The sequence below is a fragment of the uncultured Formosa sp. genome (assembly GCF_947500765.1).
Taxonomy (GTDB): Bacteria; Bacteroidota; Bacteroidia; order Flavobacteriales; family Flavobacteriaceae; genus Formosa.
In genome coordinates this window covers 173,015-230,685 of the sequence record NZ_CANMTH010000005.1, presented here as the reverse complement: position 1 = coordinate 230,685, position 57,671 = coordinate 173,015, and the positions used below count along the sequence as shown (strand labels likewise).

Sequence of the window (57,671 nt, the reverse complement as noted above, 5' to 3'; positions counted from 1 at the left end):
TTAAACGGTCACTATAAGCACTAATTGCTTGATAGGCATGATCGTCGGACATCATAAAAATAATGTTTGGCCGCTTAGTTGGTAATTCTTTTTTTACGGCTTTAACCTCTGCTTCTTTAGTTTCTGTTTTACAAGACACCATACCTACTAAGCATAAGAATGTAAGGCATTTTATAAGACTTAATTTTTTATGTATCATGAATCTCTATGTTTATATTTAATTTTAAATATTTATCACAATTACGGCTAACGATTTAGCTGGTAAGGTTACAATTTGCTTCTCTCCGTTTTCTATCTGACATTCGTAAGAATTTGGTAAAGCGTTATTATTTTGAAGTAACACGTAAATTTTATTATCACGTTTTACAGAAATTAATTCGTCTTTAGAATAATTAGCTATACGTTTTGATCCAGGCACTAAATACTGACTCATAAAGGCGAACACACCATAATCTGGATTGTACGTTACTTCTTTAGTATTACGATCAATATTAATTAATGAGTTTTGTGCCCAATCCCAACCGCTTTTTGTAGTTTCATTTAAGATCATGTTCCAATAGCAATAATTAGGAATACCATAATTAAAATATTGTGCCACTTCTTTTAAACGTGACGACGCTTGATCCCAAGTGTTTTTTCCATTAAAACAATTTCCTTCGGTATGCATCGTGTGTCCGTTAGGATATAATACATTCATATCTTGAATATATTTTGAAGATGTGTATTGAATTCCAATACCATCAAATAAAGCTGAGTTTTCTACATTTCCGGCTAACTCTAAAGCATCAATACGGCCATGAACCCTAAAAGTTCCTGCCCAAATTTCTGTATCAATCTTATCTGCTTTAAATTGAGGACGTAAATACGATTTTACAAAATGACTCATCTGTGTTACAGACATATCATTAGACGGATACCGTGTATTGGCATCTGTTTCGTTTTGAACAATTAAACGATCAATGTTAATTCCTTTATCTTCATACGCTTTAATATATTTTGAAAAGTATAAAGCATAGGCTTTATAAATTTCAGGATCGTCTTTTAATTTGTTTTTTTCAGGAAAATCTTCTCCTCGATCCATAAGTCCGGAATATTTCATCCATGCTGGTGGACTCCAAGGTGAAGCAAAAAGTTTAAGATTTGGATTCTGTGAGAAAGCATGCTGAATAAAAGGAATTACAGACGTTTCTTCTCTTTTAATAGAGAAAGCTGTCATATTATAATCGTTTGCTTTTTCTGCATAACTGTAGGCATCAATTCCAAAATCGCTTGCACCTACTGCTGTTCTACAAAACGTTAATTGTGCTCCAGAATTTAAACCAAATAAATTTTTAGCCACCTCTGTTTGCTTATCTTTAGGTAAAACCATTAAAGCTTCACCTCCAATTTCATTAAACGCACCTCCAAAACCTTCGAATGTTTGAAATTCTACATTCGGGTATAATTTAATGGGGTTTATTCTTTTATTCGTTGCTTTCTTTTGTGATTCATTATATTTTTTAACATCAATTTTACCCTCTTTAATATCTCCCGATAATTTTAAATAGTATACTTCTGTTGGTTGCTGCGCGCTTAATAACAAGGCATTAAATACTAAAAGCATAACCATAAAACACGTCTTTCTATCTCTTAAACTAAAGTTTAAATTATTAATACGTTTACTCATTACTTTATCCTTTTAAATATTATTGCATTTTTATTTTTTACTCTTTCATACTATTAGAGAAAACTGTATTTAGTTTTTTTTCTTTTAAAATTAATCTCGGATGCTCACGTTCAATTCTGGTAGGGATTAGAAACTGCGCATGAGCGACCTTGATTAAAAAAACAAAAACAAATGAATACTTTATATATATACTATTTTACATCTTGAGTTTCACGTATCCAAACATGACTACCGGCTAACAATGCTTTATATTCTGATTCAAATTCTACTTTCATAGCATTAAAAATCTCTGGATTTTCTAAGGCTAGATTATTAGATTCTGCGATATCGGTTTTGAGATTAAATAATACAAAATCTGTAAGTTTTGCACGTTTTACATCATCTATATTTTCATCGTATAAATTATGAATATGTGGTAACTCTTTATTATCTAGCTCAAGACGAGCCATGATTTTCCAATCGCCTTTTCGCATGGCAACACGACGTGCGTTAATCGCGTCGTAAAATGCCCATGTTAATGGTTTTTTGCGTTGAAAATTTCCTGTTTGCAATAGTGAAGTAAACGATTCTCCATCTAAGATTCTATCAGGTAATTCTGCACCAGCTAATTCTGCAAACGTTGGTAATAAATCTAATGCAGATACTACAGCTTGCGTTTCTCCTGTAAAGGTTTGTTTACCAATCCAATTTACAATCCCAGGCACTCTAAATCCTGCTTCATTAGTCCATAATTTCATCCCTTTTAAGGGGCCTGGACTTCCATAAGAATGTTTAGCTTTTGGATATCTATTCAGTGTTTCTGGTCCGTTGTCTGAACTAAAAACAATAAGTGTATTCGTGATGTTATGAGCCTTGAAATACTCTAATAATCTACCCACAGCAAGATCTACATTTTCTACGTTTGCAAAAAACTCGGCTTCTTCTCTATTCTTTGCTAGAGGTAAATATTTTTGAACTAAATCTTCTGGTGAAGCAATAGGTTCATGCGGTTCATGAAATGCAACTTCAAGAAAAAACGGTGCATCATTAGATTTTGTATCTAACCATGATATGGCTTCATCAACAATTATTTGACTACTATAACCTTTAATTTCCCCCGCTTTTTTTCCATTTCTGACAAAATTATTTGGGTTTTTATGACTTGGAGATGCATTGTTATGTGTTGCAAACCAATAGTCGAAACCAAAATCGTTAGGTTGTGGCTGTGCTTTAGAATTAAATTGAGACGAACAATGCCATTTACCAACCAAACACGTTTCGTATCCTACAGATTTTAAAACTGCTGGAATAGTTACCTCGTCTGCCTGAAGATGAACTAAATCTCTATTATCTTCACTTTTTTTATAGCCAGGAATAAAATCATATACACCTGCTCGATTAGGACTTCTACCAGTAAGTAAACCCGCTCGAGAAGATGAACATACTGGTGCTGTAGAATAAAAATCAGTCATTTTAATACCTGTATCGGCTAACTTATCTAAATTCTTAGTTTCAATTATAGGATGACCAAAAGTAGACAAATCACCATAACCTAAATCGTCGCATAACAACACTACTATATTAGGTTGCGTTGGTTTTGCTTCAATTACTGTAACCACCTCTTTTTGTTTTGGTTCTTCTTTACAAGAAAAGGTTAATATAGAAATAAGTACATATGTTATTAATCTACAATTCATGTTAATTAGTTTTTTGATTTATTAAAAAAATCATTAAAAAACAGTAAGTGATATTTTATTGAATTACTCCAATATGTATTTGTATGTCCGCCTGGACGAGAAATAAAATCATGTGGAATGTTACGTTCTACTAATTTTTCATGTAATCTGATATTTGCATCGTAAAAGAAATCATCTACACCACAATCAAAAAGAATTTCTAAGTGTTTTCCATCTAATAAATACACCAAGTTAATTACAGAATTCTGTTCCCAATTTCCTGCATATTCAGCATATTCCCCTAAACGTTTAGAGATTTCCCATCGTAATGGAAACGGACGAAGATCTACACCTCCACTCATACTTGCAACGGCTCCCCAAATATCTTGATGTTTAAATGCTAAATACAAAGCACCATGCCCACCCATACTATAACCTGAAATTGCTCTTCCATCTTTGGTTGCAGAAGTATTATACGTTTTATCTATTTTGGCAACCAATTCTTTAGAAATATAGGTTTCGTATTTCATTGTAGAATCTACTGGACTATCAAAATACCAACTGGTTTTATAACCATCTGGACACACTATAATAACATTATAATCATCAGCATATTTCTTAATAGCTGGAGCTTTTCCTAACCATGCTTTATAATCTCCTCCTGCACCATGTAATAAATAAACTACATTATACGCCGTGTTACGCTTAGAGTAATTATCTGGTGTAATCACAACATTCTTAACATCTTTATTCATGGCATTACTATGCACCAAGAGCGTATCTACTCGAGATGCAAAGACATTACACGATACAAATAATATTACGATATAGACTAGACTTCTAATCATTTTGAATTATTTTTTAATAAATTATTTTTTAATCATAACATCTTCTAGCTCTTCTAATGTTTTTCCTTTTGTTTCAGGCATTAAAAAGATTACAAATAATAATTGGAATACCATCATTACAGTAAAAAACAAGAACACAACTCCTGGTCCAATCATTTCATGACTGAATAAAAACGGAATTAAAGACGGGATTAATGCGGCTAAAATCCAGTGAACAGAACTTCCAAAAGATTGACCTGACGCTCTTAAATGATTTGGGAATATTTCAGAAATAAATACCCAAATTACAGAACCTTGACCTACAGCATGAGCCGCAATAAATAAGAATAAGAAGATAGGCACGGCCATTCCTGACCAACCAAAAAAGAAGGCTGCAGAGACTAAACTTAAGGAAATTATATATCCAAAAGATCCAATATACATTAATGTTTTTCTTCCTAATCTATCTATTAAAAACACACCTAATAATGTGAATATAATATTGGTAACTCCAATACCAACACTACTTAATAAAGCAGTGCTTTCTCCTAAACCTGCTTCTTCAAAAATTCGTGGAGCATAATATAAGAAAGCATTAATTCCTGATAATTGATTAAAAAAGGCAATTAAAAATGCTAATAATAATGGAAATCTATATTTTTTCATGAAAATATTTTCCGACTTATCAGACTCATGAGAATGAGATTGAAACTCTTTTATTTGTGCATCAACATCGGCTTTAGGATCTATAATTTTTAAAACATTTCTAGCTTCTTCTATTCTTGATTGAGAGATTAACCATCTTGGACTTTTAGGCAACTTCAATGCAAATAAAATATACAACACGGCTGGTATAGCCTCTACCCCTAGCATCCATCTCCATGCATTTTCACCTATACCACTTAACATGTAGTTCGATAAAAAGGCAACCATTATACCAAACACAATATTAAATTGATACATGGCTACCAAACGCCCTCTATCTTTAGCTGGAGCAATTTCTGAAATGTATGCTGGTGCCGCAATAGTAGATGCACCTACACCTATACCTCCTATAAAACGAGCAAATGCAAACATGTAAGGATCGTTAGACAGTCCTGAACCAATAGCAGATAACGCAAATAAAACTCCAATTACAATTAAAGTGTTTTTACGACCATATTTATTTGTAGGATATCCTCCAAATATAGCACCAATTACAGTTCCCCAAAGCGCCATTCCCATTACAACCCAACCATGAAAAGAATCTGAGGATTCCCATAACATTTGAAGTTTTTTATCGGCTCCAGAAATAACGACCACATCAAATCCAAATAAAAATCCGGCAAGTGCTGCGGTTATAGACCATAATATTATTTTTTTGTTCATTGTATCTTAATATTAATTGTAATTAAATTAGTTTTTAAAAGGAATAACCATATTCCAAGTTTTTGTTCCATTTCCAAATCCACCAGGACCATCCATAGTTGCAAAAAATATATGTGTAGGCTTACCATCTTCTACTAACACAAACGGACGTTCTAATTGTCCTTGTGTTATGGTTTTGCCATTATCCCAATGTACAGTTTTGGTATAGGCTTTTGGATTTTTATCTACTTCCCACTGCAATCCATCTTTAGAATGTGCTAAAAGTCCATCGCCTGCAGTTCCTGTTATAGTACCTCGTTGGTCTTTTGCTACCATATAAAAGCCCGTAGCATCACCCCAAATATGAGGATCTTCAATTTCGCCAAAATGATCTACAGAAAATAACGGTTTATCTCCCATAACGGTATATTTACCATCATAAGACGGTGCCGTTGCTACACCAATATTCATGTCTCCATTTGTAATACCATCTGCCTTATAATCACGCCCTTTAAAAAGTAAGACTACAGATCCGTCTTCTTTAATTAAAGGTGATGGATTAGAGGTTAAATAGCTATAAAATGAATTTGGTTTTACATCTAAGATAGGTGTATCTAAACGTACCCATGGTCCGTTTGGACTTTTAGATGTTGCCATACCAATACGTTTTCCCCAACGCCCAGCAATACACCATTTACTTTTTAAATCGAATTGATTTACATTTTCTAAAGTAACATCTTCAAAAGGATGCGTAGATCCCATATAATACAAAATGTAAGTATCTTTATACTTTACAATTTTAGGATTATGGCAAGAACGTCCGTCCCAAAACTGAGCGCCTCGTGCTCCAAGAGCAACCTCTTGAAATGTATAAGGTCCTTCAGGTGTTTTTGAAGTAGCATGTACTATTTCTGAGGCAATCATCCAACCTGGATGGAATGGTAAATATTTTGGCCAGCGCGAGGCATACATATTATAAATACCATCATTGCCTTTTATTACAGAACTCCCCCAAACCCAATAACCATCCATTTCAAGACCGCCATGTACTGGTGCATCTCCAAGATTTTTGCTCATATTATTTTGCGCATGTAAACCACTTGTGCAAACAAATACTAGCGTGAGTAGGATATAAATTCTAATTGTTTTCATCTTATGTATTCAATAGTATGTTTATCCTTTTTATACTAAAAATGGTTGTATTTTATTTTTAAAAAATTCATCCAATTTGAAGTTTCTATCGCCTTGGATGAATTTTAAACCAATTCTAACACGTCTTAAAAACTTAACTACTTTCTTTAAGACTTAATAAACAATAACTACTGCAATCTAAATATTGTTCCATAAATATTGAATAAATTATAGTTCAATTACTATAACACATTAACCATTTTTACTGTTTTCCCTAGTGTTAATAGGCTTTTTAAAAAATTATATGGTTTTAAAACTAATTTAATACACCGTTTAAAACAACTTTATTTTTGCTCGTATTTTTTCTTATCTCCTCCACTTTATTCTCATAATTATTTTTCTTAAAGCTTGTTTTCAACTGTTTTTATTTTTGAAATATTTTCATTAACATCTACCATTTTAAAGTTGTATTTTAAGTCATAATTATGTTAAAATGATTGAATAAAAAAGACATAACAAGCCTTTAATTTATGTTTTTGAAACTTAAGGAACTTTTTTAGAGAAATAAGATAAGTACTAAACTGCGTCATCTTTTAAATTAAAAGCACATCTTACATTAAAACAAAGTAAAAAAAAAGCAGCTGCGATAAAATCGCAACTGCTTTTAAGTTAAATATAAATAGATTTGAGAATTATAATATAAATCTTACCATCCTGGGTTTTGTAATAATTCAGGGTTTAATCTGATTTGATCTGACCCGATAGGATCTAAATAATTATTTATAGAGAAGTTTCTATTCCCTGCAATATCTAATATTAATGCACCAGGCTTAGTTGTTGCTATACCTGAATAACTAGATACAGATTGTTCTGTAGATGTTGTTCCGTAAGAGAATGCACTAGGTATATAAATATTAGATCCTGGATTTTTAGGATTTTCAGCCGTTTCAAACTCTGTACCTTCTACATATGTTGTTGCTACAACATGACCTAACTCCTCTTCTGCAATACCCCAACGTTTTAAATCGTTGAAACGTTGATTTTCACCAAATAATTCGATAGCACGCTCTCTACGTATTTCTCCTAACATAGTTAAGTCTGAAAATGGTGCAATTAATGCATTTGTTAAAGGTGCAACATTAGAACGTTCTCTAATTTTATTGATAGAGATATCTAAATCACCATCAGAAATAGCTCCTCCTCCTGATTCTACTGTAGCTTCTGCATACGTTAAAAGAACCTCTGCATAACGTAAATAAGGATAATTAAAAGATTCATATTTAGTTTCTCTTAAAATATACTCTGTAGTGAATTTAACACCCATATAACCAATATTACGTCCAGCTCCTGGGCTTGTTAATTCCGGCACATATCTATAGTCAAAATTAGTACCTGCGTCTGCGAAGTCTACACCATATTGTGCTCCTCCACCGTCTACACTACTTCCCCAACCCCAGTATTCTACTAAAGGTTCACGAACAAAACTTGTTAAACGATAATCACGATTACGGAATTCTGAAGTCATAGTATTATACCCTTCAAAGACAGAAGAGTGTTGTACTGGTAAACCATCTGTACATAGGTACATATCCATTAATTTACGAGATGGTGTATGTGCTTTAGAGTGTGTTAAGTTTTTATTTATTCTTCTTAATGTATAATCGTAAACTGTTTGAATAATATACTCTTTATTATTTGCTTTAGATAAGCCTGCAGGGTTAGAACCTCCATCTTCTAAATTAAATAGATAATATAAATTTCTATCTCCGAATTGTTCGCGATAATCCCACAATTCATAAGCACCACTATTAATAACCGCTAGAGATTGCTCTTTAGCTTCAGAAAATAACTCGTCTACACTTGGGTATCCTGCTGGTTTATTAGATCCTGCTCCTGTGCTAACACCGTCTCCATCTGTAGTAGTACCTACATATTTTTCCCAAGTTGCTTCATATAACGCCACACGTGCTTTAAATGCTCTAGCCGCTTCTGTTGAAAGTTTCCCTTTTTCTGAATCTGGAATGCTATTTTCTGTAGGTAAATCTGCAATAGCAACGTCTAAATCACTAAGAATTTGATATACCACTTCGTAACGACTGTTTCTTGGCCCGTATAATTCTTCAGAATCTACATCTAGAGAACGTGTAACTATTGGTACACCTCCAAAACGTTGTAACAAATTAAAGTGACACCAAGCTCTAAAGAAATAAGCTGTTGCAACAGATCCTGCAATTTCTGACTGATCTCCATCGTATTCTGCTGCTTTTTCGATGAGTTGATTTGGTTCTCTTAATTGGCCATAATTACCTGACCAAACAGCATCTGATGTAGGTATAATGGATTGACCTTGTCCGTAAGACGGAGAAATATCTAGGTTTCCTGATAAATCTGAAGATTCATCTCCTGCATCATATCCTAAAGATGCACGGTAAAAATAATTTGCAGCTGTTTCAAACTGTTCTGCAGTTTTAAAATACACTGCTTCTGTAACAGAATCTAGTGGTTCTTGATCTAAATAATCTGAGCATCCAGTAAACATGAATACTGAGACTACGGTTGCTAACCCTATTCTTTTTATATTATAATGTATATTTTTCATATTCTTTAAATTAAAAGTTTTAATTAAAATGCAAGTTCAACTCCAAAGATCAATGCAGATGTAAAAGGAATCATACTACCTTGTCTTGTTCCTTCACCGAATTCAGGATCTAATCCATCTCTAATATTTGAAATTGTAAACAAATCGTTTCCTGTTAAAGATAATCTTACTTTATCCATTCCCATTTTATCTAAAACATCCTGTGGTAATCCGTACCCAACAGATATTGCTTTAGCTCTTAAATATGCTCCTTTAATAACGTTTATATCATTTAGATCATCATAATTCCATACTTTTCTAGAAGTATTTACAAATGCTGCTGGAGTATTTGAATTTGAATTCTCTGGTGTCCAAGTCTTGTTTGTAAAGGTAGGGTTTTGGTTTGTCCACCATTGTTGAAATGGATAAGATAGTGAACCTGTTCTAACAATATTTACTTCTCCAACTCCTTGAAAAAATGCACTGAAATCGAAATTTTTATAAGTAAATCCTAAGTTAATACCAAAACTTTTATGTGGATTAGCATCTCCTACATATACTAAATCATCTTGATCAATAATACCATCTCCACTCACATCTACACGATTAACTGTTCCAGGAACTAAACGATCTGCACTTCTATAATTTGGTAACTTCGTACCATCCTTCATTTCTTGAGTTGAAGGGTCTTCAAATCCAACTTGATTATAATAATTTAATACTTGGTCTTCTGTTTTTAATAAACCATCTGTTTTATAAGCATAAATAGCATTTAAAGGTTTTCCTTCAATAATACTATTTGAGCCTATACTAATAGAATTTTTACCTTCCATACGTTTAACTTCACTTTCGTTATCCCAGAATGCAAGACCTACGCGATAAGTAAAATCGTCTCCAATGCGATCTCTCCAGTTTAATGACAATTCGTAACCTTTAGTTTCGAAATCACCACTATTTGTTTTTGGAGCCGTAACACCTAATACATTTGGATAGGTAACGTTAACTAACATACCGTCGTTTTTACGAATATAATATTCAGCAGTACCGGTTAATCTATTATTTAATAATCCAAAATCCACTGCAATGTTACTTGTAGACACACGCTCCCAAGTACGATCTAAAGAAGATAATCCATTAATATAAGATGTTGCTGCCAATTGCGGCGTACTACCAAATAATACGGTACCATTACCAATACTAGAGTAATAATCGTATGCGGTTATACCTGTTACAGAACCTGTTTCTCCATAAGAAGCACGTAATTTTAACAGATTAATAACGCTATCATCCATAAAAGACATCTCAGAAAGCACTATACCTGTAGATGCGCCAAAGAAATTTTTCCATCTATAATCTGGGTGTAAACGAGAAGACCCATCACGACGCCCTAATACTTCTAATAAATAAATACCATTGTAATCGTAATTAATTTTTCCTAAATAAGATACTAAAGCAACATTATTACTTCCTCCACTATTTGTTTGTGTAGTTACATCAAAAGCATTTAAATCGTTTAAAGATGCATCTACTAAATTAGAACGAGACATAAAGTATTTCTCTGTTTCGGTTAATTCTGCAGTATACCCAGCCATAACTCCTAGATTATGGTTTCCGAATGAACGGTTGTAATTTAATTGAAAAATATGATTTTGGAATACATAATCTGCTTCTGTTACTTCTAATTTAGAGTTAACTAAAGTTGTTGGTGTACCTGTTACATTACCTTCCCAATCATACATTGTTACTGGTTTCCATGTTTTATTTTTTCTATTTTCTGTTATTGATATGTTTCCAAAGTAAGAGAAGTTTAATCCTTCAATATACTTGTCTAAGTCTAATGTAATTTTACCACCTAAACGAAATATATTAGTACGATCTTTAACACGACCACCTTCTTTTAAAAATGCAAGAGGGTTGTTTGACCCAAAATTATCGTAAAACTGTCCAGCTGGATTATACAATGGGAAAATATTCATGTCTTGAATACCATACCCTACACCTTGAGTTGGAGTATCAATAATATCACTATTGTATGAAATATTAAAATCTGTTTTTACTAAATCATTAACCTTGTACGACACATTTGTACGGAAGTTGTAACGTTTTTGTCCGTCGTAAACGAATGAAATAGGAGAGCGCTCGTTTGCATACCCAAAAGATGATCTATACGTTGCATTCTCATTACCTCCAGAAAGTGAAAAATCATGTCTTTCTGTAATAGTTGTTCCATATACTGCATCAAACTGGCTTGTATCAGAAAAATAGTGATCTTTACCTAACCAAAAATAAGAGTTTGGAGCCATTGGCATAGTTCCATTAGATATCATCATAAACTCGTCCTCTGTAAAGAATCTAAAGCTTGTTGCTGCTGTTTGTTGATTTCCGTCTCCATCTACAAAGTTTACAGCATCATTTCTACCTGCTACTAACCAAGCATCTGCCCACTCTTTCATATTAGCAACAGGGAAGTCTTTTGCAAAGTTTAATTGCGTTTCTCCTTTATAGCTAATTTGCATTTTCCCTTCTTTACCTTTTTTAGTAGTTACCAAAATAACACCTCCAGCAGCTTTAGTACCAAAAATTGCAGCAGAAGCATCTTTTAACACAGAATAGGTTTCAATATCGTTAGCGTTAATTGCTGATAAATCACTTTGAGAAATTTCAACACCATCTAATAAGATAAGCGGACTGATACTATTTACAGAAATATCTCCACGAATATTAATAGACGTTCCCTCTACACCTGGACGCGAAGATGTACGTGTAACAACTAAACCAGGAACCTCACCTTGTAAAGCTAATACCGCACTAGACGTACCTTTACCTTTTACAACATCGTCTCCTTTTACTTGTGCTACAGATCCTGTAAGTGTTGCTTTTTTCTGAGTACCAAACCCTACAACAATAACTTCGTCTAATTCACTAATGTTAGTTTCTAATTGAATGTTTAATTTTGTATTACCAGCTACAGAAACTTCTTGAGATACATACCCAATAGAACTAAACATAAGAACAGAAGTAGAAGATGGTACATCTAAAGAATAATTACCATCAAAATCTGTTACGGTTCCTACACCTTGTACACCTTTTAAAATTACATTCACTCCTGCTAATGGCATGCCATCGTCTACAGAAGTTACATTTCCAGTAATAGTTAGGTTTTGTTCGCTTACACTTGCTTCATCAACTAATTTATCCGTATCGTTTGCAGCAAATACACTACCATAAGATAAGCTTAGCAATAAGGCCATAAACAAGGCTGGCTTTATTGAAGACTTTTTAAAATTATAATTCTTATACATAAATTACTTTTTAGTTATACTATACTATTTTACTTGTTTGTTAAGTTTTTATCAAAGTTTAACACACTCCACATGAATTAAATTTTGCCTTTTTTCAGATAAACATCATTTGGTTTAGGATGATGCTTAAGTAATTTTTTTTTTGTCATAATAGATTGTTTTATGTTAATAATGTTTGTTGAATACCAGAATTAAAACGTTAACATTTCATTTGGTGTTTCTGTTAACAATTTTATAAATAATGCCTTATTTATCATCTAAATCATGATTCTATCTATCTAACTTATCACCCATTTTTAGCTAACTTTCCTTATAAACAGTGGTTTGGGCATTAATTACTATACCTCACCTGTTTTTATGCAACATGTTTTTATGCAATTCTCAAATTTAACATACAATTAATATTTTAATCCTTTTTAAGGATAGGGAAATTTGATAATTAGGCAATACAAATTTATCGTTGTTTTATCCTTTTGTAAAATGTTACATGTCGTCTTAAATGTTAAAAAAACTTATCTGCTTTTTTATTAAAAACTCCAACAAATAAAATAAAACACTGAAAATCAATACACAAATACAACTCCGTTTTATTTGACTAAAAATAGAAAAAACAAGATACAAACGTGTGTATATTTAATCTATTCTCACAAATAGACATTTAATATTTTCATTTACTCAATAAACATCTTTTATACTAAGAATTTTATACTTAAAAGCACTTCTTTAAACTTTAATTGTATTTCAACCATAATTTTAACATCTCTAAGCCCCACTTCATGTTTATGACTAGGCTTTACAGCTCACTTTATTGTATTTATTTTTAAATACGTTAAACAGCTAGAACATAAGCTTATTCCTTAATGTTTTGTTAACATAAGAGTCTTTTATTTTAGCAATTCACTAATTAGAATAAAGTATTACCTCCCTATTTAAGACATGGAATAACACATTATTAAAAGCTTCTTGATATATGAACTCAGATAAAATAAAAAACCCTTTTAGAACGACTTCTAAAAGGGTTAAAATCAAATAAGGGATATAATCTCTAAATCATCTCCTGATTTGCAAAAAAAAAAAAACAAACTAAATTAATATTGTGTAATATTCTATTTAAGCTTCTCTAATCTTAATAGAGCTTCCATAAAATAATAATCTGCGTAAATTATAGGTACATCTATTTCTGAATTATTAGGAAGATGACCAGTAGAATGCAATAACAATGCTTCGTTAGTATCTCCGCTAAAATACGTGTCAGATTCTAATTTTTCCATCAATGCTTTAGCTGCATTTGTATATTTTTCTTTTAGCGCCTCATCTTTTACTTGTCCGGCTAATTCTAGCATTCCACAAGCTATTAAAGATGCTGCTGAAGCGTCTTTAGGTGCATCTGGTATTTTTGGATCGTCGAAATCCCAGTATGGTATTCCATCTTCTGGTAAACGTTCTAAGAAGTGATCGGCTAATTTCATAGACGTTTCTAAATATTCTTCTTTTCCTGTTTCTCTGTAAGACATGGCGAAACCGTAAATTCCCCAACCTTGTCCTCTTGCCCACATAGACTCGTCTGCATAACCTTGGTGTGTAATCCCTTTTCTAAATTTTCCTGTAGCTTCATCGAAAAGCGCAACGTGATAAATTGAATAATCTGGACGTACCAAATACTTCATAGATTTTTCGGCATGACTATCTGCGATATCATATAAACTTTTATCTCCTCCGTTTTTAGCAGCCCAAAATAAAAGTTCTAAATTCATCATATTATCAATAATCGTATTGTAACCAAGCTTAGGCACCATTACAGGCCAAGATAGAATAGTTCCAACTTTAGGATTATATAATGTAGCTAATGTATCTGCAGCGGCAAGCATTACTGTTTTATATTCTTCATTACCAGTTAATCTGTATCCATTTCCATAACTACAATATACCATAAAACCAATATCATGATTATCTGCAGGTGTATAAGCAATTTCTTTTAAGGGTGCTGTAAATTTTTCTGCTCCAGCTTTAATCACTGGATCTTTTGAATACTCATAAGCATACCAAAGCACACCTGGCCAAAAACCAGAACACCAATCTGTTACACCTACAAGATTCCAATCTTTCTTACCTTTACTTATATTTCTTGGAAAACTATCGGCCACTGTTAAAGAAGCTAATGTTGTTTTAACTTTACCGACACTTAAATCAAGTATTCGATCTGTATTGACTATTTCTACAGTTTTATCAACCGAAGAAACGGTTACATCTTTCTTTTTTGAATCGCATCCAATTAACGTGGCAGCACAAAGACAAGCTACGAAAGTTCCTTTTAGTAAATTCATATATTTAAATCGTATTAATTTTATAATTAAATCTTAAAATGGGTTTAAAATCATTTCTGTTTAAATGACATTACAATAATAGAGCGCTCTTCTTTTTTTTGGTATAAAATATGAGTCAATCTTAATAAATTTAAACCCATTTTCTCAAAAAAAAGCCTGTTTTAGTGGGCTCATTAACAATTCGACTAAAATTTTAATTGTTTTTTTTAAATCATACTAAGTCACCAGTTTTAATCTGCACGATTTAGAAGCACTATCCATTTATATTTATTTTAAATGCCTTTATTTTAAATTTAGAGTATGTTATAATATATATAAACACCCCCTCTTTTTAGGTCTTAAAATAAATAAACACCGTAATACATAAACCATATTCTTTTTTAAGACTTGTATATTAGAGCTCCTTTTAAAAATTTGTTTTTATATCAACTCAAATTTCTAAATTTATTGAGACAAGGATCTTTCTACACCACAACTATTGAAATATTGATACATTATGAAGGTGACAAACAGAAAATGTATTAAAAGGAAGAGACTATGGTATAAATTGACCCAGTTATTAATTATTTTATAACTAGATTAAATTTTTAGAGAATTAGAAGCTATTATGCTTTTTATGTAGACTAAATTTACTTCCCCTTATTTTTTGAATTCAAGAATATTTCGGCAGGAATAATGGCATCAAATTCTTTAATTTTTATATTTCTATAATAGATTTCTGCAGTTTCAGATTGAAATCCGAATATACCTTCACTGGGTTTTAAATTGAAGGCCATATTTACCACCTCTCCATTTAATTTATGAATGGCATATTCACTTCCCATGACTATAATCTCGCAATGGTTCCATTCGTTATTTATGCCATTAAAATTGGTTGTATGACTTGCCAAATGCATCCAATTTTTTTTATCTTCTAGCTTCCCACCATTATTTGGATGTAAATAAGTATTACCAGTTTGGTTACTATACCAATCATATTCGGCCCCTTTAGGTCGAATTAAATCTCCGGTATGATTTGTATTTGTAATATGGTCGTATCTAATCTGATATTCTATTCCCACAGGCCAAACAGCGTCGTTAACAACATGGTAATAGACACCTGCATCATACTGCCATTTATTAAAATTATTAGCAATACGATTTCCCCACTTATATTCAAACTTTAAAATATATTTACTGTAGGCCTTTTTAGAATATATTAAACCGTGTGTATCGTTCTCGCCTGTATTTAGTTTATACTGGTTCGGAAAATCAGCATTAAAAACATGAATCATATCATCTTCTATAGCAAATATTTTTTTAGCCATTTCTGCATCTCCACTTCTTATCTTTAAATACCAACCATCAAAATTTTTTCCATTAAAAAGATCTACGAATCCATCTTCAGATTGTGCTATACCATCTAGACTAAATGCCAGACATAAAAAAGAACATAACCATACACATACTTTCATCTTTATATTTTATTTACGAATGTGTTCTATATTACTTTAAACTCATCCAAGTTACTTGTTCCCAATTATCTTTTATAAAGGGTTGCGGTTTACCTTTAGTAGATCTTCCTGTATTAATAATTTCACTAATTGTTTTAGTCATTGTTTTTACAATCTCTGGATGTTGGAAATATAGATTTTTAGTTTCACCAGGATCATTTACCATATCGTATAATTCGTAAATAGCTTCACCAGCTTTCGGTTCTATAAGTACTGGTTCTAAAGATCCACCAGAACCACGAAGCATATTTAATTTCCACTGACCTTGTCTAATAGCAAAATGCCCTGTAAATGAATGCTGAATGACTGGACGATCTGTATCCAATTTAGACGTTGGATTTTTCATATAATTATACAAACTGAAACTATCTTCTCCAGCCGAATCAGGAAATGATGCACCTACGATATCAGCTATAGTTGCTAAATAATCGGTCTGACTAACAGGCGTCTTTACTACACCTCCCGCTTTAATTATATTTGGCCATCTCATTAAAAACGGTACTCGATGTCCTCCTTCATAAATATCGCGCTTACCGCCTTTAAAAATCAAATTACTATAATGATTATAGGTATCTCGTTGATAGATATAATTAGATTCGGCCCCATTATCTGATGAAAAAATAACCAAGGTATTTTCTTCTACTCCATTTGCTTTTAGTGCATCTAACACTTGTCCAACTCGATAATCGGTTTCTTGCATAAAATCGCCATAATTACCACAATTACTTTTACCTTGAAAATCTGGGTGTGTTGCATGTGGTAAATGCGGACTTGTTAGAGGAAAATATAAAAAGAAAGGTTTTTCTTTTTTAGATGCTGTATTAATATATTCTACAGCTTTATTTGTTATGGTTTCTAATACCAATTCGTCGTTAAATGAAGGTGCTACCTCAACAAATCCTTTTTGTTTTTCATCTTGATATGGTGGCGTCATTCTATACGTACGCGGAGTAACATCCATTTTCTTTTTAGTCCACAGTGTTGGCGGTTCTAACACACGGTCATTTTCTAAATATGTTAAAATACCGTAATTCATAGACGCTGGTATTCCGAAGAAATAATCGAAACCATGCTCTATAGGTCCTTCTTTAAAAGGTTTAGACCAATCTCTATTTTTTCCACGTTCGCCTTCAAACTCCATTTGTAAATGCCATTTTCCAACCATCGCTGTTTGATAGCCTTGTGCTTGAAGTAAAGAACCAATTGTCATTCTATCTTTTTCAATTAAGCAGGGGCCATCAGCTCGTAATACATTTTTTTTCAAGCTAGTTCTCCAGCTATAACGACCTGTAAGTAAACTATAACGTGAAGGTGTACAAACCGCATCACTACTATGTCCATCGGTAAAAATAATACCTTCATTAGCAATTTTATCCATATTAGGCGTCTTAAACTTAGCCTCCGGATTTAAAGCGCCAACATCGCCATAGCCTTGATCGTCTGTGTAAATGATTACAATATTCGGTTTTGTTACATCAGAATGCTTTGCCTGACCTACCATAAGATTAGAAAACACAAGTGCTAAAACTAACAATTGTAGAGTTTTACTAGTAACCATAATTATTATATTTTTTCTACAGTGACATAATATGCACCTAATTCTTCTTTATTATCTAATGTAAACCAGGTTTGAAGTTGTGTATCTCCGGCTTTTAAATCGACTGTAAATTCGACATATTCCTGAGTTGCATCAACAACCTTCTCTGCTTCTTTATCTTGAATTTTAATTCGTGCATTTTTTATATGTAATGCTTTTCCTTTTTTAGAAGCACTTACACTTGTACCTGCAAGTTCTGGACGAATGGCTGCTTCGGCACCTAGTGCTAAATTTGTCTCTGAAGGCCAACGACGTAATTTTAAGGTATACGTTCCGGCTTCTGCAACTTTTAATAACCAATAACCGTTATCCATAAAGCCTTGTCTAATATGTCTTTGATGCCAAGGACTTGCTGCTTTTTCTGTATGCCAATCGTGACAATATAATGTTGTAGGATTCTCTGCTTTGTCTCCTACATAAATACGTGGCAAAATGCTATATCCCGGTAATAAATCTGCCCACCAGGCATCATAAGCGGCTCTAAACTCAGCCATTTTTTCTGGATGCTGATCTGCAATATTGTTACGTTGTTCTGGGTCGGTTTTTAAGTCGTATAACTCTGTACCATCTATAACACGCCATTTTCCTTGCATAAGCGATGTTCTTCTCCAAGGTTCTGGCACATCTATACGTTGTGAATTTGTAATTACAATACGATCTTTAAAATTAGAATCGTCTCCGTTTAATAAAGGCTTTAAACTTTGTCCATCGAATTTAATATCTTGTTTTACATCTAAATCACATAAATCTATTAAGGTTGGTAATACATCGTAATGAGCAGTTAACGCATCGATATCTTTACCTACTGTTATCCCTCCATCTTTCCAATGGATAAATAAAGGAACACGGTGACCACCTTCATATTTACTGGCCTTAATACCACGCATGCCTGCATTAAACCCTTTGGAAACAAAACCATCTAATCGGTCGTCTGTTTTAGGAATTTGAGCTCCTGCAGATGTTCCGTTATCGGTCATAAAAATTAAAATAGTATTATCGATTAATCCGCTTGTATTTAAATACTCTGTAAGCTTCCCTATATTTTCATCTACATTAGCAATCAATCCATAAAAAGCTGCACTTGGGATATTCTCATTATCTTTATAAGGATCTGAATATTTATCATCTACAAAATACGGTGTATGTGCCGCATTAGTTGGCAAATAACAAAAGAAAGGTTTGTTTTTAGCTTTATTATCGGCCATAAATTTCATAGCTTCATTAAACCAAATATCTGTACAGAACCCTTCAAATTTTTCTAATTTCCCGTTATGGTGATATGTATCATTAAAATAATCGTTATCCCAATAATCCATAGTTTGCTCTATACCGCCACCTCCAAGAACTAGTACTTCTTCAAAACCTTTATCTTGAGGTCTAGATGGATAATTATCTCCTAAGTGCCATTTTCCAAAAATTCCAGTAGCATAACCATTGTCTTTCATAATTTCTGCTGCCGTAGTTTCATGCTCTAAAAGTATAGAACGGCCATTTACCGTATGCCAAACTCCTGCTCTGTTAGCATTGTGTCCTGTTAATAAGGCCGCACGTGTTGGCGCACAAGTTGGGTTAACATGATAATCTGTAAATCGTGCACTCGAATCGTGCAAAGCATCAATATGTGGTGTTTTTATATACGGATTTCCCAAGGAAGCGATATCGCCGTATCCTTGATCGTCTACCAAAATTAAAATTACGTTTGGTTTTTCTTCTTTAACAACTTCAACTTTTTTCTCTTTAGAAGAACAAGAAGACAGTGCTATTAAGCAACATAAAATTAGAAAAGAATAAGTTGTTGGTTTGAAATTATTTTTCATTAGAATATTATTATTTTAATACCGAAGGTTAAAATCTCTTATGCCTACTAAAGTATTATTTAATTCAAACCATATATATAACTTATGATGCATTCTATATAAGTTATGCTTCATTTACAACAATTGTTTACATTCTACTTATATTTAATAGTTATATTGAATTAATTGTTTTGTACTAACAGCTCATTTAAATATGTTGGATAATTTGCACCACCTCCATCACCTCTCGTGATAGAATCTCCAAAACACATAATGTTTTGATCTGGTTTTAATAGATGATTTGCTTTTAGAAACTGATATACGTTTTGTGCAATAAATCGATATCCTAATGCCGTTGGGTGTACACCATCTTTTTTTTCGCTGTTCTTTTCATTTTTTATGAATACATCCTGATTGTGCTGTGGTAAATTCAGAGCTTTAAATTCAGCATTCAAATTATAAAAATGGATTTTATTTTCTGTAGCTAATGCTTTAACAATTCCGCCTACTTTATCTATTTTCTCATTTGGAGTTTCTTTAAATACCGCACGATCATGTCTAGTGAAAAGATAAACACTATCTACTGGAATAGGACTCATTAAAATCAATTCCGATCCGTTGGATTTAATCTTTTTAATCAAAGTTTCTAAGTTAGCTGTGTAGGTTTCATAATCTATCATCTTATTAGAATTCAGCATATCGTTGGTTCCAACCATCATAATCACTACATCTGGATGCTTTGCTAGGACATCTTTGTCTACACGTCTTAACAAATCAGTTGTCGAATTTCCGCCAATACCGGCATTCACAACTTTGTTCTTTTGTTCTGAATTCGTTACGGTACAATTCACAGATAAATCGTTCAACTTCACGGGCATTCCTGTGTAATTAAATAACTGAATATTTTTAGCGCCAGCATAAGTTCCACTAGGTTTATCTGGGTTTCTATAACGGTGCACATCATCCCAAAACGATTCTCCAAAAACGATAGGAGTTTCAACACTACGTTTTTTATTTTGATAATTACGAATGGTAATATGATGGCCAGATCCATTAATTTCCGCTAAGCGCGATACGTTGTACTCACTTACAGCATCGGTTAACTCTAAATCAATGGTACAGTTTTTTATGTTATTACCCACAAAAGTAATTAGCGGACCATATAAAGCATCGCCTTTAGAGTGTTCAATAACGCCGTGATCTCCTACAGAAAATCCCTTTTCCTGACACCCAATAGCGGTTGATCCTACAATTTTAGTCGGTGGTAAGTTGGCACTTAAATCGAAACCGGAGCGCATGTTTTTAACGGTACAATTAATAACCGTTACACCTTGAGTTCGTCTGCCGCTTAAACCTCCAGAAGGATAGGCTCTAATACCGTCTTCAGATAATGATTTTATTTCGTTAGGCAGAATGACTCCTGGCGGATAATCACTTTTAAAGCCCACGCTAAATGCAGGACCAGAAGTTTCTGCAAGTATCTCGTTAGTAGACCGCTTTTTACCTTCTACATAGCAATCTTGTAGTAACGTATTTACCGCGCCTTGCATAAATATACCATGACCAAAGGCATGAGACACCACTTTACACCCCAATAATTGCGTATTTGTGCCTTCTACTAGTAACACCGAATGTTTTTGAGTTTTCACCAAAGCATTCCCTCCTTTTCCTAACAAATGACCATACCCATACGGGTAGGATCCATGCACAAATAAATCGGCATTTTTAATGATATTATCATCCCCCATAACGCGTAACATTTGTACACGTTTTGCAGGGACATGATTTCCAATATCTTTTCCTTTTAGGCCTTCTATATAATTATTGTTTCCGCTCACTAAAAACTCGCTAAACTCACTTTTAGGGTAATTATCATGCAATTTACCATCAATATTAAGAGTCACTCCGGTTAAAAAATACTGACTGTTATTTCCTGAAAAATGAATGAGAGAACCAATACGGAAATCGCCCTTATGCTTATTATTTTCAACATATTTAAACACGCTTAAACCTCCTATTTTAATAGAATTTATAGCATATTCTCCAGGTTTCATTTTAACTACTACATTGCTCTTAGCAGCATATTTCGCTAACTTTTCTACTGAATTTATAAATATAGTGTCCTTTGAAACAGGTTTTGCATGCGCTATAAAAACCGCCATGATCATAAACACAAGGCTAATTATTTTTTTCATGTTATTATTTATCTTTAGTTAATGATGGGTAAGTTTTAAAGTAAGTGCCTTTTTAAAAAATTTAATTATCAGTAGCTAGAGCTTGATTTGTTGCAACTAACACCTCATTCACATACGCTTTAATAGTGACCTTTATATTTGCATCTTTAATATGGGCTATACGAATAACTTGTTTCTTTCCGTCTTTAAGATACACGGTGAGTTCGTTTTCATTTTTCGATGTGATCTTAGAAATTGCAGATGCATTTTTATACGGTTCTAAAACCGTTAAAAACTGAGCTTCTTTACCAGATACCCGAACGCCATAAGTTGCTCGATCTGGATTATTTCTGATGTCGCGTTGCTTACCTCCATTTGGATAACTTGCCACTACAACATCCGCTTTTTTTGGCCAAAGGGTATGGACATCCAACTTCATATCATGCTCTTGAAATTGGACTTCAGTCCCATCTTTTGACTGATACCATTGTGCGTTGGTAAAGTATTTGTATTGAGAATTTGAATCGTCACTTAATGTTGGCTTTATGCCTCCTTTGGCTTTTGTGCCATCAATAGATTGAAATCCAACAGGATGTAACATCCAATCGTAAGTATGTTTTTGAGGGGCTTGCATATAGTCCGCTATAACAACATAATCATCTGTTACAATAGAAAGTCTACGTTGTAGTACGGGTTCAAAATCAGGTTCAAAATCGAAATCATTCCATGGAGGAAACAGGTCCTTATTAAAAATGGGAATCCGTCTCCATCGGGCTTTTGTTTGTACCACAGTCGCTTGCATGATATCGCCCTTATAAAACAATAGTTGTTCTGATGGTACAGCTTCTTGCTGCAATCCATCAACCACAACCATATTGTGAGTTGCCGAAGCTTGCACACTCTCCTTATATCCAGGATCGCCATAACCAAACCACACCATTTCGGTTCCAAAATACTTATGTCCGTAACGGTTTAAAGCAATCATTCCGGTTCTATCTAAATGTCCATGCCAACCGCCATGCGTTCCAAATTTGAAATAGGCTTGAATTTGGTCTTCTGGGGTTTTATTTTTTGGTTGAGAACGCAAGGCTACCAAGCCAACATTAGACACATATTCTGATTCTGATCTAGGATCTTCTACTTTAGGAAGTTCTGCAACACCATACAACAACGATTCCCAACTATCTCTTTCAGATTTACTGATTACCCAAGCCAAATTTTCTTGCCCAAAATGTCTATAAGCCAATTCATAAAACTCATGAGGTTTTGAAACCGTTCCGTCGTTATTAGGAATTAAATTAGCGTCTTCATCCATCATAGGAATATAAGCGTTCACCATTTCTTTAAGGCCTCTGGTACTGCTACCTGTAGGTCCCCAAATATCAAATTTCATTCCCGTATAACCTGCTTTTACATTTTCAAAATCTTTACTTTTAAATCGCATAGGAAAACGTCTGTCGTATAAATTCCATCCGTAATTTTCAAAAGCTTGAGCGGTAAGACTAAACCTTTCGGTTACCAAATAGCAATACCCCGGAGTCCCTTCAAACCACCAACCATCGGCCATTATTCCTTTGGTCATTTGATCTATAAGACCGCCATCACTTTCTACAAAATGATTCACTGCGGTCATATCTTGAAGAAAAAGCGCCGTGATTACAGCTCCAACATTGGCACTGGCTTGATGGTTCATAATACCTATAGGACTCATATGCTCACGATCTTGCTCTAAATACAAACGCATCGTATTTTCAATATTCTCACGCTCTTGTTTAGTCAAAACATCTTCACCATATAACACATCACATATGGCTGCTAAGTACATAAAGAAATTCCCTTCATGCACCTGAACGCCCGTTGTTGCTGCACCAATAGATAAATACCCGTGTTCCGGATCTGTGACCTCTTTAACTAACCGAAGTACTTTATTTAAATACTCCTGATGCCCAGTAAATTTATACGCTAAGAGTACTTGAAAAGCCTTCTCGGAATCGGAAGCATGATAAGAAAGACTTTTCCATCTGCGCGTATTTCTAGCTAGGTCTACAATTTTTCGTTCTGGTACTTCGTATTGATTTGCAAAATCTATTAGTGCGTCTAAATTTTGTTTCGCCCAATCGACATGCTTCACCTTGTCTTTAGCTTCTGCTAACACGGCATCCGTTACAAAAATGAATGGATGTGGTTTATACCGTACCGTAATAAATTCTAAAGTTTCAATACGTGTATTCCCTTCATTTTTTATATCTAAAAAACTTGATTCTTGTCCGCCAACAGGAATTCTATCACTGACTTGAACTAAAAATGCACCGTGATACACTTGATTTCCCTTAACTGTAACTAAGGTATCTTTTAAAGTAACCTGACAAGCTAATGTTCTTGGATTTCTAATTTGAACATGATACACGTGTTCCGTATCAGTAACATTATTAATTTCAAATGAGTAAGTAATGGTTTCATTTACTTTAGCCACTTTGGATTGGTGCGTACTACTTAAAATTATGTTGTGATCCGATTCTCTAGCCACAACAGTGATGCTAAAAAGAATACCAACGAGAACAATTAAGTTTTTGGTTTTCATGAATTAATTTTTTTTGTATTAATATGTTTTAGTTTCCCAAATAAGCCCCATGGTCTTCAAGCTCTTGTTTTAATTTAGCATACTCTAAATCGTTAGGCAATACATGTTCCATTACAGATAAGCCCGCAATAGTTCCTGCACCTTGACCAATGGCCATGGCAATAGGTGTAACTCGTAATCCAGCACTGGCATGATGATCGGCACCAATAGCACGCCCAGAAAGCACCAAATTATCAACTTCATTTGTTAATAATGAATCTTTAGGAATGTAATACGCGCCTTCATCTTTTAGGTGAACCGTATCTGTATTTCCACCATCAGGAGAATGAATATCTAACGGATAACCACCAACAGCAATAGGTTCTTTAAATTTTACTTCATTTACCAAATCTTCTGCACAAAGCACATATTTAGCATGCGGATGGCGAGATTCTCTAATCCCAATATGTGGTGCTGTACTCACAAAAGTGGCATTTTCAAAACCTGGTGCGTAGTTTCTAAGAAAGTTAAAAATTTCGACACATTGTTTACGTCCCATAGTTTCCGCTTTACTTAAGTCGAATGGATTTAAAGGGTCAAAACCAAGCACACGAGAGGTATTAAAAATAAATTCGCCTTCAGTATTGGTTTCAAAAAACAACACATTATCTCTAGGCACGGTAACCTCGCCTTTAGCTTTGGCTGCATTCCATAAATCGTAAAAGCCCCATGTAGAAATACGTTTGGTTTTCTTAAGAATTTCGGCTTTATTGGCAGAACGTTCTTCAGCATCAAACTGATCCCAATTATTAATCATGTATTCCCTAAGTTTTTCAGTATTTACATTACCCACTTTAATATTGGTTGTCATGGGTTGCGATTTATTATCTTCCGGACGCCCTTCTGTAAACGGTACGCCAGAGAGTTTAACGATTTCACTATCTCCACTAGCATCTACGAATATCTTAGCAGGAATTTCTTGAATGCCTCCTTTATTATGAATAAATACAGATTTGATTTCTCTACCTTCTTGCGAAATATCAATCAGACGCGTATGGTATAATATTTCTGCACCAGCTTCTCGCACCATATCTTCTAAAGTTACCTTTAACATTTCAGCATCAAAAGGCGTTACGGTAGAACAATATCCTGTACTGTCTAATATATGTCCTGGACTAGCCCCTTTTTCTATTAAACGATTCACCATTTCATTTGGAGAACCGAACACTAATTGTCTTCCTGCTTTATTATGAAAAGTCATCATCGGACCAACTCCCATCGCAGTTAACGATCCGCCTAAAAAACCAAATTGTTCTATTAATAATGTTTTGGCTCCTGTTTTGGCTGATGCAATTGCTGCATGACTACCTGAAACACCACCTCCTACAACAATGACATCAAATCCTTCTATTAATGTGGTTTTAAATGTTTTCATTTTAATTATTCTTTTAATTATTAATGTTGATTTTATATTTAAACAACAGATGTTTGATTTCCTGTATTGGTTATTATTTTTGAATGTATTAGTGCTACAATAATTACAATTAAGGCTCCTACAGGGAACCACCAAAAGAAACTGATGCCTTCGTAATGCATCCACGCAATAGTGAAAACAGCAATAATAGCACCTGACACTATTCCTGTAAAATTTCCTTTTCTCATCAAGGCTAAAAAAGCAATTCCTATTAAAGCACCGTATGCATAGCCGGGAACTTTAAACCCTAAAGCTAATAAGCCCCCATCTTGAAAAAAGCTAAATCCATATGCCAAAACTGCTAAAGTAACGCCCCAAACAACTATAGCTATTTTAGAGATTTTTACCACTTTGTTTTCGGCCATGGTTTTTAATTTAGGAAATACTAAAGTTCCTACGCCCATAACACTTGTTTGTGATAAGGCTGTTAATGCTGAATCTAAAGTAGAAATACCTGCGGCAAACATGGCTGCTATAATTAATCCAGAGATACCATTTGGTAACTCATTAACAACGTAATACGGAAAAATTCTATCAGGCTCTGAACTAATGGAATTATTGACTAGTTCTGATAATGGATTAATATTGTAATATGCTACCAAACCAATACCTACAAAAGCCATAATCCAAGTGGTCGCTACTCCTACTACTGAAAAAGCAACCGCTTTTCTTGCTTCTTTTAAATTTTTACAACATAAAGCACGTTGAGTCACGACTTGATCTATAGCATTAGATCCAAATTCGAAAAAGGTACACCCCAAAACACCAACCCATAAGGTATACGTTTTATGAGGGTCTAAAGACAAATCAAAAAGCACTAGTTTTGCTTTTTCATCTGCAATATTCATCATTTCGCCAAAACCTCCTGGTATATCTCCAATGGCATAAAACAAAGCAAAAAAGGCACCTAAAATAAAAATGACAAATTGAATAGCGTCGGTCCAAACTACAGTGGTAATTCCTCCAATATAAGACCATACCACTGCAAAAACAGCAATAATAACAATGCAAACTACCGTGTCTTGTCCGGTAATAACACTTAATACCAGAGCGGTTCCTAATAATCGTACGCCTTGACTCATAGTTGCTCCAATCATAAAAAAGGCACGAGATAACTGACTCACTCTAATACCTAATCTATTCTGAATAAAATCATACGGACTAAAAATGCCTTCTTCGTAATATTCTTTTAGTAAAACAAAAACAAATAGCACATTCCCTAAAGCAAAACCAATTGTCATTTGTAAATAGGTTAAATTTCCATTCATAGAAAATATAAATGCGGGTACTGCTATAAATGTAGCTACACTTGTTTTTGTTGCTATTAACGATAAAGAAACAGCCCACCAAGGCAGGTTGTTTCCACCTTTAAAAAAAGCATCTAAACCTTTGTCTTTATTTTTAACGAGTTCGCCAATTAAGGTGGTTCCTAAAAGGAAAACGATTAAGATTACCCAATTTAAAGTTGAAAAATGACTAGAGGCTACTTCATTCATATTTTGAGCAAAAAGTACCGAACAACAAAATAAAGCTGCAATTATTATTATTATTATTATTATATTTTTTTTCATAAATCTAAGCGCATCAAATTTAAAACAAGTCAACTTTTTTTTAAGCATAACTTTCCCTTTGCAGACAAATTACCTACATCTAAAACCACTTGTTATTTAAGCTTTTACTGTCTGATTAAAATGTATTATTACTAAAAATAATTACCCGAATTATTTAACACCTCCCTCAATAATAGCTTTAGCATCTGAAGGATTTGTTTTTTGTTTTCCTGTTAGTAAATAGATTATCATCCCTGCGTCTGAAGGATCAAAATCTCCTTTTTTAACACAGGTTAGTTGTCTAGAATACAACCAATCTAATTGTTTTTGCATTTCTTCTGAATGATTACGGATTGGAGATGTTTTAATCCAATCGAATAATGCTTTGGGTGCTTTCATGCCATTATAATCATCTCCTCCATTTTGATTAGCAATTCTATCAATGATCAATCCTTTAGACTCGAATTTATCTTGTATTTCTTTCCATGTCCATCCCGAATGCTGTTCCCAATCATATGGTTTATCTGCATGATTATCATTCCAGTTTGAATGTGAAATAATACGAACGAATTTTAATTTAGAAACATGTGCCTTTTCAATAGCACTACCAACCACATGCATAGGTCCTGCTGCTATAATAGTTAGCGGATTTTTTTTTGAAGATTTATTAATTTCCTTAATAATTGCTTTTATCGCTTTTGTAGAATCTTCTACAGCTTCAATAAAATTAGAATTCTTAAAATTATAAATTTCTTTGCCTTCTAAAGCACTTATACGCATTTGCGCTTTGCCTTCACTTTTATTATGATTACTGCCCCAAATGTGATCACTAAAGGTATATACGGTTAATTTATCCTGCAAATTATGAGCTGCCAACAAGGCGAGCGTAAATGGTGTTGCTGCCCAATCGTCGTGATCATGTTCATTCCCATCTGAACTTACTACAATTCTACCGATACTATAAGGTATGGTTTGTCCGTGAAAAAATTGCGGTATGCATAGTAACATGCATGTGAAAAAAATGATTTTAAAATATTGCATATATTTAATTTTTAGGATTTAAACCTTCAGGCTTTCTGATCTCATTCAATTTTTTTAATCGTAACAAGGCTTCCATATAATAATAATCGGCATAAATGATAGAAGCGTCAACTTCTGAGTTACGTGGATGATGCCCTGTAGAATGCAGTAATAATGCTTCATTTGTAGCATTACTTAAATAAGCATCTGAAGATAACGTGGTAATAAAGCGTTTAGCTTCATTAAAATATTTTTTTTGTAATTGCTTATCTTCAACTAAAGTTGATAATTCTAACATTCCGCAAGCTGCTACTGCTGCAGCTGAAGCATCTTTAGGCGCATTTGGTATTTTTGGATCGTCGAAATCCCAAAACGGGACTCCATCTTCTGGCAAGCGTTCTAAATATTTATTGGCTAATTTGATAGACGTTTCTAAAAAATCTTTACGTCCCGTTTCTCGATACGAAAAAGCAAAACCATAAATTCCCCAAGTCTGACCGCGTGCCCACATAGAATCATCGGCATAGCCTTGATGGGCAACACCTCTTAGAAACTCTCCTGTTTCATCATCAAAGGATCCTAAGTGATACGTAGAATAATCAGGTCTAACTAAATATTTCATTGTAACTTCTGCATGCCTTTCAGCAATATCATAAAGTCTCTTATCTCCTCCATTTTTAGCAGCCCAGAACAACAGCTCTAAATTCATCATATTATCTATAATCGTATTGTGAGGATATTCTGGTTTCATTGGCCATGAATGTATAGTTCCTACTTTAGGATTGTATAACGTTGCTAAAGTATCGGCCGCGGCAAGCATGACTTTTTTATAAGCTTCGTTTCCGGTTAAGCGATAGCCATTTCCAAAACTACAATATACTTGAAATCCGATATCATGATCTAGCGCCTTTGAATAGGCTACAGTTTTAATTGGATCTGTAAACTCTACTGCTGCTTGTTTAATATTTTCATCTCCCGAAAATTCGTAAGCATACCATAAAATGCCAGGCCAAAATCCACTACACCAATCGCGCACACCAACCAATTCCCATTGCGTATCTTCTTTAAGAATTGTTCTTGGAAAACTGTCTCTTACTTTTATAGTATTAATAGTTTGACTAATCTTTTCGGTGTTTGCTTGTAAAACCGGATCGACCTCCGAGGTTGTCGATTCTTTTTTTGAATTACCACAACTGGATAACATGAAAGCAACACATGATACAGTAATAATTTTCTTAAAAATATTCATGTTTTATATTTTGAATTTGAGTTTATTTTGAACGGTATTTTCACACCATTAAAAATAACTTTTCAAATAAAGAATACCTCAAAACTATTACTCAATATCTCAAAATTATAGTCCATTTTTTAAAAACAACCATCAAAACAGCCTGAAAAACAATAGTTTTAAAAATATTGAATCATAATTCGTCTAAAAATTGAATCGTTAATCATTTATCATTTTTATGTAATACACAATAAAATATGGTCTTAAAAACATCTTTAAAAAGCGGGAAATTTGACTAAAAAATAAGAAACCGTCATATGTTTATACGACGGTCTCTGTTTAAAAAGAATTGATCTTTTTTATGTTATACGTTAAAAAATTTTAAAGAAGTTTACACCTTTCTATTTTGATTAATATATTCTGTTGGGGTAAGATTAAATAAATCTTTAAACGTTTTTCCAAAATATGTTGAAGAATTAAACCCTGACATATGCGTAATTTCTTTTATAGAATACGAGCTATTTTGCAATAATTCGGACGCATATTTTAATCGAATCGTGCGGATAAAACTACTCGGATTTTGTCCTGTTATAGATTGAATTTTTCTAAAAAATTGTGATCTTCCAATTCCCATATCCTCTAAAACATCATCTATTTTAAAATCCTGATCGCTAATATTATTTAAGACCACTTTAGTAACTTTTTCTAAAAAAGCCTCATCTATAGAGTTTGTAGTAAGTTCACTAGACGGAAGTAATGTACCCAACGTTGAAAATTTTTCACGTAACCTAGCTTTAGCTTCTAATAAATTCTTAATACGCGCACGAAGGACTTCAATTTTAAAAGGTTTAGGAACATAGGCATTTGCACCATGATCGAAACCAGAAATTTGATCCTGATCTCCTGTACGTGCTGTTAATAAAATAATTGGGATATGGCTCGTTTCTAAATCCGATTTTAATGCTTTACACATGTCAAAACCATCCATCTTAGGCATCATAACATCGCTAATAATAAGATCGGGATACCGCTTTAAGGCTTTCTTTAATCCTTTTTTCCCATCTTCTGCAGTAAGTACATTATAGTAATCTTCTAAGTCGTCTTTTAAATGCAATCTTAATTCTCTATTATCTTCTACAATTAAAACCGTGTGTGTTTTTGTTTGCGTACTATCGGGTGCTGTATGTTCTGTAGCTCTTTCGGAATTAGAAACCAATAGGTCATACTCTACGGCTTTCATCGAATTTATTAAAAACTCATTTTTCTCATGCGCCACATTTGCCAGTTTTCCTTGAGTTTTAATTGGAAGTCTAACGATAAACTCACTTCCTTTTTTAGGCGCGCTATGTACTAGAATTTCACCTTGATGCATATGGACTAAGCCTTTAGTAAAATGAAGTCCGATACCGGTTCCTGATTTGGTTTCATCTAAATTATAAAACCTAGAAAACACATGTTCTAGTTGCTTCTTCTTCATCCCACGTCCAGTGTCTTTTATACTAATTTCGACATAATCTGTCAGTGATTTTTTATTTAATTTTAAAGGTTTAGTCTGTCCTTGATCTACCGACATAGCAGTAACTGTTACCGTAATCTCACCACCATAATCGGTGTATTTTATGGCATTCGAGATGAGGTTGGTAATTATTTTTTCAACTTTATCAAAATCGTAAACCCCAGAAATAGTTTTGGTGTTCGATTGAAAAACATAATTAATGTGTTTGGTTTCTGCAAGCCCTTTAAATAATGAAAAGATAGTTTCGGTAAACGTGACGATATCGCCACGCTCTAATTGCAAGGGCGCCATTCCTGCATCCATTTTTCTATAATCTAATAATTGATTGATTAAATGCAACAAGCGTCTGGCACTTCTTTGAGCAGTAAGCGCAGAGGATTCAATTACTTCGGTCTCCTTAAAATGATTTAAAATTTTATCTAACGGATTTAATATTAAAGTTAAAGGCGTTCTAAATTCATGAGAGACATTCACAAAAAATTCCAGTTTCATTAAATCTAATTTGTGTTTCTGTGCATCTTCTACATTTCGAGTATACAACTTTAGAAAGGTCCAAATTAATAATGCAATAATAACCATATAAGCCAAATACGCGTACCACGTTTTCCAAAATGGCGGATACACTTTTAGGTTTAAAACACTTGCCTCTTGTGTGTCCCAAGAACCGTCTAAAGACGCTTTTACTTTAAACACATAATTGCCTGCCTGTAAATTCGAATAATTAACTTGCCTATTAGATCCCGCTTTAACAAAATCATCATCCACACCTTCGAGTTGATAGGTGTATTGCACTTGATTTGGGTTGTCTAGAAATAAGGCTACAAAATCGAAGGAAATGTTATTTTCGTTATATTTCAAGTTGATTTGGTCTGTTTCCGAAATGTTCTGATCTAATAATATGCGACCATTTATAGTATCTCCCACACTAACCGTTCTATTATTCAAACGCAAATTAGATATTATGGGGGTGAGTAATGGTATAGAATCTGTAAGCATTAATTCTGGATCAAAAATATTAAATCCGTTTAAACCTCCTGCGAGTATGCGACCATCTTTTGTTTTTTCTATAGACTTACTTTGGTATTCTAAACCTTGTAAACCATCTATAATATTAAAATTTTTAAAATGATGCGTCTCTGGATTAAAAACAGACATACCACTTTTAGTACTTAACCATATATTTTTAGCATCGTCTATGGCTAAGCCCACGATTAAATTATTTGGTAACCCGTCTTTAGTTGTATACGATTGTAAAAGTTGACATTGTGCATCTAACTTATGTAGCCCATTATCGGCAGCCAACCAAATATGCCCAGAGCCATCTTCAATAATATCGTTTATACGAATCCCTTGTATTGTCTTATCAATAACATCTAACACCTTAATGTACTCTGGAATAAAAGCCTCTAAAGTATTTAAGTCTAAGACATTTAAACCTTGCGTGGTCCCTATAATCAATCGGTTTTTAGAATCGACAAACAAGGACACTATAAAATTACTTGCTAAACCAGTGTCTACATTAAACTGATTTTTAAACTGATGAAAACGCTCTGTGTTTGGATTATAAAGATTTAAACCTTCCGATTTTAAGCCTAACCAAATTCTGTGTTCCGAATCTTCTACCCCAGTCCAAACCGCATTTTGCGCTAGTGTAGTGCTATCTAATTCATGATGTAAAAACGGCTTAAATTTACCGGTATTTGGATTGAACCGATTTATACCGCCATCGAAAGTGCAAATCCAAATATACCCATCGGTAGTTTCAAAAGTGTATAGAATTTTATTAGAACTAAGCGAATTATGGTCTTCTGGTTTATGACTATAATGTGTAAAGGTCTGCTCTGCTTCATTAAACAAATTCAATCCCTGATTATACACCCCAAGCCAAATACGCTGTTCCGAATCCTCTAAAACAGATTGCACAATTTCTCCGTTTAACCCCTCAGGATTATTAGGCTGATAATAGTAGTGACCAAATGCATTTTTTGAGAGCTGTAATTTACTAACGCCTTTATTATAACTACCAATCCAAAATATATCGTTTTTATCTTGAAATATCTTAGTCGGCTGATTATTGGGTAATGAAAATAAATCGGATGGATTATGTACAATGTGTTGCTTTAATGTTTTAAAATGATCATCAAACAAATACAAACCGTGACCATCTGTAGAGACCCAGATTAACCCCTCGTGATCTTTATAAATATCATTTATTGGTATGTGTTGATCTAAAACCGCAACCTGATTAAATTGATTCGTTTCTCGCTGCCAGTGTACTAAATTAGCCAAGTCGTTTCCGATCCAGAAATCGCCTTGATTATCGATATACACACTTTTGGAAATATGATTTAATTCGTAAGCTCTTTTATGCTCTATTAAAACCCGTTCAAAATTATCTGTATGCACATTGTATTTATTAAGATAAGGCCCGTTAGTCCCCATCCAAATGTTATGCTGTTTATCTTGAACGATAACATTTACACTATTATTATCTAATGAATTTTCATCATTAATTTCATTTTTATAGCGTGATGTGTTAAATGGAGACGACAGATCTTGAGCATCATCAAACTCAATTTTTACAGCACCAGAATTGGTCCCCACCCATAACTCATGCTCAAATGCATCGTACAATAATGTATTAACAACAGTTCCGTTGATAGTGTTAATAGTGTTTGGTTTAAAAATAGGAACACGAGAAAATCGATTCGTTTTTTTGTTCAGAAAATTTAACCCATTATTGGTTCCAATCCATAAATTTCCGTCCTTATCGCCTGTAATAGCATTTATTCTGATATTACTAATTGTAGTAGAATCTGTTTCGTCTGGTCTAAACACTTCAATATCGTAACCATTAAACTTATTTAACCCATCGATAGTTCCGAACCATAAATACCCATCCGTATCTTGATAGATATCTAAACAGGTACCACTAGATAAGCCATCGACAGCATTTATATTTTCGAATTTTAATGTATTGTATTGAGCTGATACTGAAAAAACAAGCATAAAACAAACACTAAGCGTATACCATTTTAAATTCATTACTACTTTTTAAATTTTAAAATCATACATCTTATATCTTATACAGAAAGGGCTTCTGGAGCTACACAAACTTAATTATATTTAATGGTAAATTAAACTATATAAAATAACTGGGACTTATGTTTATAAGTGTAGTTGGTTACTTTTTTTAAGATTAAAAAATTAATTGATAATACGTTATCTCTATCATCTCTTTATCTAATCTATTATAATAAGAAATCTCTGATATAAAGTGTGTATTTATAAGAATACTTTTTTACAAAAAAATTAATTAATTTAGAAAAACGATATTTAAATTTCACTTCTTGTTAACAACTATCTTAATAAAATAACTACATATATAATTTACATATAGATTTCTTAATTACTTTTAACTTAGAATTTGGTTCTAGGATACCGTACTAGTATTCAAGGATTAAAAAGGGAATCAGGTTAAAAACCTGAACTGTTCCCGCAGCTGTAAACTCTCTAAAATGTTTTACATTCTTTTAGTCACTGTTTCTAATAAACCGAAATGGGAAGACGTAAAACAGGAGTAAGTCAGAAGACCTGCCAGATTCAAAACCATGTCTAACTTTCGGGAAAAAGGTAACTGGCATAGAATATTCTTTTTTATAGATACTCTTAGCTTTTTGACGATTAACCAATCGATAAAATGGTCTGTAAACAGTCGTTTTATTGAATAAATTTAAGAGAGAATGTATTACACAAACATTCAAGTTGTACTTCAGGAAGTTCCTGGAGAAATTAGTATTTGTTTAAGTATTTGTGGCTGTAAACTACATTGTAAGGGCTGTCACTCTCCTATGCTATGGAAAGAAAAGCATGGAAAAAAACTAACTTCAGAATTTTTCAAAGGTCTCTTAAAAAAATATAAAGGCTTTGCTAGCTGTATCTTGTTTATGGGCGGAGAATGGCACGAAACAGAACTTATTAATTACTTGTGTTTAGCTAAAACTGAGGGTTATAAAACATGTCTTTATAGTGGCGAACAACATATTAATAAAAAGATATTAAACCATCTTACTTGGGTTAAAACCGGTAGATGGATTTCAGAACTAGGCGGATTAGACATTGCATCTACCAATCAAAAATTCATACACGTACAATCAAATAAGTTATTAAATCATTTATTTTTCAAAAACCATTAAGCTATGATTAGATTAACCCAAGAACAGGTAAATAAAAAAATCAATTTCATTAGTAATTATATTAGTGCTTCAAATGCAGCCGATGGCTCTAAAATGGATGCCAATGCTAATGTGTCTTCAAAAAATATAGCGACGATGGAGGCTGAATTGAATAAAGACATTAATATTCAGGTAAACAGGCAGTTGGTTAAAAATAAAATAGCAGAATTATTTGGTGATGATTTAGCTAACGAATATGTACGTCAAATAGAATCTCATGAAATATACATTCATGACGAAACGTCTTTAAAACCTTATTGTGCCTCTATTAGCATGTACCCATTTTTATTTGATGGATTAACAAAATTAGGAGGAGAAAGCAAAGCACCACAGCATTTGGAGAGTTTTTGTGGCGAATTTGTTAATCTTGTTTTTGCTGTGAGTTCGCAGTTTGCAGGAGCTTTAGCAACTGTAGAATTTTTATTGTATTTTGATTATTTTGCGCGTAAAGATTTTGGAAACGATTATTTAAATACTAATAATAAGACGATTGAAAATCATTTGCAACATGTTGTATATGCTATAAATCAGCCAGCTGCAGCAAGAGGATATCAGTCCGTTTTTTGGAACATCTCTTTATATGATGAAAAATATTTTGAAAGTCTGTTTGGCGAATTTGTGTTTCCAGATATGAGTAAACCAGAACTCGAGAGCTTAAATAAATTACAACAATTTTTCATGACGTGGTTTAATGCCGAACGAGAAAAAGCAGTATTAACATTCCCTGTAGTTACAGCAGCAATGTTGGTAAAAAATGGTAAACCCGTAGACCATAATTTTGCTGAAATGTGTGCTTCCGAATTAAGTCAAGGAAACTCATTTTTTATCTATCAATCAGAAAGTGCAGATAGCTTAGCATCTTGTTGTCGTTTAAGAAACGAAATTAGTGATAATACCTTTAGCTATTCCCTTGGTGCAGGAGGCGTATCTACAGGATCTATTAATGTAATTACTTTAAACATGAATCGCTTAGTACAAAAAGGATACAATCTTAAAACGGTAATTCATAAAATTCAAAAATATCAAGTAGCCTATAGAAGTTTAATTGAAGAATATAAAAGTGCAGGTATGTTACCTGCTTATAATTCGGGTTTTATTGCTTTAGAAAAACAATTTTTAACCATTGGAATTAATGGAATGGTTGAAGCTGCAGAAAGTCTTGGCATAAATGCAAAGAATAACGATACCTATAAAGCGTTTGTATCTAAACATCTTAAGATTATTTATGATGCTAATAAAGACGCTAAAAAAGAGTTTGGTTATATGTTTAATACCGAGTTTGTCCCTGCCGAAAATTTAGGCGTTAAAAATGCAAAATGGGATAAAGATGAGGGATTATTCTCCCCGCGAGAATGTTATAATTCCTATTTCTATGCTGTTGAAGATACTTCGATAAATACACTAGATAAAATTATATTGCATGGAGATGATATTATTAAATATTTAGATGGAGGTTCTGCATTACATTTAAATTTAGAAGAAGCACCTAATAAAGATGGATTTTTAAAGTTAATTAACGCCACAGCAATGGCTGGATGTAATTATTTTTGCTTTAATATAAAAATTACCATTTGTAATAGTTGCAATAATATCGATAAAAAAACGCTTCAAAAATGCAGTAATTGTGGTTCTACAGACGTCGATTATGGTACACGAGTTATTGGGTATTTAAAACGTGTTTCTAACTTTAGCTCTGCGAGACAAAAGGAAGCCGAATTACGGTTCTATCATTTAGACTAACAGAAGTATTTTTATAATTAACGTTTTAAAATTAAATAAAACAGGAGCCTTTATAGTATCGCCACATATTATAAACTAATAAGGCTGTCTAAAAAGACAGCCTTATTTTGATAGCAAAATATAATTCTTGATAATTTTTTAAAAACTACAGTATTATTTTTTTCTAATCTGACAAATAGATTCCAGAATTTAAACTACTGTAAATTTAGTCTGATGTGTCAATTAATTTACTTGTTCAATAAGAACTAAACTCCAAGGACTTAATTCTCGTTTAATTTTAACTTCACCTTTGGTATTTGCAGTAATTAATTCAGTATTTAAATTTTCGGCATATTGCTTCATTACTTTAATTTGCTCGCGAGTTGGTGGTTCTGGTTTCCCCATAGATTCCCAATATTTATAAATATTTCCACTGTTTGAATCTAAGACCTCTATTTTAAACATTGTACCAGGTTTTAAATCTGAAATACTAAAATCTAATTGGCGTGGTTTTCCATTTTCATATTTCTCGATTTTTTTAATACTTGACGGCACCGCTTTGTAGTGATCTTCTGGATAATTATAAGCCAACGCCACAACTTTACCATCTGTAGATTTTTTACTGACAAATAAGTAATCATTTTTAAAAAGCTTTTCATCTCCTAATTGATGTAACATACGGTATGCATGGTAAGATGGCTTTACTAATCCTTGATAATTTATCATTCCGAAACCACCATGAAAGATACTTTCTGCACCTCCTTTTTCTTCAAAAATATCGGTAAATGTCCAAAATGCTAAAGAATTCGCTAGTCCAATACAATCTAAATTCACTTTAGCAATATACGCTGCAGGTGGTAAAAAGTCGTGCATAGCATCTCTACTATTCGGACTTGTATTCCACTCTGTTAAATGAATTTCGGCATTTGGATAAGCACTTTTCTTAATTACTTTATTTAACCACTCCATGTCTGTTTTGGTAGAATTTACAAAACGAGAAAAATCTTTTCCTGCTCCTGTAGTTGGGTTAAACGGATAGTCTGTAGGGTATGGATGAGTAGACACAAAATCTACTGGTAGTTTTTCTTTTTTACAATACGCTAAGAAATCTTCTATCCATGCGCCTTTCCATTCTAAATCGTTAATATTATCGGCTGTAAATGTTATAAGATCTCCACTTCTACTTTCAACTTCTCCATCGTAACGTCCGTCTGCCACAAAATTACTACTTGAGGGTCCACCAACTTTAAAACGATTATCTACAGATCTTACAGCTGTTACAGATTGTTTATACAATTCGAAATACTGAGATTTTGTACCATCGAAAAAGCCATAGTGTAAATTTGGTTCGTTCCAAACTTCAAAATACCATGTTAATACTTCATCAATACCATAACGATCTACACAATGCTGAGTAAATGCTTTAACCAAGTTATGCCATTCTCCAAATTTAGATTCGTCTGGTGTAATATTAGCTTTCCACCAAAATTGTGTTTTACTATTTTCTGCTGCTAATGCAGAAGGAAAAAATGCTAATTCTACAAAAGGTTTTACATTAAGATCTAACATTCTGTCAAATAAATCATCTATATATTGCCAGTTGTATGTAATTTTTCCATCTTTTTCAAATACCGGAAACATATCGTCATGGAATATGCCATGAAAACGCACATATTCAAATCCACAATCTTCTTGTACCATTTCTAGTTGTTCTAACCATCCGGCACGTAAGCCTTCGTTAGCACGACCAGCACCAACACTTTTACTCCAAAAATGCTCAAATTTTTCGCCTTGAGCTGTTGCTTTAACAAGAACCTTTTCTTGAGAATAACCAAGTTGTATAATTAAGGCTAATAGCCCTGTCAGTATTGTTTTTTTCATATCATTATTTTTATTTAGTCGTATAAAAATTTAATTTTCATCTTCAAAAATTTGTTCAAGTTTTATATAATCGATTGCTAATTCACCTTTTGATGGTTTCCAATCTTTTCTAAAAACACGTATTAAATTATCTCCGGCCTTTAAGTCTACAATACCAAAGTCTATTTCACGGAACGTATCCGATTGCGGAAACTTAAATTCACTGTATTTATGGCTATTAATTAGAATATCGTGATTGGATTCTCCGTCTGGTGAAGCATATCTAACTTTAAAACGATATTTTGCTGGTTTTGCCACCTGAGCTAACATAGAAACGTGATCGTAAGGATTGTCAAAATTCGTAACATAACCTTTACCACTATATCCCTTAATCCAAGTATCTACAATTACATTATATAATTCTCCTCCAGCAGCAAAGCCATTTTCTGCTTCTAACTTAAGGGTTGTTTTAGTTCGTTTTGCATTACCTAAACCTTTTTTTGAAGGCACTATTGGAATGATATTTCCTTTTTTATCATATTTTAAATAATCGGCCATTACCGAACGTGTTTCACTTAAACCACCAGACAACCACGCACTGTGATAAAACATCATATCTTTTCCTTTATAAGTTACAGTTCCTCCATGATTAGTTCCGCTCTGTCCTTCAAAATCATCTATAAAAACACCTTTAAACTCATATGGTCCTAATGGTTTATCTGCTATAGCATAAAACATTTTTTCTGGCCAACGTCTAGGTGTTAAACCGGGATAAGTCAGATAATATTTTCCATCTTTTTTATGTACCCAAGGCCCTTCAAAAACATAGGTTAATTGAGGTGTTAAGTCTATATAGGTTTCTGGCTTAATAGACATTAAGTCTTCATTTAACTCGGCTGCATAACATTTTCTATCATGTCCCCAATATAAATATGGTGTACCATCATCATCTATAAAAATAGCTGGATCTTGACCAAATTCTACTCCTTTAATATACCCTAGGTCGGTAAATGGTCCTTCTGGAGTATCACTACGTGCTACGCCTGTTCTAAAAAGTCCAATTCCAGCTTCTTTCATGCAATACACTAAATAGTATTGACCTCTATAATAAGCTGCATCCATGGCCCAAGCATGACTCTCTGCCCAAGCTACATTTTCTAAATGTAAAATACGCCCATGGTCTGTCCAATTTACCATGTCTGTCGAAGAAAAAGCATGATACCCCGTCATACCATAATGGTTATTAGAACCAGGCTCGTCATGACTTGTATATACCCAAAGTGTATTGGGATCATCCGGCCATACATGAGGAGATGGATCGGCAGTAAAAACACTGGTAAAAACAGGATTTTGAGAAAACCCTAAACTTGTAATCATTACACAGATTATTGTTACTAATTTTATTTTCATGCTTTTTATATTTAAAATTCAAAAAACGAGATACCATTTATATTTTACAGAAAGTAAAACATGTTACAAGTATAAATGTTTGAGTGGTTTTTTATTATAAATTATAATCCATTTACCCTAACTTAAAACCCTTTTAAAATTTTTAAGCCCTATTAGAACTATGATTATACAGATTCTAAACATGTACACTATTTTTTATCATGCAGTGTTGTTTCACTTCTAATCAAACTTCCATTTTTAAACTCTTTTACCGTAACTTGAATTTTTCCATTATCGTACTCCATAGCCTCAAGTGTAACTTGCTGCACACGTCCATCGGTTAGTGTTACAGTGAGTTCATTTTCATTTTTAGCTTCTACCGATTTTATAACAGATTGATTTTCGTAAGGTTCTATTACAGCAAGGTATCTTGCCGATTTTCCTTTAGTTCTTACCGCCATAGATTTTAAACGTGACGTTTCATCTCCCAATGGAAAATCACCTCCTATTTTAGCTTCAAACCTTTCCACGTCTAGACCACTTAAATCGATAGTAATTTTTGCCAATTCTTTATTATTTATTGGCATTCCAGGTGTTGCCTGTGCCACAGGCTCTCCTCCAATTTTAATCGGTCCACCATAATAATCTTTACCTTTTTGATCTGGCATTAAAACATTCTCATATTTCACAGGTAAATCAGACAGATATACTTCTGAACCATCCTTAAGAACAACTTTTGCATCTCCCCAAAAAATAGTATTGTTTCTAATCTTACCAGGTGTTTTTGTTGTCAGTTCTAGCTTCTTTTTTCCTGTTATTTCTAATTTTATAGACTTACTGCCTAAAATCCAAGCGCCTGTACTATCATTCAAAATTTCTTGATTGTCGGCGCGTGCTGTGTACCATAATTTTTTGTTGACGTAAAAACTTTCTGTAGATGTACCAATCATCACTTGAGATTGTTTTGGCCAAGCATTAAACACATCTATTTTTAATGGACCGTCTACACTATTTGGCAAACGCACACCTTCGTTATCGCAACCTTCTCCCCAACACATTTCGAATTGAGTTCTAGAGGTGCCTTCAACATCATACCAATTACAGTCGGTAATAAATTGAGCACTTCCAATTGGATTAGAATTCATTTGATTGGTATGGTGAGAAAACTCAGCTTTATCTGCCGTTATTCCCTTGAAGCCTTTCGCTTGGAACATCCAATCGAATTCGTGTTCTTGTTTACCTTTTAAGTAATCTGCCATTACAATATAATCGTCTAATACAATCATAGCCCTACGTTGTAAAACAGGCTCGGTGTATTCTGTAACTTCTCCAAATTCAGGTTGTGTTTTAGGTAATGCTATTGTACGTCCTTCTTCCCACATTTTTTCTGCAAAAGTTTGCTTCGAATTTGGTATCCCGCCATATGGCGGATGACTCCATTTAGAATTGGTTTCTATAGCAGTCGCTTGCATCATTTCTCCAGAATGAAATAAGAGTCTAGAGTTTTCTACCGGTTGTTGCATTTTCTGATCGACTACAACCATATTTTTATTCACAGATGTTTGTTTCCAAAACTTATATAAATAACTACCGTAACCATACCAAAACATTAAAGTTCCATAAAAACTACGTCCGTAACGGCTCATATGCACCAAGTTTGTACGATCGAAATGTCCATGATATCCACCATGAGAGCCATAATGTAAAGCCGCCTGAATTTGTTCGTTTTGTGGTCTATCTTCTGTTTGAGATCGCAATTGCACAATTCCCATATTATCGGCATAAGCCGATACACTCATTTGCTCTGAAGTCACTTCCGGAAGATCAGGCACACCGTACAATAAGTCTCGCTTGTTATCGCGATTAATAATTGCGGCATATTCTGGATCTCTGTATAAATAATACGCTAACTCGTAAGATTTCCCTGAAAGTTTATCTTCAACGGCGTCATTTACTGCCAAAAGTACACCCCGGAAATCCATAAATGGAATAGAAGCATCCCACATGTCTTTTATTCCTACATTATTGCGCTCAATCTTTCCCCATTTTTCGAATTCCATACCCATAATCCCGCCTTGTCTTCTACTTGATAATAATGAGAAGTGCTTGGTTGTTCCTATAGGAAATGTGCGATCCTTAAAATTAATACCCCAAGGTTCTAAGGCAAGGGCAATTTCAGAAAACTCTGTAGCCACCCAAGTATTATATCCCACAGCACATTCGTACCACCAACCGTCACTCATAATACCATGTTCAAGGTGTTTATAAATTCCTGTTGGTCCATTTAATAACTGGTCTATAAGATGCCAATCCTGTAGATTCAAAGCACAATACATTGCTGCTGTAATTTCGGCAACATTCCAGTTACTAATGGCACCCTTGGTATTTCCTTTCAAGGTTTGAGTCACAAAAAGCCTGAAGGTTTCTTCTGTTCTTTTTTTATCTAATTCGGTTAGTTGCGGACTTGTTCTAATTAAATCATACATTCTACCTACGGCTTGCCAAAATTTACCTTCACCAACAAAAGAATTACTTCCTCCGACTAAAGTGGCAGGGTATCCTGTTTTGGGATCGATTAATCGGCGTAATAATTTTATACATTTTGCAGCATAATCTTCATTTCCTGTAAGCTGATAGGCAATAGCACAATTGTAAATCTCATGTCCATCCGTACTAAAAACAGATTGCCCTAAAGGACGTTCCGTTTCTTTTGAAAAATCGGCGCCATCTGGTACTTTCCAACGGTCAGCTTTTCTAATATAATCTTGTAATCCTTCTTGTGCCCAATCGTATTTTTTTGCTTTTTCTCGTACTTGATCCCATCCAGACGCTGTAAACACGATATTAGGAAAAGGTATACGTACTGCCGTTTTAAATTCAAGAGTTGCTACAGACGCTCCTTCCCCATTCGCAATGGCTTTAATAACTTGATTTTCACGAATGCCCTCAGGTAAATGAGAAGGCAGATCTACTGTTAGTGTACAGGTTTTTATTTCTCCCGGAGCCAATTGTAACTGACTAGGTTCTATATACCCTTTCATAGACTCCCAACCTATGGTTTCTATAAGAAGTTCGACTGCTTGTGCTTTATCTGTGGTATTACCTACTTGAAATTCATAGAGTACTTGACTCCCAGCTTCAGCTGATTTCCCTTGAATTTCGGCTTCTAAAAAGGTTGTTTTTCCCTTAGTTAACTGAATGTTTTTAATTTGATAGGTGCTATTTGTTTCAGAATCTACAGAAATTAATAGGTGTTTCACTGCAAAAAGTGTTGCCGTACGTTGCCCAGCATCAACATCGAAAACCTCCCAGGGCATGTAAACAGTATGCCAACCTTTCCCGACCAACTCAATTTCTGCTTTATTTATTGGATTTAAATCGCCGTAATCCAAAGAATCCACTTTAAAAACAGCACTTATTTTTGCGGTAGTTTCCTGTTTAAAATACACCTCGAATGTCAGTGCCTTGTACTTTGTCCAATCTGCAGCATCACCTTCAAAAGGTCTACTAATTCCTGGAAAATAAATTCGGTTTTGATTAGAATACGTATAAGAAATGGTGTCTTTAGATTTCACTGTAGCAACCTCTTTCTTCACTTTAGAAATTCCTTTCCAATCGGAAAAATCAGAACTTCCTATTTGATTTAATTGCTGTGCATGAACAATCCCTACAAACCATAGCATTACTAAGGTTAGCACATGTTTTAGGATGGTCATCCTGTGAAAATCTATTCTCATTATTTTAATTTTAGGTATCCCGTTGAATAATTCAGCATGTTCTCACTCTAACCTTTATGTTCTAACGGATTAAAGTAAGAACGCAATATAAATTAGGTTTTGATGACGTTTGGTGTCTTCATTTTATCGTTTTAAACGATTACTATCATTTACCAAGTTTTCTGATTCTGTAGCTTTACGTACTTTGCCTTTCGTTTTTATATCAACTTTTTCAGTCCCTTTAAACGTGATTATTTCTGTTGAAGTTTGATTGTCTAGTTTGATATTTGTAGCATGCATTCTAGCATTTTCATCGAAATTCCCATAACCTTCCCATACAGATAATTTAATAGCCATAGTAGATGGAATAAATTCTGGAGACTCGGTTTTAATCACAACATTGTGACCTGTGCCATTTATTTTAGCTAGCAGATTATTAGCTATACCATTTCTACTGTCTAGGATATTCATTTCTACCTTAGCATTTTTAGCATCGGTATACGCAATACAAAAAGCTTCTCCGTATTTAGCATCGGCACTACAATTAATTAAGGTATCTGCGTTCCCCACGTTGTATCCAGTAGCAACGCAATCGCGTACTACACAATCAATAACCATATCTCCCGACGTACTTAAACCTGTACAAATCCCTCTACGCATTTGTGTTACTGTACAGTTTTTTACCGTCGTATTTGTGGTAGGATGACCATTATAGTCGGGGTACATACGTATTCCATCTTCACTTAAAGAAATAATTTCGTCTGGCAAAATTTTACCATCTTCGGCCACGTTAGTTCCTTCTATATAATTTCCTTTTGCGGCATAAAAATTCTTATCAAAACCATACCCTGAAGTTTCCGCAAGCATCGCATCGGTAGTACGGAGCAAACCATCTACCTCACAACCTTCGATTAACGTATTTTCTGATCCTTGTAAAAATATAGCATGTCCCATAGCTCTCATATGAACTTTACACCCTAACAATTTTACATTCTTTGCTGGATATCCCACACGAATTCCATTCATTTTGCGAACATCTCCACCACCAAGGCCATATAAATACCCATAACCCCAAGGATTTGAACCTGCTGTACGCAACTCTACATCTTTTAAGGTAACATCTTCTCCAACAATATTGAATATCTTATTTTTACTTTGTAAGCCAGGTGTATCGCCATAAGTTTCGATATACAATCCTTCTAGCGTGACGTGATTTCCTGATATTTCTATAGCACAATACATGCTATTTCCATCGGTACTTTTTATTAAATCGGTACGACTAAACAGTTTTGTATCGACCATAAATCTTACATCCTTCAAATCGTAATAGGAATTATTACTCGTGATTTCGAAAAATCTAATTTTTTTAGCATCATCTACTTGATAATTACCTGCTTTAAGCTTGACATGAACATTATCCTGATTTAAATAGGATCTGAATTCGGTTAGTGAACTTACTTCTATAACCTTTTTCTGATTGTCTGCTACTTGAGCTTGGCTTGAAAAAACTATAAATAAAACAGAAAGTAGTGTTAGTATTTTATTCATCTCTATTCGTTTTTTTTACAACTATTATTTGGTTAGTTTTTGTTTAATGTGAAGATTATTTACCGATATACTTTAACGTGTTATCTGTACCTAAATTTGTAATTGGTCCTTTAGATTCGCCTGTAACTCCAGAGCTTTTATGTGATAGATACACCGGATATTCGGTAAGGTTTTGAATTTCAAAATCGAAACCTTTAAAATCATTCTGATTGGGAAGATTCCCATGTAATAATCTGATGTTATTTTTCTCGCCACCAACTTTAATTTTTAAGCCTTTATTTACGCCTTCACTTGAACCTCGAAGTGTAATTTTATGCTGACTTCCGCCAATATAAGCAACAGCGCCTGTGCCGTTATAGTACGGTTCTTTTGATGGAATAAGTGTAATATCTGCGTTATATCCTTTATCTCTTTCGTAAGTTGACGCGTATGCTGGTCCGTGTGTAACATCGGCTTTACAATTCACTAAATCACCCGACCCTAACGAGAATCCGTTTTCACAACCAATAGCCACACAACCTTCAACATATTTTTTTCCAGTAGCATGTGCAATTGTCACACCCGTTCTCATATATTTTACGGTACAATTTAAAACGGTAACGTTAGATGTTCCGCGTCTATATTGTTTTCCATCAATTATAGTTTCACCTCCATCGTAAGCACGAATCCCTGCTTCTCCAGTACTTAACATATATCCTTTTGGAAGTGTATACCCCCAAACCGTCATAAAATTCACATCGAAAGCTGGTCCAGATGTTTCAGCAAGCATGTCATCCGTTTTACGAACTTCACCTTCAACTTCACAACCTTCAATAATTGGATTATTAGCAGCCTGCATAAAAATACAATGGCCGTAACTTCTATGAATAAACTTTGAATTTTTAAGATGATTAGACTCCCCTCGAATTAAACATGCGCTATGTTTGCGATGCGGAATTACCGATTTCCCACCTTTTCCAAAAGCATCGCCATAACCATAAGGAAAAGATCCCTTGGTGGTGACGTGAAATCCTTCAATTTTATTATGCGATCCATCCATAACAATATTTGTAGCGCGACGTATTGGTGCATCGTGTACCGAACCCAAATCTACAAGCGTTAAGTTTTTAAGCACATTCTTATTTCCTATAATTTGTATTTCGTGAATTTGATTATTACCATAGGCTTGCATCACCTTAGTGTCTACATTAATGGTCACATCTGTAAAATCGTAAGTACTATTATTCCCTTCAAAAAGTAATAATACCTTACTTGTGTTTTTAATTTTTGTTTCTTGAGTATATAACCCATTTTTTACATCTTCGGCAGTAATGGAATACACTCCCGGTTTCATTTTTATATTGACATTATCTGCAGCTAAATACAATTTTAATTCTTGTAAAGACTGCACAGTCGTTTGTGCTTGTATTTGCAACCCTGTTAAACCAAAAACGGCAAAACAAAGAAGTGCTATTAATTTTGAAGAGGAATACCTTTTGAAATTGAAACGGGGTTTAGTCATGTTTTTTTTAGCTTGTTTTAAACACTAATTATTGAAGTAATAAAAATAGTCAAGGTCTCATGATTTGGATATAAACCATGGTTCAATTACTATAAATTATATGCCTAAACGCAACAAGTGAAGCTAAAGGCCACTAAAACCTATAACTTCTCTTGCGCGAATTGAGTTTATCTACATTTTAGTAAACTTTATAATTTAACTTCTAAATCTGAACCTGAAAAACTCACCGTCTGATTTTGTCCGCCAATCATTTCAACAACTAGCGTCATAGGACTTTTAGAATAGTCTAAATACTCGCCATTCCCTTTAGTAATTTGAAGTGTTTTAGTGGCTTCGGAATAATTCAATTTAAGTTCTGAATATTCACCATGTTCATAGTCGTAAGATTCGTTATCATCAAAATATAAGGTGAATGTTGCATCTGCGCCTGGATACACTTTTATACGCAACGGCTCGTCTGTTTCTTGCGTTGCATACTGTACTTTTGGTCCCATTGGAATAATGCTTCCTGCTTTTACGAATAGCGGCGTTTCATCTAGATTTGCTTTCACAGTAATGGTTTTTCCACCTTCCATTTTTTCATTTGTCCAGAAGTTATACCACTGTCCTTTTGGAAAATACATTTCTTTCTCGCGTTTCTCATATTCAGTAATGAAACCGACCATAATCGATTCACCAAAGAATAATTGATCCTTAATCTCCCAAGTATTTTTATCATTTGGATAATGATACGCCAGCGGACTCATAAGCTGCTTACTATTGGTTGTAATTTGCCAAGCTTGTGAGTAGATATACGGCATCAGCTGATAGCGTAAATCGATAAATTTTCGCGCTGTACTTTCAAATGCATCATCATATCTCCAAATCTCAGTTTCCGAAACATAGCCATGGATTCTAAAAATCGGACTAAATGTACCAAACTGAAACCAACGCGTTAATAATTCAATAAATTCTGGGTTGGTATATTGACTGTCGAACTCCGGATTAATAGATTTTGAATCTCTAAAAAACCCTCCAATATCGTGTGTCCAATATGGAATTCCTGCCATTGTAAAATTTAAACCTGCAGCTATTTGTTCAGAAAATTGTTCCCAAGATGCTTTAACATCTCCAGACCATGAAGTAGCCCCGTAACGTTGTTGTCCTGCATATGCAGAGCGCGTTAAATTAAACACACGTTCGTTAGAAAACTCTGCTCTTCTCCCATCGTACATCGCTTTTGTAACTAAAAGTGAATATGGATTTTGAACCTCTTCAAAACGACCAACTGCCGTCATTTGCGTCGCATCTGTAACTCCTTCAGGTTCTGTTCCATCTAACCAAATAGAGCTTACGCCTTTATGAAACATAGAATCACTTAACATGCGATAAAATCGTTCACTTACACCTTCATCATAGACATCTATATAGTTACTGCTTTTGATTTTTTTAAGATTATATTTTGCTTCTAAAGCTTCATTTTTCACCTCTGGCCATACAGACACCATTAACTTTAAGTTTAAGGATTTTAATTCGTCTACCATAGCATCGGGATCGGGATATTTAGCAGGATCCCATTCTGGTCCTTTCGTTCCTTTTGGCCAATAGAACCAGTCTTGCACAATATTATCGAAAGGAATATTACGTTCGCGCATCTCATTTGCATTGGCTAACAATTCCTCTTGGTTATGGTAGCGTTCTCTACATTGCCAAAATCCGTAAGCACTTTTAGCAAACATAGGTGCCGTTCCTGTTAATTTTTGATAGTGTGAAATTACAGCTTCCGGATTTTCTCCTTGCACCAAATAATAATCTATAACATTACCATGCGTACTGCTGAAAACGATTTTATTGTAGTCTGGTTCGTTATAATATAAATTACCTGGAATTTTAGCACCTGTATTTTGGAACACTATTTTATACGTTTTTCCTGCTTCTAAATATTTTTTTCCTGAATAACGTCTAGGCATCCAAATAGTAGAATAATTAATCACATCGTCGTCATCAATACTCACCTTGATCTCACCGCGCATCCGTCCGCCATTATCACTTAGTGCTAAAAAGTTATATTCGCCAGTCTTGGTTGGTGTAAACGTGGTTTCACGACTGTTTTTTTCTTCAGATTCAGATTTCGTAATATGTGCCGCAACATCTTCTTTTTCTCCGTCGACTGCAACCGTTGACGTTTTTGTAGTTTTAGCAACTGCTTTAGGTGTCTCAAATTGGATTTCATTTTGAGGCTGATTAAAATCTGTAAGGCTGTAATTATGCCAGTAGATACCATAGCCTTTGGTTGATACTAAAAACGGAACCGCTATTTCTTGATTGTATTGCTGAAGACGAATAGGGACATTTTTCCAATTCATAATACCACTTTGAAACTGCCCTAATCCATACAACCCTTCATCGCCAGCATGAAATCCTTGCGAAACCGTATGCTCTGCATTAGCATCCAAGTTTATAAATGTCTGTTCATTCGTTTCTGAAACTAATTTTTTATCGTCTTTAGTTTCATAAGTTATCGTTCCATCGCTATGTACTAACACTTTAAGTAAAGCCGTACTGATGGTTAATTCATTCTCCGTTTCTTTTAATTCCCAATTCACGTCTTGAGGCTCTAAAACCGTAACATAATCTGGAATTGTTGACACAGGAGTGCCCTTTATTTCTTTTATTACATGAATAATCGCGTCATCAATTATTTCAATTTTCAGGGTTAAACTATCTTGCTGAATAGTCACAGCATGATCGGTTTTTTCTAGATGATGTTTAAACTTAGAGTTGCAACTTGCTAACACCAAGAGAAACATACTTAAGATGCATATGCTCTTTTTCATAAAATCTTTTATTAATGGTTAGTTCTTATTATTTCTTTCAGATTAATTATACCCGTATTTCTACTTATCTATTCTAAATTGCCTTCTGATATAAATCTTCTGTGATCTAATGACTATCTTAAAGATACTTTGGTAACTTCTTGGTTTTATCAATAACAACACGAATCTCCTATTGGTCCATTAAAATCATCTAATGATTGTAGTTTGGTCTTCATCTTTTTATTTTTTCACTAAAACAATTGTTTGTCCTTTGGTTGTTGCTATATCATACAAGAAGCTTTTAGGAGCTGTAAATTTTCCTAAAGTAGCTTTCTCAGAAACAATTGGTGTTTTAATATTTGCTGCTTGATAAAAAGTGTTCGCATTATTTCCTTTGGCATTAGTTAACGACTTCCCATCCTTAGATGCAAGTTCGTTATAAGAACGTATACGTAAGTTTCCTCCTAAATTAGATTTGATCACTGCTTTTACAACTTCACCACTTTTCCATTCTAAATCGGTTATTTCAAAACCACCTCTTGCTCGCAATCCTTCTACGTTTCCATCTTTCCAAACGTCTGGTAAAGCTGGAATTAAATGAATAGCTTCATCGTGACTTTGGACTAACATTTCGGCCAAACCAGAAGTAAACCCGAAGTTTCCATCAATTTGAAATGGCGGATGCGCATCTAACATATTAGCGTATGTTCCTCCTCCGTTTGGAGAGCCAGGTCTACCTACTAATTTAATTTGTTCTCCCATTAATTTGTAAGCATGATTTCCATCTAATAAACGTGCCCATAGATTTATTTTCCAATTCATAGACCATCCTGTTGATGGATCTCCTCTTTGGATTAATGTATTTTCAGCACCTTGAAATAATTCAGGATGTCTGTAAGGTGACATTAAATTTGAAGGATACAAGCCGTATAAATGTGAAACGTGACGGTGTTTATCGTCTGGATCGTCTAAATCTTCCATCCATTCTTGAACCTGATTGTGTTGTCCTATCTTCATAGGAGGCAACTTGGTTAAGGTCGTTTCCATTTTCGCTACCAATTCAGCATCTACATTTAACAATTTAGCCGCTGTAATTGTTTTAGTCAACATATCAAACACCAACTGATTATCCATTGTTGTTCCCGCCTCAATATTCACGCTTTTAGAACGTCCTTTAGGCCCGTGTTCTGGAGAAATTGTTGGAGAAATTATTAACCAATCATTTTTAGGCTCAGGAATTAAAAAACTTAAACAAAATTCTGAGGCACCTTTCATTGCAGGATATACAGACTTTAAATAGTCTAAATCACCATTATACATAAATTTGTCCCACACATGTTGAGCTAACCACGTTCCTCCTGTAGTCCACATGCCCCATGTTGCTCCATCTACTGGTCCTGCAATTCGCCATAAATCTGTGTTGTGGTGCGTAACCCAACCTTCTGCGCCATACATTACTTTCGCCGTTTCCTTTCCTGACACAGATAAATCTCTTACCATCTGAATTAAAGGATCGTGCATTTCTGATAAATTAGTAACCTCTGCTGGCCAATAATTCATTTCTGTATTAATGTTTACAGTATAGGCACTTTTCCACGGTGGTGTTAAATCTTTACACCATAAACCTTGTAAGTTTGAAGGTTGCCCGCCTGGTTGAGATGAAGAAATTAATAAATATCTACCAAATTGAAAATATAAAACGGCTAATGAAGGATCGTAACCTGTACTAAACTCTTTAATTCTAACATCTGTTGGATGCTTAGCAGAATTGGAAATTCCTAAATCTAAAGACACACGATTAAAATACTGCTTGTAAAACGTTGAATGATCTGTAACCAAATCCTTATAATCTTTTTGTTCTGCTTTCGCTATATAATCGGCTGCTCTTTGGTGAGCATCGGCACTTACATCTTGATAATTAACAAAGTTTGTCGCTATAGAAATGTACAACGTAACACTGTCGGCATTCTTAACTTCCAACGTGTTTTTGGTGGCTGTAAGCGTTCCTCCGTTAGGGACAATCTTAATTCTAGAATCAAATTCTACTTCACCTTTAATCGCTGGTGTTTCTTTTGGTAATCGTTTATTTTTATTATCGCTACCAAAACCTGTCATGACCAATACATTATTATTTTCTGTATAAGTTGACACTTTTGCTGGTTCCGGGCGATCCATAGACGCATTAAAACTAATCTTACCAGCTTTATTGGCCGTTAATTTCATTACAATAACTTGATCTGTAAACGAAGTAAATATTTCACGTTTATACGCGACCCCATCTACGGTATATTGGGTGCTATTAATTGCATTTTCAATATCAAGTTCACGATAATAATCGGAATAGTTATCTTGGTTTTTAAAATTCAACCTTAGATTTCCAACCGTTTCATAAGGCATCCCATGAGACACTTTGGAAATAATTGACTTGTTTGCCAAACGATGCGCTTCATCATACTTTCCTTCAAATAATAAGTTTCTTACCTCTGATAGTGCTCCTTTGGCATCGGGATTATCATTTCTATGTGGTCCTCCTCCCCAAAGCGTTAATTCATTTAATTGAATATTTTCGTTAATGGGGTCGCCAAAAACCATAGCGCCTAGTCTTCCATTTCCTAAAGGCAATGCTTCATTCCAATCTGCAGCCGGTGCATCGTACCAAAGTTTTAAATCTTTGTTTTGTGCATTGCTATTTACAGCAGCTAGCAAGGTCAATACTAAAACATAAAATGCTTTTTTCATTTTTATCATTTTTTATATTAAAAAACTATTTCTATTCTTTAATTAGTTATCTATTTTGAACACCTGATTTTTCATTATGAAAATAATAACCGTTTATAAGGTCATCTAATCAAAATAGGAATCACAGCAATCTTAAACGGATTAAAACCAAAGAAGACTAAAAATTTCTTCCTTAACTTAATTCTTAAAAAAATATTTTCAGAATCTGCAATTGAAAAACCTACCAGTAGACTTCATTTTAAAAGCGTCTTGACGATATGGTTTTAATGCTTCATAAACTTACCTCTTACCACATAAAACAACAAAAAAACGCACCTTATATTAGGGTGAAAGAGGAAACAAAATAGGGTAAACCATGTATCTTATAACAATCTACACCCTTGAAAATGAATCATTCGTTATACTTGGAAGTAAATTCGGTAGGTAACATATTAAATTCAGCTTTAAAGCATTTAGAAAAATATTTCGGACTTGAGAATCCTACTTTATAAGCTATTTCTGAGACGGTTAATTTACTTGATTGAAGTAATTGAGCCGATCGTTTTAATCGGATAGATTTTATAAATTCTGAAGGAGATTTCCCCGTAATGGACACAATTTTTCGGTACAAATGCCCTCTACTTATGTCTAAAGATTTACTTAACTCATCTACAGAATACTTTGAGTTACTGATATTATTTTCGACAAGATCTAAGGCTTTTTGAATTAGCTGTTCATCTACAGAAGTTACTGTAATCTCCGACGGATTTACTTCTATTTTTTTACTAAAAACACTTTGTAATGCTTTACGTTGGGCTAACAAACTATTAATTCTTGAGATTAATACATCAAAACTAAAAGGCTTGGTTAAGTATTGATCTGCGCCATTCTTAAACCCAGTCACTTGTTGTTCCTCCGATATTTGAGCTGTAAGTAATACTATAGGAATATGTGAAATTCGGGAATCGTTTTTGATTTGTGAGCACATTTCATTTCCATCCATTTCTGGCATCATGACATCGCTAATAATTAAATCTGGAATATATTTTAGCGTTTGTTTTAAGCCTTCTACACCATTAAGCGCTTCGATAATTCTATAATTCTTATTCAAATTATCTTTTAAAAAGCCGCGTAAATCGCCATTATCTTCTACTAATAAAATTAAAGGTGTTTTCTTATTTTGTTTTTTATGCTCATCGGCTTCTAAATCATCATGCTGTTGCAGAATATCTTCTGCTTCCATCTCCTGTTCCACAACATTCTTAAGTTCAACTAAAGGCATTTCAACTTTAAAACAAGCTCCTGCTCCTAAACTACTTTCTACTGTAATTTCGCCTCCAAGTAAGTCCACGTATTCTTTTGTTAAAGCCAATCCAATTCCGCTTCCCTGATTGCTTTTTGAAGTTGAATGATCAACCTGATAAAAGCGCTTGAAAATAGTTTTTAACTGATCTTTTGGAATCCCAATACCATCATCAGAAACGAGTATACAACATGTATTAGCTTCTTTATTGAAACCTAATGTAATAGAAACATGTCCTTTTTGAGGCGTAAACTTAAATGCATTTGAAAGTAAGTTGAATATAATTTTTTCAATTTTATCATAATCAAACATCGTTTGACAGCTTTCAACATCCGTTTCAAATTCAAATTGAATATCTTTTTCATTAGATAATTCTACAAACAAATAGGAAAGCTCTCTTATAAACTGAACCAAATCTCCCGTTGCAGTATGTACCTTTAGTTCTCCTGAACCTATTTTTTGAAAATCTAAAAGTTGATTTACTAAATTCAGTAATCTCTTGGTATGACGCGACATTAATCGAAGTTGACTGGTCTGCGATGCATCGTGATTTCCTTTTAATATTTTTTCTAAAGGCCCCAATATTAGCGTTAAGGGCGTTCTAAACTCATGACTTATATTCCCAAAAAACTTTATTTTTAAATCATTTATTTCTTGTTCCTTTTGCAGATTATTACGCTTTATCGCATTATGTCTAAACCACAAAAACACAGACACTAAAGCCATTGAATACAGCATATACGCCCACCATGAAAACCAAGGCGCTGGCAAAATTTTAATATTTAAGGTTGTGCCAACCTCATTCCAGTAGCCATCGTTGTTCGCTGCTTTTACTTTAAAAATGTAGTCTCCAGCATCTAAATTGGTATACGTTGCCTCTCGCTTGTTTCCGATATAATTCCAATTTTCATCAAAACCTTCCATCATATACGCATACTCATTCTTTTCTGGAGAAGTATAGTTCAATGCCACAAACTCAAAACTAAACACAGATTGTTTATGGTCGAGTACAAGATTTTCAGTTTTACTTATTTGTTTCTTTAATGGTGAATTCTCCTCATCCACAGGAACTGACTGATTGAATAATTTAAAATCGGTCAATAACACATTTGGAATAAGCGTGTTGTTCGTAATATCCTTCGGATTAAAAATATTAAAGCCATTATTTCCTCCAAAAAACATTTCACCATTCGCCATTTTAGAATACACAAAAGGAGAAAATTCGTTAGCCTGCAAACCATCATGCAGATTATAATTCTTAAACTGCTTTGTTTTAGTATTGAATTTTGAAAGCCCATTATTAGTGCTTATCCACAAGTTTCCTTCATTATCCTCTAAAATACCTTTCACCGAATTTCCGGCCAAACCATCCTTAGTTGTGTAGACTTTAAACGTATTTGTTTTTCTATCCATTAAATTAATTCCCAAAGACGTACCTACCCATAAATTTTGATTTTTATCTTCGTGTATACTTAAAATATAATTTTCGGAAATGCTATTCTCATCGCTAGAATTACTTAAAAACTGTTGAAACTCGCCTGTTTTAGGATCAAACAAGTTCAACCCATTAATAGTTCCTATCCAGATATTTTTACGTTGATCTTGATAGATCACCTTAATCCGGTTATCTGATAATTGATTATTTGCTCCCGTTTTTCTGTAGTGCGAAAACCTTTTGTTTTTAGTGTTGTAAACATCCAACCCCTCGGTTACGGTCCCAATAAACAAATTATCATCGTACTTTAGTAAGTCGTTTATACTGTTTGAGGACAAACTGTTTACGTTATTTTCTTGATGTCTATAAACTTTAAATGTTCCGTTGGCTTTGTCAAAAAAATTTAAACCATCCAGAGTTCCCACCCATAAATATCCAGGCCGATCTTCTGTAATGCTAAACACAAAATCGTTACTTAAACTTAATGGATTAGATGGATTTGAGTGGTAATGTGTAAACGTTAAACTGTCTCTATTAAATTTACTAAGTGTTCCTCCTACTTTAGTTCCCACCCAAATGTCTCTATCAGAATCCTGAAACACAGCTCTAACCCTGTTATTTAATAATCCGTTAGGTAAATTATTATCTTTTACATGAATAAATTCTTTTCTTCTTTTATCTAAAATATTCAAGCCCGAATCCAGCGAACTAAACCATATATTTCCGAAAGCGTCCTCAAAAATATTGGTAACAACATTACTATTTATACCTATGGTATTGTTTTTATTGTATAATAGTCTGTGTGTGTTTTTAGTTCTTTTATCGACATACAGCAATCCTTGATCTCTTACAGAAAACCATAAATTATCGGAAGAATCGGAAAAAAGATTGATTTCTTTTCCTAAAAACTCTAAAGGAAGTGGGACTTTTTTAATTTTAAAATCATCTTTTAATTGAATATAATATGCTTCAGTACGCATGCCTAATAATACCGTACCATCCCTTTGAAGGTGCACATTAACAACACTTACATCTTTTAAAAGATGAGTAAAAGTTTTAGATACTTTATTAAAAACATCTAAGCCTTGGTTGGTCCCTACTAATACGTTTCCTTTAGAATCTTGACCAATACAATTAATTGTATTTGAATTTATTGAGTTCTTATTATCTTCAACATAACCATAATTATTAACAGTATACGTATTAATATCTAAACTATATAAACCTGAATTATCGGTACCAATCCACAACGTATCATCATCTACATATAGAGATTGAATGGTAATACTTCCTAAGCTTTCTTTAAAAATGGTATTAAACCTCGTGATTTTATAGGTTTCTAAATCCAACATATTTAAGCCTTGATGCGTACCAATCCACAACTGCTTATTTTTATCTTCGGCCAGAGTAAGAATTAAGTTATTACTTAAGGACAACGTATCGGTAGGTGATTGAAAAAAGTTAAGAAAAGAATAGCCGTCGTAGCGAGACAAACCGTCTTCTGTACCAAACCACATAAAGCCATCAGAATCTTGTATGGTCGTATGTACCATATTAGACACCAAGCCATCTTTAACGGATAAATGTTTAAAGTTAAAGTGTTGTGCAAAACCTGATAAACATATAAAAACGCTAATAATGGTAAATATATGTGTCTTTTTCATTTGATAAAAATACTGTTTGCTTGCCTTTTTTTATTATGAAAGTTTCTTTTAAAAACGAAAAATCGGATTAAATATGGATTAATTTTCAGTTTTAAATAACGAGGTAGGCAATCCTTCTTTGTTATATAAATTAGCGCCTTCCGGATTTGAAGACCACGCATAACGAACCTCAACAGGGTTCTTAATATCAGTATGCCAAACTTCCACTTGATTTTTATTTATAATTTTAGCTTCTGCCCATCTCCATTGACCATTATTACTTCTGATTTGAAAACGACGTAAAGGTTCATTCACTTCCATAGTTGGTTCCATTACATGTTTTTTACCAACCATTAAACCTGAACCAACATTATCGAACGCTATAATTATTTTATCTTTTTTAATTGTTGAGTTCTTATACAGCGGTCCACTACACACAATATCTTTTTTATAAGCTTGTTTAAGTGCCCAAAGCGAAAGTCGTTTACCTGTATCTACTTTGTTTTTTGGATGAATGTCTTGTGCTTCACCAATATCATTTAGCACAGCGAGTCCTGTGTTTGGAAGTTTA

Annotated in this window: 30 protein-coding genes and 1 riboswitch (2 of these 31 running past the window's edge); of the genes, 2 read left to right on the top strand and 28 right to left on the bottom strand. The window is 33.8% G+C overall.

Translation table 11 applies throughout. From position 1 onward, the window contains the following. The 19 genes from Q1B05_RS11470 to Q1B05_RS11380 form a co-directional block, all read right to left on the bottom strand. Nucleotides 1-199, bottom strand: the 5' end (the start) of a protein-coding gene (locus Q1B05_RS11470) for a sulfatase (protein ID WP_299780783.1). 1,484 nt of this gene lie to the left of the window's left edge; 199 of the gene's 1,683 nt are visible here — the first part of the coding sequence; its start codon is at nt 197-199; its stop codon lies beyond the left edge, outside the window. A gap of 24 nt (nt 200-223) precedes the next feature. Further along, complete coding sequence (locus Q1B05_RS11465; protein ID WP_299780781.1) at nt 224-1,666, bottom strand: hypothetical protein; 1,443 nt, start codon at nt 1,664-1,666, stop codon at nt 224-226. 191 nt (nt 1,667-1,857) lie between these two features. Further along, nucleotides 1,858-3,342, bottom strand: a complete 1,485-nt coding sequence (locus tag Q1B05_RS11460; protein WP_299780779.1) for a sulfatase-like hydrolase/transferase — start codon at nt 3,340-3,342, stop codon at nt 1,858-1,860. A gap of 5 nt (nt 3,343-3,347) precedes the next feature. Further along, nucleotides 3,348-4,169: an alpha/beta hydrolase family protein gene (locus Q1B05_RS11455; protein ID WP_299780777.1), complete on the bottom strand. Its 822-nt coding sequence runs from the start codon at nt 4,167-4,169 to the stop codon at nt 3,348-3,350. A gap of 21 nt (nt 4,170-4,190) precedes the next feature. Next, a complete protein-coding gene (locus Q1B05_RS11450; protein WP_299780775.1) occupies nt 4,191-5,516 on the bottom strand; it encodes a sugar porter family MFS transporter in 1,326 nt (441 codons plus the stop codon). Between the two features lie 27 nt (nt 5,517-5,543). After that, nucleotides 5,544-6,572 (bottom strand): glycoside hydrolase family protein, encoded by a 1,029-nt coding sequence (locus tag Q1B05_RS11445; RefSeq protein WP_299780773.1) that lies wholly within the window; start codon nt 6,570-6,572, stop codon nt 5,544-5,546. A 760-nt stretch (nt 6,573-7,332) separates the two neighbouring features. Beyond that, nucleotides 7,333-9,225 carry a RagB/SusD family nutrient uptake outer membrane protein gene (locus tag Q1B05_RS11440; protein ID WP_299780771.1) on the bottom strand — a complete coding sequence of 631 codons (1,893 nt, stop codon included), beginning with the start codon at nt 9,223-9,225 and terminating at the stop codon, nt 7,333-7,335. Nucleotides 9,226-9,248: 23 nt separating this feature from the next. Continuing rightward, a complete protein-coding gene (locus tag Q1B05_RS11435) occupies nt 9,249-12,506 on the bottom strand; it encodes a SusC/RagA family TonB-linked outer membrane protein (protein ID WP_299780769.1) in 3,258 nt (1,085 codons plus the stop codon). A gap of 1,106 nt (nt 12,507-13,612) precedes the next feature. Beyond that, complete coding sequence (locus tag Q1B05_RS11430) at nt 13,613-14,830, bottom strand: glycoside hydrolase family 88 protein (protein ID WP_299780767.1); 1,218 nt, start codon at nt 14,828-14,830, stop codon at nt 13,613-13,615. A gap of 629 nt (nt 14,831-15,459) precedes the next feature. Further along, complete coding sequence (locus tag Q1B05_RS11425) at nt 15,460-16,284, bottom strand: DUF1080 domain-containing protein (protein ID WP_299780765.1); 825 nt, start codon at nt 16,282-16,284, stop codon at nt 15,460-15,462. A 31-nt stretch (nt 16,285-16,315) separates the two neighbouring features. Further along, complete coding sequence (locus Q1B05_RS11420) at nt 16,316-17,881, bottom strand: arylsulfatase (protein WP_299780763.1); 1,566 nt, start codon at nt 17,879-17,881, stop codon at nt 16,316-16,318. Between the two features lie 5 nt (nt 17,882-17,886). After that, nucleotides 17,887-19,737 carry an arylsulfatase gene (locus Q1B05_RS11415; RefSeq protein ID WP_299780761.1) on the bottom strand — a complete coding sequence of 617 codons (1,851 nt, stop codon included), beginning with the start codon at nt 19,735-19,737 and terminating at the stop codon, nt 17,887-17,889. Between the two features lie 161 nt (nt 19,738-19,898). Continuing rightward, nucleotides 19,899-21,911: a GDSL-type esterase/lipase family protein gene (locus Q1B05_RS11410; protein WP_299780759.1), complete on the bottom strand. Its 2,013-nt coding sequence runs from the start codon at nt 21,909-21,911 to the stop codon at nt 19,899-19,901. 61 nt (nt 21,912-21,972) lie between these two features. Further along, nucleotides 21,973-24,471, bottom strand: a complete 2,499-nt coding sequence (locus Q1B05_RS11405) for a heparinase II/III family protein (RefSeq protein ID WP_299780757.1) — start codon at nt 24,469-24,471, stop codon at nt 21,973-21,975. 28 nt (nt 24,472-24,499) lie between these two features. Then, a complete protein-coding gene (locus Q1B05_RS11400) occupies nt 24,500-25,885 on the bottom strand; it encodes an FAD-dependent oxidoreductase (protein WP_299780755.1) in 1,386 nt (461 codons plus the stop codon). Nucleotides 25,886-25,923: 38 nt separating this feature from the next. Continuing rightward, complete coding sequence (locus Q1B05_RS11395) at nt 25,924-27,495, bottom strand: hypothetical protein (protein WP_299780754.1); 1,572 nt, start codon at nt 27,493-27,495, stop codon at nt 25,924-25,926. Nucleotides 27,496-27,645: 150 nt separating this feature from the next. After that, nucleotides 27,646-28,482: a hypothetical protein gene (locus Q1B05_RS11390; RefSeq protein ID WP_299780753.1), complete on the bottom strand. Its 837-nt coding sequence runs from the start codon at nt 28,480-28,482 to the stop codon at nt 27,646-27,648. Between the two features lie 37 nt (nt 28,483-28,519). Beyond that, the gene (locus Q1B05_RS11385) at nt 28,520-29,743 is read right to left on the bottom strand and encodes a glycoside hydrolase family 88 protein (RefSeq protein WP_299780752.1); all 1,224 of its coding nucleotides are present in this window, start codon (nt 29,741-29,743) and stop codon (nt 28,520-28,522) included. A gap of 370 nt (nt 29,744-30,113) precedes the next feature. Beyond that, nucleotides 30,114-34,283 (bottom strand): two-component regulator propeller domain-containing protein, encoded by a 4,170-nt coding sequence (locus tag Q1B05_RS11380; protein WP_299780750.1) that lies wholly within the window; start codon nt 34,281-34,283, stop codon nt 30,114-30,116. A 366-nt stretch (nt 34,284-34,649) separates the two neighbouring features. Beyond that, a riboswitch (cobalamin riboswitch) is annotated at nt 34,650-34,855 on the top strand. Between the two features lie 126 nt (nt 34,856-34,981). Between Q1B05_RS11380 and nrdG the strand changes: the two genes are divergently transcribed. Continuing rightward, nucleotides 34,982-35,434, top strand: coding sequence for an anaerobic ribonucleoside-triphosphate reductase activating protein (nrdG, locus tag Q1B05_RS11375; protein ID WP_299780748.1), 453 nt, complete (start codon nt 34,982-34,984; stop codon nt 35,432-35,434). A gap of 3 nt (nt 35,435-35,437) precedes the next feature. Then, nucleotides 35,438-37,213: an anaerobic ribonucleoside-triphosphate reductase gene (gene nrdD / locus Q1B05_RS11370; RefSeq protein WP_299780746.1), complete on the top strand. Its 1,776-nt coding sequence runs from the start codon at nt 35,438-35,440 to the stop codon at nt 37,211-37,213. Nucleotides 37,214-37,435: 222 nt separating this feature from the next. Here nrdD and Q1B05_RS11365 read toward each other — a convergent pair whose 3' ends face one another. From Q1B05_RS11365 to Q1B05_RS11325, 9 genes are all read right to left on the bottom strand, one after another. Next, nucleotides 37,436-39,073, bottom strand: coding sequence for a hypothetical protein (locus tag Q1B05_RS11365; RefSeq protein ID WP_299780744.1), 1,638 nt, complete (start codon nt 39,071-39,073; stop codon nt 37,436-37,438). 30 nt (nt 39,074-39,103) lie between these two features. Then, entirely contained in the window at nt 39,104-40,462 is a 1,359-nt protein-coding gene (locus Q1B05_RS11360; protein WP_299780742.1) for a family 43 glycosylhydrolase, read from the bottom strand. A gap of 188 nt (nt 40,463-40,650) precedes the next feature. After that, nucleotides 40,651-44,157 carry an alginate lyase family protein gene (locus Q1B05_RS11355; RefSeq protein WP_299780740.1) on the bottom strand — a complete coding sequence of 1,169 codons (3,507 nt, stop codon included), beginning with the start codon at nt 44,155-44,157 and terminating at the stop codon, nt 40,651-40,653. Between the two features lie 144 nt (nt 44,158-44,301). Continuing rightward, the gene (locus tag Q1B05_RS11350; RefSeq protein WP_299780738.1) at nt 44,302-45,705 is read right to left on the bottom strand and encodes a hypothetical protein; all 1,404 of its coding nucleotides are present in this window, start codon (nt 45,703-45,705) and stop codon (nt 44,302-44,304) included. Between the two features lie 55 nt (nt 45,706-45,760). Beyond that, nucleotides 45,761-47,206 (bottom strand): hypothetical protein, encoded by a 1,446-nt coding sequence (locus Q1B05_RS11345; RefSeq protein WP_299780736.1) that lies wholly within the window; start codon nt 47,204-47,206, stop codon nt 45,761-45,763. A gap of 188 nt (nt 47,207-47,394) precedes the next feature. Beyond that, on the bottom strand, nt 47,395-50,022 hold the full coding sequence (locus Q1B05_RS11340; RefSeq protein WP_299780734.1) for a TIM-barrel domain-containing protein: 2,628 nt from the start codon (nt 50,020-50,022) through the stop codon (nt 47,395-47,397). Nucleotides 50,023-50,241: 219 nt separating this feature from the next. Beyond that, nucleotides 50,242-52,740, bottom strand: coding sequence for a glycoside hydrolase family 95 protein (locus Q1B05_RS11335; RefSeq protein WP_299780732.1), 2,499 nt, complete (start codon nt 52,738-52,740; stop codon nt 50,242-50,244). A gap of 391 nt (nt 52,741-53,131) precedes the next feature. Continuing rightward, complete coding sequence (locus Q1B05_RS11330; protein WP_299780729.1) at nt 53,132-57,121, bottom strand: two-component regulator propeller domain-containing protein; 3,990 nt, start codon at nt 57,119-57,121, stop codon at nt 53,132-53,134. A 78-nt stretch (nt 57,122-57,199) separates the two neighbouring features. After that, nucleotides 57,200-57,671, bottom strand: partial view of a sialate O-acetylesterase gene (locus tag Q1B05_RS11325; RefSeq protein WP_299780727.1) — the end only. The gene runs 1,163 nt beyond the window's last position; only the last 472 of its 1,635 coding nucleotides appear in the window; the start codon falls outside the window, past its right edge; the stop codon is at nt 57,200-57,202.

Bases quoted from the DNA above. Each gene is read 5' to 3' on its own strand.
- Q1B05_RS11425 (WP_299780765.1), bottom strand. From the start codon at position 16,284: ATGAAAGTATGTGTATGGTTATGTTCTTTTTTATGTCTGGCATTTAGT.
- Q1B05_RS11415 (WP_299780761.1), bottom strand. From the start codon at position 19,737: ATGAAAAATAATTTCAAACCAACAACTTATTCTTTTCTAATTTTATGT.
- nrdG (WP_299780748.1), top strand. From the start codon at position 34,982: ATGTATTACACAAACATTCAAGTTGTACTTCAGGAAGTTCCTGGAGAA.
- Q1B05_RS11445 (WP_299780773.1), bottom strand. From the start codon at position 6,572: ATGAGCAAAAATCTTGGAGATGCACCAGTACATGGCGGTCTTGAAATG.
- Q1B05_RS11365 (WP_299780744.1), bottom strand. From the start codon at position 39,073: ATGAAAAAAACAATACTGACAGGGCTATTAGCCTTAATTATACAACTT.
- Q1B05_RS11395 (WP_299780754.1), bottom strand. From the start codon at position 27,495: ATGAAAAAAAATATAATAATAATAATAATAATAATTGCAGCTTTATTT.
- Q1B05_RS11450 (WP_299780775.1), bottom strand. From the start codon at position 5,516: ATGAACAAAAAAATAATATTATGGTCTATAACCGCAGCACTTGCCGGA.
- Q1B05_RS11340 (WP_299780734.1), bottom strand. From the start codon at position 50,022: ATGAAAAAGAGCATATGCATCTTAAGTATGTTTCTCTTGGTGTTAGCA.
- Q1B05_RS11440 (WP_299780771.1), bottom strand. From the start codon at position 9,225: ATGAAAAATATACATTATAATATAAAAAGAATAGGGTTAGCAACCGTA.
- Q1B05_RS11435 (WP_299780769.1), bottom strand. From the start codon at position 12,506: ATGTATAAGAATTATAATTTTAAAAAGTCTTCAATAAAGCCAGCCTTG.
- Q1B05_RS11330 (WP_299780729.1), bottom strand. From the start codon at position 57,121: ATGAAAAAGACACATATATTTACCATTATTAGCGTTTTTATATGTTTA.
- Q1B05_RS11390 (WP_299780753.1), bottom strand. From the start codon at position 28,482: ATGTTACTATGCATACCGCAATTTTTTCACGGACAAACCATACCTTAT.
- Q1B05_RS11400 (WP_299780755.1), bottom strand. From the start codon at position 25,885: ATGAAAACATTTAAAACCACATTAATAGAAGGATTTGATGTCATTGTT.
- Q1B05_RS11380 (WP_299780750.1), bottom strand. From the start codon at position 34,283: ATGAATTTAAAATGGTATACGCTTAGTGTTTGTTTTATGCTTGTTTTT.
- Q1B05_RS11430 (WP_299780767.1), bottom strand. From the start codon at position 14,830: ATGAATTTACTAAAAGGAACTTTCGTAGCTTGTCTTTGTGCTGCCACG.
- Q1B05_RS11345 (WP_299780736.1), bottom strand. From the start codon at position 47,206: ATGACTAAACCCCGTTTCAATTTCAAAAGGTATTCCTCTTCAAAATTA.
- Q1B05_RS11420 (WP_299780763.1), bottom strand. From the start codon at position 17,881: ATGGTTACTAGTAAAACTCTACAATTGTTAGTTTTAGCACTTGTGTTT.
- Q1B05_RS11465 (WP_299780781.1), bottom strand. From the start codon at position 1,666: ATGAGTAAACGTATTAATAATTTAAACTTTAGTTTAAGAGATAGAAAG.
- Q1B05_RS11405 (WP_299780757.1), bottom strand. From the start codon at position 24,471: ATGAAAACCAAAAACTTAATTGTTCTCGTTGGTATTCTTTTTAGCATC.
- Q1B05_RS11455 (WP_299780777.1), bottom strand. From the start codon at position 4,169: ATGATTAGAAGTCTAGTCTATATCGTAATATTATTTGTATCGTGTAAT.
- Q1B05_RS11335 (WP_299780732.1), bottom strand. From the start codon at position 52,740: ATGAAAAAAGCATTTTATGTTTTAGTATTGACCTTGCTAGCTGCTGTA.
- Q1B05_RS11350 (WP_299780738.1), bottom strand. From the start codon at position 45,705: ATGAATAAAATACTAACACTACTTTCTGTTTTATTTATAGTTTTTTCA.
- Q1B05_RS11360 (WP_299780742.1), bottom strand. From the start codon at position 40,462: ATGAAAATAAAATTAGTAACAATAATCTGTGTAATGATTACAAGTTTA.
- Q1B05_RS11410 (WP_299780759.1), bottom strand. From the start codon at position 21,911: ATGAAAAAAATAATTAGCCTTGTGTTTATGATCATGGCGGTTTTTATA.
- nrdD (WP_299780746.1), top strand. From the start codon at position 35,438: ATGATTAGATTAACCCAAGAACAGGTAAATAAAAAAATCAATTTCATT.
- Q1B05_RS11385 (WP_299780752.1), bottom strand. From the start codon at position 29,743: ATGAATATTTTTAAGAAAATTATTACTGTATCATGTGTTGCTTTCATG.
- Q1B05_RS11355 (WP_299780740.1), bottom strand. From the start codon at position 44,157: ATGACCATCCTAAAACATGTGCTAACCTTAGTAATGCTATGGTTTGTA.
- Q1B05_RS11460 (WP_299780779.1), bottom strand. From the start codon at position 3,342: ATGAATTGTAGATTAATAACATATGTACTTATTTCTATATTAACCTTT.